General features: G+C 35.0%; 46 protein-coding genes (2 of these 46 only partly in view). 24 read left to right on the plus strand and 22 right to left on the minus strand.

Features of this window, described 5'->3' with window-relative positions; translation table 11 throughout:
* The 4 genes from AC5ZCW_RS02430 to AC5ZCW_RS02445 all read right to left on the minus strand — a co-directional run.
* A protein-coding gene (locus tag AC5ZCW_RS02430) for a CPBP family intramembrane glutamic endopeptidase (protein WP_496117698.1) crosses the window boundary here: on the minus strand, positions 1-464 show its 5' portion. 265 nt of this gene lie to the left of the window's left edge; the window shows 464 of its 729 coding nt (coding positions 1-464); its start codon is at positions 462-464; its stop codon lies beyond the left edge, outside the window.
* A gap of 205 nt (positions 465-669) precedes the next feature.
* A complete protein-coding gene (locus AC5ZCW_RS02435; RefSeq protein ID WP_343543188.1) occupies positions 670-2,874 on the minus strand; it encodes a TonB-dependent receptor in 2,205 nt (734 codons plus the stop codon).
* Between the two features lie 128 nt (positions 2,875-3,002).
* On the minus strand, positions 3,003-3,389 hold the full coding sequence (locus tag AC5ZCW_RS02440) for a DoxX family protein (RefSeq protein ID WP_343543189.1): 387 nt from the start codon (positions 3,387-3,389) through the stop codon (positions 3,003-3,005).
* A gap of 143 nt (positions 3,390-3,532) precedes the next feature.
* Positions 3,533-4,546 carry a zinc-binding alcohol dehydrogenase family protein gene (locus tag AC5ZCW_RS02445; protein WP_496117700.1) on the minus strand — a complete coding sequence of 338 codons (1,014 nt, stop codon included), beginning with the start codon at positions 4,544-4,546 and terminating at the stop codon, positions 3,533-3,535.
* 258 nt (positions 4,547-4,804) lie between these two features.
* Here AC5ZCW_RS02445 and AC5ZCW_RS02450 point away from each other — a divergent pair, with 258 nt between their 5' ends.
* Both AC5ZCW_RS02450 and AC5ZCW_RS02455 read left to right on the plus strand, forming a co-directional pair.
* Positions 4,805-5,362 carry a GNAT family N-acetyltransferase gene (locus tag AC5ZCW_RS02450; RefSeq protein ID WP_496117702.1) on the plus strand — a complete coding sequence of 186 codons (558 nt, stop codon included), beginning with the start codon at positions 4,805-4,807 and terminating at the stop codon, positions 5,360-5,362.
* A 7-nt stretch (positions 5,363-5,369) separates the two neighbouring features.
* Entirely contained in the window at positions 5,370-5,804 is a 435-nt protein-coding gene (locus AC5ZCW_RS02455) for a DoxX family membrane protein (protein WP_496117704.1), read from the plus strand.
* Between the two features lie 91 nt (positions 5,805-5,895).
* Here the strand turns inward: AC5ZCW_RS02455 and AC5ZCW_RS02460 are convergent, their stop codons facing one another.
* Both AC5ZCW_RS02460 and AC5ZCW_RS02465 read right to left on the minus strand, forming a co-directional pair.
* Positions 5,896-6,396, minus strand: a complete 501-nt coding sequence (locus AC5ZCW_RS02460; RefSeq protein ID WP_496117706.1) for a hypothetical protein — start codon at positions 6,394-6,396, stop codon at positions 5,896-5,898.
* A gap of 100 nt (positions 6,397-6,496) precedes the next feature.
* Complete coding sequence (locus tag AC5ZCW_RS02465) at positions 6,497-7,360, minus strand: helix-turn-helix domain-containing protein (RefSeq protein WP_496117708.1); 864 nt, start codon at positions 7,358-7,360, stop codon at positions 6,497-6,499.
* 291 nt (positions 7,361-7,651) lie between these two features.
* Between AC5ZCW_RS02465 and AC5ZCW_RS02470 the strand changes: the two genes are divergently transcribed.
* The 3 genes from AC5ZCW_RS02470 (at position 7,652) to AC5ZCW_RS02480 (ending at position 10,063) form a co-directional block, all read left to right on the plus strand.
* The gene (locus AC5ZCW_RS02470; RefSeq protein ID WP_111376937.1) at positions 7,652-8,488 is read left to right on the plus strand and encodes a sulfite exporter TauE/SafE family protein; all 837 of its coding nucleotides are present in this window, start codon (positions 7,652-7,654) and stop codon (positions 8,486-8,488) included.
* Positions 8,475-8,882: a DUF1634 domain-containing protein gene (locus tag AC5ZCW_RS02475; RefSeq protein ID WP_496117710.1), complete on the plus strand. Its 408-nt coding sequence runs from the start codon at positions 8,475-8,477 to the stop codon at positions 8,880-8,882. The genes AC5ZCW_RS02470 and AC5ZCW_RS02475 overlap by 14 nt, the downstream gene beginning before the upstream one ends.
* A 158-nt stretch (positions 8,883-9,040) precedes the next feature.
* Positions 9,041-10,063 (plus strand): LLM class flavin-dependent oxidoreductase, encoded by a 1,023-nt coding sequence (locus AC5ZCW_RS02480; RefSeq protein WP_496117712.1) that lies wholly within the window; start codon positions 9,041-9,043, stop codon positions 10,061-10,063.
* 346 nt (positions 10,064-10,409) lie between these two features.
* On the opposite strand, the gene AC5ZCW_RS02485 is transcribed toward AC5ZCW_RS02480, so the two are convergent.
* Positions 10,410-12,845, minus strand: coding sequence for a TonB-dependent siderophore receptor (locus AC5ZCW_RS02485; protein ID WP_496117714.1), 2,436 nt, complete (start codon positions 12,843-12,845; stop codon positions 10,410-10,412).
* Positions 12,846-13,082: 237 nt separating this feature from the next.
* Here AC5ZCW_RS02485 and AC5ZCW_RS02490 point away from each other — a divergent pair, with 237 nt between their 5' ends.
* The 3 genes from AC5ZCW_RS02490 (at position 13,083) to AC5ZCW_RS02500 (ending at position 17,378) form a co-directional block, all read left to right on the plus strand.
* Entirely contained in the window at positions 13,083-14,360 is a 1,278-nt protein-coding gene (locus tag AC5ZCW_RS02490; RefSeq protein ID WP_496117716.1) for an acetyl-CoA C-acetyltransferase, read from the plus strand.
* 290 nt (positions 14,361-14,650) lie between these two features.
* Complete coding sequence (locus AC5ZCW_RS02495; protein WP_496117718.1) at positions 14,651-16,561, plus strand: fumarate reductase/succinate dehydrogenase flavoprotein subunit; 1,911 nt, start codon at positions 14,651-14,653, stop codon at positions 16,559-16,561.
* A 70-nt stretch (positions 16,562-16,631) separates the two neighbouring features.
* On the plus strand, positions 16,632-17,378 hold the full coding sequence (locus AC5ZCW_RS02500) for a succinate dehydrogenase/fumarate reductase iron-sulfur subunit (RefSeq protein WP_111376931.1): 747 nt from the start codon (positions 16,632-16,634) through the stop codon (positions 17,376-17,378).
* 271 nt (positions 17,379-17,649) lie between these two features.
* On the opposite strand, the gene AC5ZCW_RS02505 is transcribed toward AC5ZCW_RS02500, so the two are convergent.
* Positions 17,650-18,399: a 4-hydroxy-tetrahydrodipicolinate reductase gene (locus tag AC5ZCW_RS02505; RefSeq protein ID WP_177209889.1), complete on the minus strand. Its 750-nt coding sequence runs from the start codon at positions 18,397-18,399 to the stop codon at positions 17,650-17,652.
* Between the two features lie 362 nt (positions 18,400-18,761).
* Here AC5ZCW_RS02505 and AC5ZCW_RS02510 point away from each other — a divergent pair, with 362 nt between their 5' ends.
* The 10 genes from AC5ZCW_RS02510 to AC5ZCW_RS02555 all read left to right on the plus strand — a co-directional run bounded on the left by AC5ZCW_RS02510 (position 18,762) and on the right by AC5ZCW_RS02555 (position 31,919).
* A complete protein-coding gene (locus AC5ZCW_RS02510) occupies positions 18,762-19,193 on the plus strand; it encodes a DUF1810 domain-containing protein (RefSeq protein WP_496117719.1) in 432 nt (143 codons plus the stop codon).
* A 334-nt stretch (positions 19,194-19,527) separates the two neighbouring features.
* Positions 19,528-20,127, plus strand: a complete 600-nt coding sequence (locus AC5ZCW_RS02515; protein ID WP_496117720.1) for an RNA polymerase sigma-70 factor — start codon at positions 19,528-19,530, stop codon at positions 20,125-20,127.
* 67 nt (positions 20,128-20,194) lie between these two features.
* Complete coding sequence (locus AC5ZCW_RS02520; RefSeq protein ID WP_496117721.1) at positions 20,195-21,298, plus strand: FecR family protein; 1,104 nt, start codon at positions 20,195-20,197, stop codon at positions 21,296-21,298.
* 10 nt (positions 21,299-21,308) lie between these two features.
* Positions 21,309-24,665 carry a SusC/RagA family TonB-linked outer membrane protein gene (locus AC5ZCW_RS02525; RefSeq protein WP_496117722.1) on the plus strand — a complete coding sequence of 1,119 codons (3,357 nt, stop codon included), beginning with the start codon at positions 21,309-21,311 and terminating at the stop codon, positions 24,663-24,665.
* Positions 24,666-24,669: 4 nt separating this feature from the next.
* Entirely contained in the window at positions 24,670-26,130 is a 1,461-nt protein-coding gene (locus AC5ZCW_RS02530; protein WP_496117723.1) for a RagB/SusD family nutrient uptake outer membrane protein, read from the plus strand.
* A complete protein-coding gene (locus AC5ZCW_RS02535; protein WP_496117724.1) occupies positions 26,117-27,580 on the plus strand; it encodes a hypothetical protein in 1,464 nt (487 codons plus the stop codon). Before AC5ZCW_RS02530 ends, AC5ZCW_RS02535 begins: the two co-directional genes overlap by 14 nt.
* A 96-nt stretch (positions 27,581-27,676) precedes the next feature.
* Complete coding sequence (locus AC5ZCW_RS02540) at positions 27,677-28,819, plus strand: cytochrome-c peroxidase (protein WP_496117725.1); 1,143 nt, start codon at positions 27,677-27,679, stop codon at positions 28,817-28,819.
* A 664-nt stretch (positions 28,820-29,483) separates the two neighbouring features.
* The gene (locus AC5ZCW_RS02545) at positions 29,484-30,134 is read left to right on the plus strand and encodes a VOC family protein (protein ID WP_496117726.1); all 651 of its coding nucleotides are present in this window, start codon (positions 29,484-29,486) and stop codon (positions 30,132-30,134) included.
* A 62-nt stretch (positions 30,135-30,196) separates the two neighbouring features.
* Positions 30,197-31,477 (plus strand): DUF6624 domain-containing protein, encoded by a 1,281-nt coding sequence (locus AC5ZCW_RS02550; RefSeq protein ID WP_496117727.1) that lies wholly within the window; start codon positions 30,197-30,199, stop codon positions 31,475-31,477.
* A 43-nt stretch (positions 31,478-31,520) separates the two neighbouring features.
* Positions 31,521-31,919: a tautomerase family protein gene (locus AC5ZCW_RS02555; protein ID WP_496117728.1), complete on the plus strand. Its 399-nt coding sequence runs from the start codon at positions 31,521-31,523 to the stop codon at positions 31,917-31,919.
* 42 nt (positions 31,920-31,961) lie between these two features.
* Here the strand turns inward: AC5ZCW_RS02555 and AC5ZCW_RS02560 are convergent, their stop codons facing one another.
* From AC5ZCW_RS02560 to AC5ZCW_RS02580, 5 genes are all read right to left on the minus strand, one after another.
* On the minus strand, positions 31,962-33,962 hold the full coding sequence (locus AC5ZCW_RS02560; RefSeq protein WP_496117729.1) for a heavy metal translocating P-type ATPase: 2,001 nt from the start codon (positions 33,960-33,962) through the stop codon (positions 31,962-31,964).
* Between the two features lie 542 nt (positions 33,963-34,504).
* Complete coding sequence (locus AC5ZCW_RS02565; protein ID WP_496117730.1) at positions 34,505-35,779, minus strand: efflux RND transporter periplasmic adaptor subunit; 1,275 nt, start codon at positions 35,777-35,779, stop codon at positions 34,505-34,507.
* Positions 35,780-35,781: 2 nt separating this feature from the next.
* Positions 35,782-37,023, minus strand: coding sequence for a TolC family protein (locus tag AC5ZCW_RS02570; RefSeq protein ID WP_496117731.1), 1,242 nt, complete (start codon positions 37,021-37,023; stop codon positions 35,782-35,784).
* 270 nt (positions 37,024-37,293) lie between these two features.
* On the minus strand, positions 37,294-40,413 hold the full coding sequence (locus AC5ZCW_RS02575) for an efflux RND transporter permease subunit (protein ID WP_496117732.1): 3,120 nt from the start codon (positions 40,411-40,413) through the stop codon (positions 37,294-37,296).
* 120 nt (positions 40,414-40,533) lie between these two features.
* Positions 40,534-40,857 carry a DUF6660 family protein gene (locus AC5ZCW_RS02580; RefSeq protein ID WP_343543233.1) on the minus strand — a complete coding sequence of 108 codons (324 nt, stop codon included), beginning with the start codon at positions 40,855-40,857 and terminating at the stop codon, positions 40,534-40,536.
* Positions 40,858-41,152: 295 nt separating this feature from the next.
* Between AC5ZCW_RS02580 and AC5ZCW_RS02585 the strand changes: the two genes are divergently transcribed.
* On the plus strand, positions 41,153-42,274 hold the full coding sequence (locus tag AC5ZCW_RS02585) for a hypothetical protein (protein ID WP_496117733.1): 1,122 nt from the start codon (positions 41,153-41,155) through the stop codon (positions 42,272-42,274).
* Between the two features lie 12 nt (positions 42,275-42,286).
* Entirely contained in the window at positions 42,287-43,051 is a 765-nt protein-coding gene (locus AC5ZCW_RS02590; protein ID WP_496117734.1) for a porin family protein, read from the plus strand.
* Between the two features lie 69 nt (positions 43,052-43,120).
* Here AC5ZCW_RS02590 and AC5ZCW_RS02595 read toward each other — a convergent pair whose 3' ends face one another.
* The 5 genes from AC5ZCW_RS02595 to AC5ZCW_RS02615 are packed head-to-tail and all read right to left on the minus strand — an operon-like array spanning position 43,121 to position 49,694.
* Positions 43,121-43,714: a chemotaxis protein CheB gene (locus AC5ZCW_RS02595; RefSeq protein WP_343543236.1), complete on the minus strand. Its 594-nt coding sequence runs from the start codon at positions 43,712-43,714 to the stop codon at positions 43,121-43,123.
* The gene (locus AC5ZCW_RS02600) at positions 43,693-44,505 is read right to left on the minus strand and encodes a CheR family methyltransferase (RefSeq protein WP_281632260.1); all 813 of its coding nucleotides are present in this window, start codon (positions 44,503-44,505) and stop codon (positions 43,693-43,695) included. Before AC5ZCW_RS02600 ends, AC5ZCW_RS02595 begins: the two co-directional genes overlap by 22 nt.
* A 7-nt stretch (positions 44,506-44,512) precedes the next feature.
* Positions 44,513-44,878: a response regulator gene (locus tag AC5ZCW_RS02605; protein ID WP_177209908.1), complete on the minus strand. Its 366-nt coding sequence runs from the start codon at positions 44,876-44,878 to the stop codon at positions 44,513-44,515.
* A gap of 17 nt (positions 44,879-44,895) precedes the next feature.
* Positions 44,896-48,462: a response regulator gene (locus tag AC5ZCW_RS02610; RefSeq protein WP_496117735.1), complete on the minus strand. Its 3,567-nt coding sequence runs from the start codon at positions 48,460-48,462 to the stop codon at positions 44,896-44,898.
* 17 nt (positions 48,463-48,479) lie between these two features.
* Entirely contained in the window at positions 48,480-49,694 is a 1,215-nt protein-coding gene (locus AC5ZCW_RS02615) for a hybrid sensor histidine kinase/response regulator (RefSeq protein WP_281632257.1), read from the minus strand.
* Between the two features lie 392 nt (positions 49,695-50,086).
* Between AC5ZCW_RS02615 and AC5ZCW_RS02620 the strand changes: the two genes are divergently transcribed.
* Together AC5ZCW_RS02620 and AC5ZCW_RS02625 are read left to right on the plus strand one after the other, a co-directional pair.
* Positions 50,087-50,932 (plus strand): SDR family oxidoreductase, encoded by an 846-nt coding sequence (locus tag AC5ZCW_RS02620; protein WP_496117736.1) that lies wholly within the window; start codon positions 50,087-50,089, stop codon positions 50,930-50,932.
* Between the two features lie 131 nt (positions 50,933-51,063).
* Positions 51,064-51,324, plus strand: coding sequence for a SemiSWEET family sugar transporter (locus AC5ZCW_RS02625; RefSeq protein ID WP_343543245.1), 261 nt, complete (start codon positions 51,064-51,066; stop codon positions 51,322-51,324).
* Positions 51,325-51,386: 62 nt separating this feature from the next.
* Here the strand turns inward: AC5ZCW_RS02625 and AC5ZCW_RS02630 are convergent, their stop codons facing one another.
* Both AC5ZCW_RS02630 and AC5ZCW_RS02635 read right to left on the minus strand, forming a co-directional pair.
* Positions 51,387-52,217, minus strand: coding sequence for a hypothetical protein (locus tag AC5ZCW_RS02630; protein ID WP_496117738.1), 831 nt, complete (start codon positions 52,215-52,217; stop codon positions 51,387-51,389).
* A 534-nt stretch (positions 52,218-52,751) separates the two neighbouring features.
* A complete protein-coding gene (locus tag AC5ZCW_RS02635) occupies positions 52,752-53,093 on the minus strand; it encodes a hypothetical protein (RefSeq protein ID WP_177209914.1) in 342 nt (113 codons plus the stop codon).
* A gap of 200 nt (positions 53,094-53,293) precedes the next feature.
* Here AC5ZCW_RS02635 and AC5ZCW_RS02640 point away from each other — a divergent pair, with 200 nt between their 5' ends.
* On the plus strand, positions 53,294-56,116 hold the full coding sequence (locus AC5ZCW_RS02640; protein ID WP_496117740.1) for a PAS domain-containing sensor histidine kinase: 2,823 nt from the start codon (positions 53,294-53,296) through the stop codon (positions 56,114-56,116).
* Here the strand turns inward: AC5ZCW_RS02640 and AC5ZCW_RS02645 are convergent.
* Positions 56,106-56,537 (minus strand): response regulator, encoded by a 432-nt coding sequence (locus AC5ZCW_RS02645; RefSeq protein WP_496117742.1) that lies wholly within the window; start codon positions 56,535-56,537, stop codon positions 56,106-56,108. The genes AC5ZCW_RS02640 and AC5ZCW_RS02645 overlap by 11 nt on opposite strands.
* Before the next feature lie 230 nt (positions 56,538-56,767).
* Here AC5ZCW_RS02645 and AC5ZCW_RS02650 point away from each other — a divergent pair, with 230 nt between their 5' ends.
* The gene (locus AC5ZCW_RS02650) at positions 56,768-57,268 is read left to right on the plus strand and encodes a pyridoxamine 5'-phosphate oxidase family protein (RefSeq protein WP_281632251.1); all 501 of its coding nucleotides are present in this window, start codon (positions 56,768-56,770) and stop codon (positions 57,266-57,268) included.
* Between the two features lie 296 nt (positions 57,269-57,564).
* On the opposite strand, the gene AC5ZCW_RS02655 is transcribed toward AC5ZCW_RS02650, so the two are convergent.
* Positions 57,565-57,671: the 3' portion of a DUF72 domain-containing protein gene (locus AC5ZCW_RS02655; RefSeq protein ID WP_496117744.1), read on the minus strand. It continues 607 nt past the right edge of the window; the window shows 107 of its 714 coding nt (coding positions 608-714); the start codon falls outside the window, past its right edge; its stop codon occupies positions 57,565-57,567.

Here is a 57,671-nt window from a genome sequence, read left to right on the forward strand (position 1 = left end):
TCTAAAAACCATAAAGAGATTCCTCTAAAAAGAATTTCTTCTGTTAATCCAGGCATTGTGGCTTGAAAAAGGAAAGTTTCCAGATCGAAGGCATTTCCTTTTGGAAATAAAATCAGTTTAAAAACAATATCAACCAAAGTAAATCCGAAGAAAACCAGTAATCCAAATTTCAAGTTTGCTGGCGAATTGGTTTTAGAAGTAAATCCGATTTTGATTCTTTCTTCTTTTGAAACCGAAAAGATTATAATCAATCCTAATATTAAACTCAGAACTTTTCCTGCCCAATTGAATTTCAAATCAAGATCTATTAATTGTTTCCCTGAAGCCTGTAAAAACACATCGGCAAGGAAATATAAAATGAAAAATAGTAAATACTTTAAGTTTGTTTTTTCCGATTTGAAATACGCAATAACAATAAGCGGAGCGATTAACAAAATCCAAAGAAGAGGTGTAAATAATGACATAATTTTGATTTTTAAGGTTTTAATTTTGATCAAAAGTATATCGGGAGTATATCAATTAAAATTGTGATCGGTAGAATGAAGAATCTACTCGGTGAAAATGTCATTTTAGACGATAATAGAATTAGATAATTAGAAAATGTGCCAATTAGATAATGAGAGTAATTATCTAATTGGCACATTTTCTAATTGGCACATTGATCAATTTCTACCAAGCATATTTCAAAATCAATCTCGCATTAAACGGCGTTCCTGCGGTAAAATGAATTTCTTCTACAGGATCCGTTTCATTTGCCAGTCTTGATTCGGTTAAGAATTGTGTTTCTTTCCATTTGGTGTTGAAAATATTGTCGATGTTTACGCCAATCGAAACTTTCTTAATCTGGTAATTCACAGAGAAATCGGTAATGCAATAGCCTTTTGCCACAACCGAATTGTCTTCGTTTGCTGGTCTGTCTCCTAAGAAACGAGTTCTTATACTTCCTGAAAATCCTTTTAAATCTTTAACCGAAATTCCGTTCATTAAAGTATTTTTTGGAGCCAATGGCAGATAATCATTTCCTTTAGGTTCATCTATTGCTCTTGCGTGCGTATACGTATAATCGGTATTCCAGAACAGCCAATTGGTCAATTGATATCTGAAACCAAAATCGAAACCTTTTCTTTCTGTTTTTCCGCTTGGTTCAACAACCGCTTCGTCTCCAACATAAACAAATTCCTGCGCTAAATACAAATACCAAATTGCTGAATTAATAATCATGCGTGGAAATGGTTTCCAGTTAATTCCTAAATCTGCGCCGTAGGTTTCTGGAAGAATTTTTTGACCGCTTTGCGCCACTACTACACGCGTATCATTGCTATGAAACCCTTTTCCTAATTTCAGGAAATAGTTTAATTTATCGTTTTGAGTATACAAAAAGTTCAATTTCGGACTCACAATTGCTTTTGTCTGTGTCTGATTCGTATAGGTTGCCGCCAATTGATCTTCGTACCCAAATTTGAAATAATCTAAACGCAAACCTCCGTTTACCAACCATTTTCCTGATGTAAAATCAAGGCTTGAATACGTAAATAAGTTAGTTTGGTTTACAGTTCCTAAACTCAAATAATCTAAAACCGTTTTTCTGTTTAAAGTATGCGATAATTCTACATCTTTATTGTTATCGTTGCGAAGTCCAGCGCCTAATTTAAAACGCCATTTTTCGTTTAATTTCTGATCATATTCGGACTGAAAACCTACAATGGCTCTATTCTCTTTCTGTTTGATCTGATCGCCGTTTATAGGGTCGTTTAAGAAAAAAGTAAAATTAGAATACAGTTCAAAATCATATTTGCTTAAATAAGCACTGCTTTTGATATGCGTATTTTCGTCAATTTTTGCATCATATTGCAAATTAAAATTGGTTCTATCGGTATTTCCTCCTTCATTTGGATCGATTGCTCCATAATGCGAAATAGTTCCATCGTTTACAGCACGATCCGGAATCTGTCCGCTAGCATCCCATTGGCTTTTAAAATGCGAAACCGAGATAGCCAAACGATCTCCATTTTCCATTTTAGCATTGTATTTTCCAAATAAATTTATTCGGTTAAAGTTCTGAGGAGCATCAAAATAACCATCGGTCATCATGTATTCTCCAGCAAAATAAGCCGATTGGTTTTCTTTATTCAATAAATTAAACATGGCAACAGTACGAAAAGTATCAAACTGTCCGCCCTCAAAAGAAATAGAGCTATTTTGCAACGCATTTTTGGTATTAAAACCAACATATCCTGCAGTGGTAAAATCGCCTTTATCTACAAAATAAGCCCCTTTATCAAAATCAATATTATCAACCGTTTCTGGAATCACAAAATGCAAATCAGAATAACCTTGCCCGTGTGCGTGCGAAACCATATTTACTGGCATACCGTCTACAGTAATATTGATATCGGTTCCATGATCACAGTCAAAACCTCTTAAGAAAATCTGTTCAGCTTTTCCTCCACCAGCATGCTGACCTATGAAAAGTCCTGGAACTTTACGCAATAAATCCTGAGAATTTGAAATAGGCTGAATTTCAAAATCGATTTTAGAAATCGTATTCAGATATTTTAAATTATTGCCAATCTTAACTTCTTCTAGCAAAAATGGCTTTTCTTCTAAAGAAATAGTCAGAAAATCTAAAGAAGCCAGTTTTATTTTCTGAGTAGAAAATCCCTTTTTGGTAACAACCAAACTATCATTTACCTGAACGCCTTCTAAGGTAAATTTTCCATTTACATCGGTATGTGCGTGTGTTTTTGAATTTAGGTTTCGAATTAAAACTTCTGACGCCGCTTTTCCGTCAGCGTCGTTTACAATACCATTTAGAGATTGAGCATTAATTGCAAAAGAAAAAATAAAAAGGGTAAAGGAGAATAAGAACTTCATTGCTATTTTGATAATTATTGGGGTAGTATGGACACAAAAATAGCATAATTAAAAGAATAACCATAAAAAAAGCTCTAAATCAAAAATTTAGAGCTTTTCTATATAGTAAACCTTTTACTTTGAGAAAATTAATCCCATTTATTGGTTTTAGAAACGGCATATTTACCAGCTCCTGTAAAGAATAAGGCTAAAGCACCAAACAGATAAAGCCCTAATAATTCTAAAGCGTAACCTCCATGATCGCTGATAGAGAAAATCTCCTGAGCATGTGCTGTTGCAACTGCTACCACACACGTTATTGTTAAAAGAACAGCCGCAATTCTAGTTCTAAATCCTAATAAAATAGCAATTGGAGCTAAAACTTCGCCAATGTAAACCGCATAGCCAAATGCGCCCATGTTTTCTACAAGGAACGAAATTCCGTGAATCAGTTTAGAAACACCGTGAAAAAGCATTAATCCGCCAGTACTTAAACGCAATAGCAATAATCCAAGGTCTGTGTTTTTTGAAATCATAAATAATTTTGTTTAGGTTAAAAATTTATATCAATTGGGTTTGTAAGCCGACTAAAATACAAAAATTTCCTATTTTAAAGCAATATTATTTAAAACAATTCCAAATAACCATTTTTAGGCTATCACAAAGCATATTCTAAGTTTTAAAACTTGATGGCAATCTTTCCAATTGTTCGTCCAGACTCCAAAAGTTCGTGCGCCTTCTTAAGACTTTCGGCTGAAAGTCCGTTTAAGGTTGTATTTAAAGTTGTTTTTAAAATGCCATCATCCAACAAATCTGCTACGATATTTAAAATATTATGCTGTTCTACCATATCTTCTGTTTGGTACATAGATCGGGTGTACATCAATTCCCAAGAAAAAGACACGCTTTTGCTCTTTAATTTGGTTAATGCAACAGGATCGCTGCTTCCGGTAATAGAGGCAATATGCCCTTGAGGTTTAATTAATTCGACCATTGTATCCCAATAAGCATTGGTATCTACGAAATCCAAAATAAAGTCAACATACTCAAAACCTGCTTCTCGAACAGATGAAACAAGGTCTTTATGATCTACCACAAAGTCAGCGCCCTGCTGTTTGCACCAAGCAATTGTTTCTGGACGCGACGCTGTTGCAATAACAGTTAAACCCGCTATTTTCTTAGCTAATTGAATGGCAATCGAACCTACTCCTCCTGCTCCGCCAATAATCAGAATCGATTTTCCTTTATCTTTATCTACCGTAATTCTGATTCTGTCAAATAAAATTTCCCAAGCAGTTAAAGCGGTTAGCGGAATTACCGCAGCTTCTTCGATGCTTAACGATTTAGGTTTTCGGCCCACAATTCTTTCGTCGATAATTTGATATTCGGCATTGCTTCCTTGTTTGGTAATATCTCCTGCATAATAAACGGGATCTCCCACTTCAAACAAAGTAACATCTTGTCCGACAGCCTGAACGATTCCGACAGCATCCCAGCCAATAATTTTGGGAGTTTCGAGAACAGTATCTATTGCGCTATTCTGGCGAATTTTAAAATCGACTGGATTTACAGAAATCGCATCAATTTTAACTAATAAATCGTGTGGCCCTGGAATTGGTTTTACAGCTTCAAATTCGATAAAACTTTCTGGGTTTTCTATGGGTAATGATGTTTTAAATCCTATTGCTTTCATTTCTTTTTAATATTTAAATTAAAACTATACCACAAATATAAGACGAGTTCAAATCTCTTAATTGGTATATATTGGGCGTATATTTGTATATTTTTTTCAAAGATGCTATCCCGATAGCTATCGGGACTAAGTTGCTAAGAGGCTAAGTTTTTTAAGCAGATTTTATTTAATGATTGCTGAGAAATTAAACATATAGTCCCAATAGCTTCGCGACTATGTATTTAAATAAAGCCTTAAATTTGCTAAAAATACTACACTATGAATATCAGAAAAGCCAAAAAATCAGACTCAAAATATATTGCTCCTATATTATTATTAGCAATGGAAGACATTATCTATAAATTTATTGCTAAGGAAGATTACGCTGTAGCGAAAGATTTTCTGCAGCATTTTGTCGAAAGTGAAAACAATCAATATTCTTATCAAAACTGTTTTGTGGCAGAAGAGAGTAACGAAATTATTGGTGCAGTAAATATTTATAATGGTGGCGACATTGAAGAATTGCGTGCGCCGATAATCGAATACGTTCGCAAACATCACAATCCTGACTTTGATCCAGAATTGGAAACACGCGCTGGAGAGTATTACATTGACTCTTTAGGAGTGAATCCGAAATATCAGGGAAAAGGAATTGGTTCTCAATTATTGCAATTTTTGATTGATAAATACGTTCATAAAAATAAAGAGGTTTTAGGTCTCCTGGTTGAAGAAGACAATCCGAATGCTAAAAAACTGTATTTAAAGCTTGGTTTTAAAGTAGTTGGAAACAAAACTTTGGTTAAGAAGAACCTGGAACATCTTCAAATCAAAAATTAATTATAGAATGAAAAACATCACAATATTAGAAGCAGGTTTAATTTTAAGAATAGTTTTAGGAATCACAATGCTTTCGGCCGTAGCAGACCGATTTGGAGTTTGGGGCGCACCGGGATCTAACGCAGTCGCCTGGGGAAGTTGGGAAAACTTTGTTATCTACACACAAACCCTAAATTCTTTTGCCAACAGAGCCACAGCAGAAATTCTGGCAGGAATTGCCACTTTCTTTGAAGTTTTACTTAGTCTTCTACTATTATTTGGTTTCAAAACCAGACTTGCCGCTTTAGGAACTACCTTTTTAATGTTCTTTTTTGCTTTTGCTATGTCGGTTTCCGTTTCTGTAAAAGCGCCTCTTGATTATTCTGTTTGGACAAGTTGTGCGGCGGCTTTACTATTGGCTAATATTGGAAAAACATCTTACGCTGTTGACAATAGGATATAGTTTTTTAGGTTGATGGTTTTTGGTTGATAGTTGATGGGTTAAAACTTTTCCTAACAACCAAAAACTATCAACTATCAACCAAAACATCATTTCACATCTTTTTTCGGAAATAAATTCGTTTTGGAAATTGATCTTCCCTACTTTCTACCAAATCAAATTCTTCGTAATTCAATAATCGTAATATGTTGATTAAAACAGTATCTGCGACAAAAGCTTTTACCCAGATTAAATCATGTTTTCGCTGGTAAGCAATTTCTTCAGCACGTTTAATAAGCGCTTTTAAATCTTCTTCATCAAAATAAATAACCTCACTTAGATTAATTGCTTTTGAAGCTCCTAGATTTTCGTTTAATATTCTCGACGAATCCAATTTTAAATAAGATTGTGGTGCTTCACCAAGATATGCCATCAAAATTTCAATCGAAAAATCATTCTGAATTCGGAACAATTCTTTTTGAGAGAGATGCTGCTCTGCATATTCTTCTCCCAAACCTTTTTCCCTAAATAAATTGGTATAAAACTGAACGGCTTTGTCTTCCATCCAAGAGACATTATCATTAATGATGACAACAAATTTTGCAATTTTACTCATTTCTTTTCCTTTTTAATAAAAGAGCAAAGTTGTATTGATTATAGGTCCGAAAAAAGAGCAATACGGCTTCAAAATTGTGCAGAATGTCGGAAAGCTAATTTTATTCGTTCTGTTTTTTCCGATATTCTAAAGGCGAAATTCCTTCGTAGTTTTTAAAGAATCGTCCAAAAACAGATTGATCAGTAAAATGGAGTAAATCGCTTATCTGATTGATGGACATTTTTTTGTGCTGCAATAAAACTTTGGCTTCCAGAATCACCATTTCGCTAATCCAGTCACTCGCAGTCTTTCCGCTGTGTTTTTTAATGACTTCAGACAAATATTTTCGGCTTACATTTAGTTTATCAGCATAATGCTGTACCGTTCTAAAATTCAAAAAGTCCTTAAATAGCAGTTCTTTAAACTGTTCAAATAAAGGATTGTGCGTTTCTGTAATGCTCTTTTCTTCCTGAATAGCATCAATTTCATAAATTAAAATATACAGATAACTTCTCAAGATAGAAGCTTGATTCTTGGATCTGTTTTCTGATGCTTCTTTAATTAGTTTAAAAATACGTTCAAATTTATTTTCATCTGCTTTTGCAAGTTGAGACAAATGACTATGATTGTTTTCAAAGAAATCATATTGGGCAAGAAAAAATACATTTGCCTGATTCTCGAGAAAAAAATGTGGTTTAAAGAATATAATATCAATTAAAATTTCATCATCGTTTTTAGAAAAACTCCTAATCACAGATGGTCCCAAAGTAATAAGAGCCGGAGCATGAACTACTTTCTTCTCGAGTCCAGTCTGCATGATTATGCTTCCTTTTCTTAGAAACTCAATTGCATAACTTTCTGCACGATAAGGTTCGCTGATATAAGGATGCTCGCTTGTCTGGATATAGAAATACTCTTTCTGATCTGCATTAGAAAACAAACTCTTATGATGCGTCAAGGAATAAGTGAGGATTTTATTCTTCAATACTGCTTTTTTTGGTAATCATTATCATTTCAAATATACCTTTTTTTTTAGTTTTCAGTCGCAGTGTTCAGTCTCAGTCTCAGTTTACAGTCTTTGCGGTAAGAACAGTTAGCTTTGTCAAAATTTGAAACTTTGACAAAGCTTCTAGACTCTCAAACTAACTTAAACTAAAAACTGAACACTGAGACTGAGACTGAACACTAAAAATATTTTTAAGGTATATTTAAGGTCATAAAGCTGTTTCGAACAAATATGTATTCGTAAATTAGCAAATACAAAAATATATCTTAAATGACAATACTTACCTTTACGCTTATAATGATTCTAGGAGCTTTTTTAGCTGGTTTTATCGGTTCATTATCAGGCTTGGGCGGAGGAATTATCATCATTCCGCTTCTCACCATTATTCTCGGTGTCGATATTCATTATGCTATTGGAGCTGCTTTAGTCTCTGTTATCGCCACTTCTTCGGGTTCTGCGGCAGCCTATGTAAAAGAAGGAATTACTAATATGCGAATGGGAATTTTTCTCGAAATAGCCACTACAATCGGAGCGGTTTGCGGAGCTTTGCTTTCGACTATTGCGCCTACTTCTTTTATAGCCGTTTTGTTTGGTTTAACGCTGATTTTCTCTGCTATTAATTCGCTTCGAAAAAAAGAAGAACATATCGTTTTAGAATCTAGTCCGCTGGCTAAGAAGCTAAAATTGGACGGAACTTATCCTACTCACGACGGCGAAGTTGTAAAATACGGAACCAAAAATGTTATTGGCGGTTTTAGTATGATGGGTGTTGCGGGTATGATGTCTGGATTGCTCGGAATTGGTTCTGGTGCTTTTAAAGTAATCGCAATGGACAATATTATGCGTGTTCCTTTTAAAGTTTCAACCACAACCAGTAATTTTATGATGGGTGTTACGGCAATGGCAAGTTCTGTAATTTATATTCAGAAAGGATATATCGAACCTGGAATCTGTATGCCAGTTGTAATTGGAGTTTTGTTTGGAGCTATGGCTGGAGCCAAAATATTGGTACGAACAAATCCGAAGAAATTGAGAATATTTTTTGCCTGCTTGATTTTTGTTTTGGCAATAAATATGATTTATAACGGACTAAATGGAAAAATCTAATATGGTACAGGAAGAAAAATTTGGAGAAAAAGATTTTCAGACAATTATAGGAAACCTTCTTCGTTACGGAGTTTGGATTTCGCTATCGGTAGCCTTCATTGGCGGAATTGTTTATTTGCTTCATAACGGAAATCAGATTGAGGATTATTCTGTTTTTAAAGAAAATGATCGCAATATATTTGAAGTAATCGCCGCAATTTACAAGGGAGCAATTCAAGGAAACGGAGAATCGTTAATATTTACAGGAATTATTTTCTTGTTCATGACACCTGTTTTACGTGTACTGCTTTCGTTATTTTCGTTTTTATTGGAAAAAGACTACTTGTACGTTGGCATTACGCTGATCGTAATCATGATTATAATTATCAGTATTTCGTTTGGTTTCTCACATTAATTGGCTATAAGCTATAGGCTGTAGGCAATAAGCTTCAAAATGCTTAAAGCTTATTGCCTAAAGCAAAAAAATAATATCGCTTTAAGCTATAAACCGTAAGCTTTAGGCTCTCTAAAATGCTTACAGCTTATAGCGTAAAGCTTAAAGCTAAAAAAAATATGGAAATAGGAATAGACAGTTTTGCTTCGGCAATGTACGGCGATAACAATACTCTGAGCAGTGTTGATGCTATGGAACAGCTACTGCAGCGAATTGAATTTGCAGATCAAGCTGGTCTTGATGTTTTCGGAATTGGAGAACATCATAAAAAAGAGTTTTTAGATTCTGCTACAGTTGTTATTTTGAGCGCTGCAGCGGCAAGAACAAAAAATATCCGACTGGCAAGTGCTGTTTCGGTTTTAAGCGCTGCAGATCCTGTTAGGGTTTATCAAAGTTTTGCGACTTTAGATTTAATTTCAAAAGGAAGAGCAGAAATTGTAGTGGGTCGCGGTTCTTCTATTGAAGCTTATCCCCTTTTTGGATTTAATCTGAATGACTATGATAAGCTTTTCAGCGAAAAACTAGACTTGCTTTTACAGATTCGTGACAACGAGTTTGTAAACTGGGAAGGGAAATTTCGTCCTGCCATAAATAATTTGCCTGTTTATCCGAGAGCAATACAAGAGAAATTGCCTATTTGGCTTGGAGTTGGCGGTACGCCAGAATCATTTATAAGAGCTGGATCACTTGGACTTCCGTTAATGGTTGCTGTTATTGGCGGACAAACACATCGTTTTAAACCTTTAGTTGATTTATATCGTGAAGCTGGAAAAGCTGCGGGCTATAAACCAAATGAATTAAAAGTCGGTTTGCATTCACCTGGATATGTTGGCACCACAACTGAAAAAGCAATTGAAGAATATTATCCTGGTTATGCCGAATTATGGACCAAATTAGGATATGAAAGAGGCTGGCCACCAGTAACAAAAGGCAAATTTGATGGTTTAATTGATGATTTGGGTGTTTTAATTGTTGGAGGTCCAGAAAGAGCTGCAGAGAAAATTCTTCGCCATAGTGAAGCGCTTGGAGGTGTAGATCGATTTACTTTCCAAATGGATAATGCTGGATTAACGCATAAACAATTAATGAATGCGATTGAATTGATTGGTACAAAATTGATTCCTTTGATACGCAAGGCATAATAATTAATCTCGAAATCCCGATAGCTATAGGGAGCTAAGACACAAAACCTTTTTTAAAGCCACAGATTAAAAGGATTTTTTTTAGAAATTGAATAGCGTCCAGCTTTAGCTGGATGAAAATATAAAATTAAAGGCTTTAGCCAAACATCACTAGTTTGGCTAAAGCCTTTTTTCAATCTTTATTTGTTACCTCCAGTTAAAACTGGAGGCAATTCAAAAGAAGTATGTATCTCAAAATCTTTGACTCTTTGAACTCTTTGACTCTTTGAACTCTTTGACTCTTTGAACTCTTTGACTCTTTGTTCCTTAAACCTTAGAATCTTAGTCCCTCAGAACCTTAGCACCTTTAAAATTTATAAGTCACACCAACTCTAAAGTTTCTTGGCGCTTCAGTTTGCCAGTAGTAAGCACTTAACCACTCGTAATACGAACCGCTGTAAAGATATCTGTCTAAAATATTGAATACGTTTGCCGTAACTTTAATTTTACCCGTTTCATAAGACAATCCACCGTCTAGTTTAAAGTAAGTTGGAAGTTTTACAACCCCTGGGCTCCAAGTATCAGTTTGGCGTCCATCAAGGAAAGTTCCACCGATCGAAGCACCAAAACCTTTCAGTTTACCATTTTGAAGCGTATAATTCAACCATGCATTAGCCGTATGTTTAGCATATCCAGGCACAACATCTCCTACATTAATTTTATTAGCTTCAGAAACAGCTGGATCAATTTTAGTTACAATTGATTCTGTAAACGCATAATTTGCAATAAGATTTAGTCCGTCAAATATTTTTCCTCTTAAATCGAATTCAACACCGCGAGCTCTTTTTTCACCCAAAACTATTTTATATTGTTCATTTGGCTGATTATTAGGATCTCCCGTTAGCTCATTTTTCTTTAAGATATTATAAACAGACAAACTGGTATTCCAAGAACCGTCAAACCAATCTTTTTTAAGTCCAAATTCAACATTATTTCCTGTAAGTGGTTTTACATCACCACTTCTTACTACACCTGATTGAGGCGTAAAAGCTTGATCATATAGTCCGTAAACTGCAAAATCATCAGTAATAGAATAACTTACACCAGCACGAGGCGTAATATGGCTATCTTCTTGTGGCTCATCATAACTACTCGTTTGGCTAATCCAAGTATATCTTGCAGCAAGAGTCAATCTCAATTTATTCTCTAAAAAACCAAGTTCATCCTGCACATATCCAGCCGCATATTTCGAACCATAACGTCCTACTGCTCTTTGGCTTAACGGAGTATCGTGATCAAATTGCGGTAAACCATTTGAAGGCGTACCATAATTTGGATTGTAAACATTAAACGGATTTGCATAAGTATCCAAATCATGAGATTGTCCCCAATCTGCCATATAATCTTTACTTCCTAAATCTACTCCACCCAATACTTTATGAGAAACATTTCCTGTACTGAATTTTCCATTCAAAAAGATCTGTCCTAAATACATGTTGCTCTCAGCATCCCAAATACCAACATTTCTAATGATATCTCCTTTATCAAGAAAAACATCTGGAATTTTGTCTCCATCCGTATCTATTTCAGCTGGTCCAACTAAACTTGGCCAAGAGCTGTATCCTTGCTGAATGTATTTAAAATAAGACGTTTGAGCTGTAAGCTTCCAATTTTCGTCAAACTTATGTTCGAACTGAAGATAACCGCTATGATCTTGAATGTTTGTATCAGGCAGTCCTGGCTGTGTCATTGTAAAATTACGAGGCAAAGTTGCATATCCATCAGATTTAGGTCCAAAAACATAGTACGAACCTACTTCAGTCATATTTGCGTATTGAAAATTATATTCGGCAGTAATTTTTGTTTTATCGTCAATCTGATACGAAATAACTGGAGCAATTACGTAACGGTCATTGTGCTCAAACGGACGATGAGATCCTTTCTTTTGTGCTGCTCCATTAAATCTATAAAGCAATTTTCCTTTTTTATCTAATTTTCCGTCAAAGTCGACACTAACTCTATAAAAATCATAGCTTCCGCCAAGCACACTCACCTCGCCTTTTGTAACTCCTGTTGGTTTTTTAGTCACCACATTATACAATCCGCTTGGATCTCCGCTTGAAAGCATGAATCCTGCTGGACCTTTTACAAACTCGATATGATCAACAAAACTCATATCTTCAGTTAATGGTCCCCAGAAAGAAGAAACCACATTAAAACCGTTTCTAAAAGCCTGAATTTGAGAACCTCTCATGGTAATATTGGTGTACAAATCTCCCCAATGCTCCAAACGTACAGCACCACTCACATTTCGGATTACACCATCGCTCATACTTGTAATTTGCTGGTCTTTTAAAGTCTGACCGCTTACAATTTGTATATTTTGTGGAATTTCTAAAACTGGAGTCTGAAGACGCAATGACAATGAAGGCTTGTCTTGCTTATATTTATTCTTTTTAATTACCACTTCATCAAGATCTTCCTGACTTTCTGAAAGAGAAAAATTCTTGGTTGTCGTTTGTTTTGAATTCACTACAATTTTATCCTCAACAGGCTGAATTCCTACTCCATTTAATACAATAGTGTATGTTCCTGGTTTTACATTTTTAATCTCATAATGTCCTGAAACAGTTGTAATATCTGAATATTTTGTTCCTTTTAAAGCTACAGCAATGTTTTCTGCAGGTTTATTGCCACTCAAAGAAACTTTTCCGTTTACAGTTCCAAGCTGTTGCGCCATCATATTTAATGAGCTCAAAAACAGCACAAAAAGATAAACTTTGGCATTCATAATTATTTTCATTTGGTTTTGATTTTAAATTGAGCGACAAAAGTATATGCTAATCTTAACATTTCCAAATTATTTTAATTCATTCTAAATAAATATAAATTATTATACTAAATACGTTAAAATAAAATTTGAAGCATTCATTTCTCTCCTATTTGCCGACAATCTTAATCTGCATTAAGCAGGAAACCAAAATCTATTTCTATCTTTATATTTCGAAATTTCAAAACCAAAAACAAATAACTTCCTGATATGAAATCAAATACAATAAGAAAAGTTGCCATTGTAGGCTACAACAGAATTCCTTTTGCAAGAGCTAATACAGCCTATTCTAATGTGGGAAATAAAGATATGATGATCGCAGCACTCAATGGTCTTATTGATAAATACGATCTAAAAGGAAAATTATTAGGCGAAGTTGCAGGAGGCGCAGTAATTAAACATACTTACGACAACAATTTGATTCGAGAATGTGTAATGCAAACCAGTCTAGATCCTGCAACACCTGCATGCGATTTACAGCAGGCTTGCGATACCGGAATTGAAAGCGCTATTTATATTGCCAACAAAATTGCACTTGGACAAATTGACTCAGGAATTGCCGGTGGTGTGGATTCAATCAGTGATATGCCGATTGCGGTAAGCGAAAAACTAAGAAAAATTCTTTTAGAAGCAAGACAAGCAAAATCATTAGGTTCAAAAATTAAAACGTTTTTAAAACTTCGTCCAAAAGATCTTAGTCCGTTAGTGCCTCGCAATGAAGAGTCGCAAACAGGACTTTCTATGGGCGGACATACTGAGATTACAGCAAAATATTATAAAATTTCGCGTGAAGACCAAGATGAGTTTGCTTTAAGAAGCCATTTGAATATGGCAAAAGCCTATGATGAAGGTTTCTTTGATGATATGATTACTCCTTTTAACGGATTAGAAAAAGATAATAATCTAAGAAGAGACAGTACAATTGAAAAACTAGCGAAATTAAGACCAGCGTTTGATAAAGTAAATGGCACTTTGACTGCAGGAAATTCAACTCCTCTAACAGATGGAGCTTCTTGTGTTCTTTTGGCTAGCGAAGAATGGGCAAAAGAACGAGGTTTACCAATTTTAGCTTACATCACTTTTGCAGAAATTGCAGCAATTGAATACGTTAAAAATCAACAGAATCTACTATTAGCACCTTTATTCGCTGCTTCAAGAATGTTAGAAAAAGCCGAATTAAATCTCCAGGACTTTGATTATTATGAAATTCACGAAGCTTTTGCTGCTCAGACTTTAGCCACTTTAAAAATTTGGGAAAGTCCAGAATTGAGTGCCGAAATTGGCTTAAAGAAACCACTAGGAGCAATAGATCGAAATAAACTAAATGTAAAAGGAAGCAGTTTGGCGGCAGCGCATCCTTTTGCAGCAACTGGTGGAAGAATTATTGGCGTAATGGCAAAACTGCTTAACGAAAAAGGTTCTGGAAAAGGATTAATTTCCATCTGTGCTGCAGGCGGACAAGGAGTTACCATGATAATCGAGAAATAATTTTTAAAAATACTTCAATTCAATTTTATAAATCTGCTGAATCTGCTAAATCTGCGAGCAAAATTACTCCCGCAGATTTAGCAGATTTGGCAGATTTTTTTGTCTCTATCAATCAAACCCGGCAGGTTTTAAAAACCTGTCGGGTTTGAATTTAAAATACAGCTATTTGTATACTTAAAGTTCATTTTTGTTTAAATATACTCATACAAAAACAGCTAAATATCAATATTTTATACTAAATTTAGTTTTCTATTAAAGCTTTTGTATCAATTCATTTTAAACCACTAAAAATGATGGAATCAAAAATACCCGAAGGTCCTCTTGCTGATAAATGGAGTCTTTACAAGTCTAAAGCCAAATTGGTCAATCCCGCAAACCGAAAAAAACTAAATATAATCGTTGTCGGAACAGGTCTTGCAGGTGCTTCATGCGCGGCCTCTCTCGCTGAACAAGGTTATAATATAAAATCTTTCTGCTTTCAGGATTCTCCACGACGCGCGCATTCGGTTGCCGCTCAAGGCGGAGTAAATGCCGCTAAAAACTACAAAAATGATGGAGACAGCACCTACAGAATGTTTTATGACACTATAAAAGGTGGCGATTTTAGATCTCGTGAAGCCAATGTTTATCGTTTAGCCGAATGTTCTGCACATCTTATAGACCACGCAGTTGCACAAGGTGTTCCTTTTGCAAGAGAATATGCAGGATATTTAAACAACCGATCTTTTGGAGGTGTTCAGGTTTCTCGAACTTTTTATGCTAGAGGCCAAACTGGACAACAGCTTTTATTGGGCGCTTATCAAGCTTTAGAACGTCAAGCTTCTTTAGGAAAAGTGGCTTTGTATACCCGTCACGAAATGCTTGAACTCGTTGTTATCGATGGCAAAGCCAAAGGAATAATTGCACGAAATCTTGAAACAGGAATTTTAGAACGTCATGCTGCAGATGCCGTAGTTTTGGCCTCTGGCGGTTACGGAAAAGTATATTATCTGTCTACTTTAGCCATGGGCTGCAATAGCTCGGCGATTTGGCGCGCGCATAAAAAAGGCGCTTATATGGCAGGCGTGAGCTGGATTCAGTTTCACCCTACTTCACTTCCACAACATGGTGAAAACCAGTCAAAACTGACTTTAATGTCGGAATCACTGCGAAATGACGGACGTATCTGGGTTCCTAAAAAAGCCGCAGATGAACGAACTGCAAACGCCATTCCCGAAGATGAACGCGATTATTACTTAGAACGCCGTTATCCTTCTTTTGGAAATCTAGCGCCAAGAGATATTTCGTCAAGAGCCGCAAAAGAAAGAATTGATGCCGGTCATGGTGTTGGACCTATGAAAAATGCAATTTATCTCGATTTCTCGGATGCCATTAAAGCACAGGGAAAAGATAAAATCGAAGCCAAATACAGCAATCTTTTTGCGATGTACGAAAAGATTACAGGCATAAACGCTTATAAAGAACCAATGCTGATTTCACCCTCGGCGCATTTCACTATGGGCGGACTTTGGGTTGATTATGAACTTATGACTACTATTCCAGGTTTGTTTGCTTTAGGCGAAGCTAATTTTGCCGATCATGGTGCCAATCGTCTAGGAGCCAATTCACTGCTTCAGGCTTGTGTCGACGGTTATTTTATTGCGCCATATACAATTCCGAATTATTTGGCAGGTGAATTGAATTTACCGAAATCTGATATTTCGCATCCTGCATTTGAAGAAGCTGAAAAAACTGTAAGAAGACAGTTAGATCGTTTTTTACACACCAACGGAACACTTTCTGCAGATTATTTCCATAAAAAAATCGGACGTCTTCTATACGAAAAATGTGGTCTTTCACGAAGCAGACAAAAATTGGAAGAAGCCTTAATCGAAATTCGTGAACTAAAAGCTTCATTTGAAAAAGATCTCAGAATTACGGGCGATAATACTTTAAACAGCGAACTTGAAAAAGCTGGACGAATTGCCGATTATATAGAATTAGCCGAATTAATGTGTTACGATGCCTTACAGCGTGAAGAATCGTGTGGCGCACATTTTAGAGAAGAATATCAAACCGCTGATGGTGAAGCTGTCCGCAATGACAATGAATTCTGCTATGTTTCTGCCTGGGAATGGAAAGGTTTAAATAACGAACCTGAACTTCACAAAGAACCATTAACCTTTGAATCGGTAGAACTTGCAGTGAGAAGCTATAAATAAATGGTGAATTGTTAATTGTAAATTATTAATTAACAACTCAAAATTCATAACTCATAACTCATAATTATCTATGAAACTTTATCTAAAAATATGGCGCCAGTTTAATTCTTCTACAAAAGGAGAGATGACAGATTATGAAATTGATGGAGTATCTGAACATATGTCATTTCTAGAAATGTTGGATCTTTTAAACGAATCTCTAATTCAAAATGGAGAACGCGTAATCGAGTTTGATCACGACTGCCGTGAAGGAATCTGCGGTCAATGCGGTGTAATGATAAACGGACGCGCTCATGGTCCTTTAAAAAATACTACAACCTGCCAGCTTCATATGAGAAGTTTTAAGGATGGGGATACTATTTATATTGAGCCTTTTCGTGCTAAAGCTTTTCCTGTTCTACGAGATTTAAAAATTGATCGAAAAGCATTTGATTCTATTATTGCTTCAGGAGGTTTTATTGGCGCTGCTACGGGTCAGGCTCCAGAAGCAAACAGTATTCCAATTTCGTATGAAACTGCAGAAGCTGCTTTTGATGCAGCTGCTTGTATCGGGTGCGGAGCTTGTGTGGCTTCGTGCAAAAATGCCAGCGCCGCTTTGTTTGTTGGTGCCAAAATAACGCACTTAGCGCTTTTGCCACAAGGAAAATTAGAAGCCCAAACACGTGCGGTTTCGATGGTAAAACAAATGGATGAAGAGGGTTTTGGAGCTTGTTCCGATACAAGAGCCTGCGAAATAGAATGTCCGCAAGGTATTTCGGTGCTTTCAATTGCTAAAATGAATTTAGAATATATGAAAGCTTTGACTTTTAGGAAATAAGGTTTTTTTTTGCCGCTAAGGCGCAAAGGCGCAAAGTTTTTCTTTTTTAAGGTTTTTAGGTTTAAAACTTTGCGACTTTGCTCCCGATAGCTATCGGGATTGCGAGATTAAAATATACATTGCGCTTATCCTTCGACCCCGCTCAGGAAGACAAACACAATCCAATCATTTTTTCAATAAAAAACTTTGCGTCTTAGCTCCCGATAGCTATCGGGATTTCGAGATTAAAAAAAAACTTAGTGCCTTTGTGTCTTAGCGGCAAAAAACAAACTTAAACCGTAAAATAAGGCGTCAGAATATCTTCAAAATTGTACAATCCTTTTTCTTTCTCTTTTAGATTTTCGGCCACAAAAATAACTCCGTTTCCAAAAGCTTCCCTAGAAATCGATTCGTGAATTAAACGCACGGTTTGAAACGGAAAACCAAAAATAACTTCGTGTTTTCCAACAATTCCTCCTGCCCTAACCGAATTGATATTCTCTTTATCCACATCTAATGCTTCGGCAATTTTTACTGCTGTTCCAGATGTTCCTTGTTTGGTTTTAAAGTGCTCTTCGTTTACTTCGATATCCACCCAAGGTGCAATTTTCTTTAAAAATTTAGCGGCAAATAATAAATAATTTACTCCTAAAGTAATATTCGGCGACCAAAATACTGTAGTTTTCTTAGCCAGTTTCTTTAAAAAATCTAGTTCTTTATCTTTATAATGTGAGATTGCCGAAATGATTTTTATATTCTTTTTGGCTGCCGCTTCTCCGTAAGTATAAATTCCCTGATGCGATGAAAAATCAATAATAACGTCGACAGGATGTTTATCTAATAATTCCTCGATAGAAGTTTTAGAACTAGAATAGATTAAGCCGGGTTCTTCTGACTGCACTCCAAAGAATTCTGGTACCGATCTGTGTTCCAAAACTGTACTTTGTCTTAAAACCCATTCTAAGCAGAATTTTTTATTTTCTAATAATATTGAAGCAACTGATTTTCCAGTTTTTCCGAATCCGATTAATCCTATTTTCATAAGCATCTTATTTTTTATGGGCGAGACTGCCCGGTTGAAAAATATTGATATTATAAAGAAGTAAATATCAATTCTAATTTTAAAGAATACAGCAGTTTTAGAAACCGCTTGTTCATAAAAATAGGAAAATCATAACAGAATTACCAACTAAAACTTCATTTTATAACAATAAAATCATTTATTAATACGATTTTATCTGTTAATGCAAAATAAATCTATCCAATTTTACGCCGAATCGCTTTTCTAAATTATTCTGCTTAAAATGTTAAAAAATGGCATTAAAAAAAGAATCTGCCTCTATACAAGTAAACATATTTTGACTAGATTTATGGCCTGATACCCCAAATAAATATCAGTAAGTAATGGCCTACAACAATAATGGACTGCTTCGTTTTTTAGATGCTCAGAATAAATTGTATCTGACAGCTCTAGACGAAATCAAGAATGGTAAGAAAGAATCTCCTTGGATGTGGTTTATATTTCCGCAGATAAAAGGAATGGGTTCTAGTGATACTTCCAAATTTTACGAAATCAAAAATGCCGATGAAGCAATTGCTTTTCTAGAGCATCCAATTCTAGGAAAACATCTTATCGAAATCACTTCTGAACTAATCAAAAAGGAAGAAAATGTTTCTGATATTTTTGAAAGCATTGACTTAGAAAATCTTCAATCCTGTATGACATTGTTTGCCAGCGTTCAAAATACAGAACCAATTTTTCAGGAAGTGCTTCACAAACATTTTGATGGTTCATCCGATTTTCATACACTGCAATTATTATATAGCAATCTTTGATATTTTTTGAAACCGCTTATTTAACCGCAAAGAGCGCAAAGATTGATTCTATACAAAGCTTTATTAAAACGCAAAGTTCGCAAAGCTTTGGTAAAAAACTTTGCGAACTTTGCGTATCCCGATAGCCATCGGGATTGCGCTCTTTGCGGTTGACTTAGCAGTCAAATTAGCGGTTAAATAAACTTATTCTGAATAAATTTTCTTCAAACACTCAATAATTTTATTTTATTTAGAATTAATATAAATAAACTTTTATATTTGCCGCTTTCTGAGCAAAATTGAGTTGTTTTTAAAATTTACTTAATATTGCTTTTTTCAAAGTAAATTTCGTTTAATGAATTATAATGCCCGTTTCGAATTAGATCTTTTCCATTCCTTTAAGGAAGGCGACGAAACTGCATTCAAGTTTTTTTACGATAAATACTTTAGAAGAATCCAGTCTTTCAGCGTTCAGTTCATTTATGATCAGGACGAAGCCGAAAATCTTGCTCAAGAAGCCTTACTACACTTATGGCAAAATCGAGAAAATGTGGAATCTGTTAACGGAATTCAGGCTTTCTTATTTACATACGCCAAATCAAAATGTTTGAATCTAATCCGTCATAATAAAGTGAAGGACAAATTCAAAAATGACCTCTTAAACCACAAAGAGCGAGAATTGGATATTGAGGTTTTAAACTCCATTCAGTTCGACACTTTAGAATTAACCGAGTTAGAACGTATTATTCAGGAATCTATTAGCGATCTGCCACCAAAAACGCGAGAAGTTTTTATAAAAAAACGTTTCGAGAATAAAAAAAATGCAGAAATCGCCGAAGAAATGGGAGTTTCTTTAAAAGCTGTCGAAGCCCATATGACAAAGGCTTTGAAGATTTTAAAAACCCGATTATCTGATTATTTGTTCTTGATTTTTATCCTTATTTATAATAATTAAGAATAAAAGGTAGGGTATTTTAATTCTGAGGTGTACTTATAATGGCGAGAAGTTTTAAAACGCAAATATGACATCGGAAATAATACATAAATACCTTTCTAATGAAGCTTCAGAGCAAGAAGTTCAGGCACTTTTTGATTGGATCGAAGCATCAGAAGAAAACAAAAAACAATTTATAAAAGCGAAAAAGATTTGGGCATTGACCACTCTTTCTTCCGATTTATCTATTGAAACGGTTCCGGTAATCCAGATGAAACCAAAAAATAGCATTAGACAGTATTTACAATATGCTGCGGTATTTTTAGTGTTCTTGGGGTTAGGAACTACTTTTTACTTATTTAACAGCAAATCTGAAACTCCAAAAGAAATTGTTCTGGAATTGGGCGACGGCCGTCTGGAATATATATCAGAAAAAAAAGAAACTGCATTGTTGAATGACAAAGGCGATTTGATTGCCAAAAAATTTCCGACTGAAATTATTTATTTTGGCAAAGTTCAGGATCAGAAAGTGATTTACAATACGCTTTCGGTTCCGTACGGAAAACGCTTTAAACTTAAACTTTCAGATGGTACTATTGTGAGTTTAAATGCCGGCAGTTCTTTGCGTTATCCCGAACAATTTGGCTTAAACGGAAACAGAAATGTATACTTGACCGGTGAAGCATTTTTTGAAGTAGCCAAAGATAAAGAGCATGCGTTTGTTGTAAACGCCAATCAGGTTGATATTAAAGTTCTTGGGACAAAGTTTAATGTGAGCGCTTATCCCGAAAATCCAACTGTTAACAGCACTTTAGTAGAAGGAAGCATCCAGATGTCTGAAACTGCAGATCCTTCGAATGTTATTTTGCTTGAGCCCAATCAAATGGCAACTTGGCAAAATAATGCTAAAAAAATTACCCTCAAAAATGTTGATGTTTCCCTTTACTCAGCCTGGACAAAAGGAGAACTGGCATTTAAAGACACCCCATTTTCTACAATCGCTAAAATTATTCAGCGTACCTACGACGTTGAAATTATCAATGAAAATTCTGATTTGGCCAGACAGAATTTTACTGGTACAATAAATATTAGCGAATCTAGTGTCGAGAACATTTTAGATCTCCTAAAACGCGACACGCCTTTTAATTATTCCATTAAACAAAAAACGATTACCATCACCAATCCGCGATAAATAAATAAACATGACATTTACGATACAGCCCGCTTTAAGAAAAATTCTGTTTTTCTTAGCCCTCCTCATATCTGGATTTAAAGGATTTTCTCAGAATAAACTCATAACATTACATGCAAAAAACAAACCTATAAACCTAATTATCAAATCTATTGAAGAGCAAACCGATTTTAGGATCATTTATAATGCTAGAAAAATCGATGCCGATCAGCTTGGTGATTTAGATGTAAATAATGTCAGTTTAGAAACGGCTTTAACGCAGTTATTAAAAGATAAAAACATTTCGTTTTACATTCAGAAAAAACAAGTTCTTTTAACGAGTTCAATTTCTGATAGTCCAAATAATACTGTTCAGGAAACGCAGCGAATGATTAGCGGAACGGTTTACAATGCAAAAGACAGACAACCTCTTCCAGGCGCTTCTATTCGCATAAAAGGAACTGGAATGGGCGCTATAACCGATTTCAACGGAAAGTTTGTTTATCAGCTAAAAGGAAGCAATATCGAAAATCTGGTTCTTGAAGCTGGATTTTTAGGAATGGAAAGTCAGTCGCAAAAAGCAGAAGACAAAAAAACGTTTGTTTTTTATCTTCAGGAAACTACCGATGAGCTGAATCCTGTTGTGATTACTTCTTCTTACGGCACAACGAAATTAAAAGAAGAAATTGTTGGAAGTATTTCGACTTTACAGGCAAAAGATATTGCGGTTGAACAGGCTTCTGAAAGTTTTGATAAAATGATTACGGGGCAGATTGCCGGAGTTATGGTTGAAAATACTTCGGGCGTTGGCGGTCCGGTTAAAATCAATATTCGCGGACAAGGTACTTTGTCTTCTTTAAGTGGCGCCATTACTGGAACTTCGTCTCAACCTCTTATTATTATTGATGGTGTTGTTATGAGCGAAGAATATGCGATTGACAGCGCCAACTTTAATGGAAATGGCGATTATGCCGAAAATCTGGCGAATCCGTTAATGAAAATTGCTCCAGAGAATATTGAAACTATTTCTGTTTTAAAAGATGCTGCAGCTGTTGGTATTTATGGTGCTGACGGAGCGAATGGCGTAATTTTGATTACAACCAAAAAGGGGAAAAAAGGAAAAACACAATTTGGTTTCTCCAATCAGCTTGGAGTTTCTTCTGCCATAAATCAGATTAAATATTTAAACGGAGAACAATATACAGAACTGCGAAATGAGTTCATGAAAAATACTACTCCAGGTTATGTTCCTGTTTCGTATAATGGTATCAATACCGATTGGTTTAATATATTAAATCGTGCAGGAATATACAATAAGTATAATTTTAATGTTTCGGGCTCTACTTCTAAATTTTCGTATAGAACTAATGTAAGTTACACTAAAATCGATGAACCGCAGATTGGCAATGAAACCAAACAGTTAAACGCGGGAATTAATTTAGGTTACAACTCTAGCAAATGGGATATCAATTTGATGCTGAATCCTAGTTATGTGCAAAAAGATGCTCCAAATATCTTTTATAGTTTTGCCTACCTTCCAACGCTTGCCTTGTATAATGCTGATGGTTCTTATACCGATTTAGGCGTAAGCGGCACAACAAGAGGAAATCCTTTGGCGGCAATCGAGCAAAATAAAAACGAAGCGCAGACTTTTGGTCTTTTAGGGAGTTTGAATTTGTCTTATAAACTCAATAAAAATATTAAATTTTCGACTCTTTTTGGTATGGATTATACCGATAAAGAACAGGATCGCTATTTTTCTGCAGCCAATGAAAGCGGACAGTCTAACGGTACTTTTATGTTGGATGGAATTTCGCGTCCAGCTTGGGGTCGTCGTGTTATCAATCAGAGAAATTCTACCAAATGGAACTGGCAAGGACAAGCTTTATTCAATAAACAATGGAACGAAACTCATGAAATTGATGGTGTAGTGGGTTTTGAACTTGCTGAGGATAAAACTGATTTTAATTATAAAGCTGGAATTGGATTTTTAAACCCAGAATACATTCATAAAGTTTCTGAAGCAATACGAGACGACAATCCAGATACGCCAAAAGATGAATCTACAGATGGACAGAGTTATAGAAACGAAATTAGCTATAACTCTAGGGTTTCTTTGTTCTCGCAAGTAAACTACAATTACAAAAAACGCTATTTCTTATTGGCCAATTATCGTCGTGACCAGAGTTCTGTTTTTGGAGATGATACCGATGTGGCTCATAACGGTGGTTTGGGCGCTGGATGGATTATTAGCAATGAAAATTTTCTGAATTCTAATTCTTGGATTGATTTCTTAAAATTAAAAGCCAGTTATGGTACAACAGGAAATTCTAAAATTGGTTCGTACCGATCTAAAGGTTTGTACAATATCAGCCAAAATGGATACAATGGCGATATAGAAGCAACGCCTGGAGCGGCGCCAAACGGCAGATTAAGTTGGGAAAAAAACACAAAATTCAATGCTGGATTTGATTTTAATGTTTTCAAAAGAATCGAATTGACTTTAGAATATTACTATGATAATAAAAGTAATTTAATCACCGCCAGAGACATTCCTACCGAAACGGGTTATAGTTCAATACAATTAAATGCAGCCAGCATGTACAACAAAGGTTTTGAGCTTACTACAAGAATTAAATGGATAAAAAGCAACGCCTTTAAATGGACAACAGCGTTCAATATTTCTACAGTAGACAGCAAAGTAACCGATTTAAAAGGTTTAGGAAGCGACTATTCTGTAGCAAATCTAGCATTGGCACAAAAAATTGGCTACAGCACTACAACATTGTGGGGAGTAAAATGGATTGGCGTAGATCCTGCTACTGGAAGAGATCTCGTTCAGAAAAATGGTCAAGTTTACGATGCTAAAACGTATGGCGAATTATACACAATTGCAGATTGGGAACCTATTGGAGACAAACAAGCAGATGCTTATGGAGGTTTCTATAATAATTTTACGTTTTACAATAATCTTACTTTATCGATTAGAGGCGATTACCAAATTGGCGGAGACTTTTTAGCATCAAGTGTTCTTATTGATCAATATAATGTAACAACAAACAGAAATCTTTCTGTAAATGCTTATGATTATTGGAGAAACCCAGGTGATAATGTTACACAATCTGCCGTGACACTTTCGCCAATTATAACCAACTTAAGTAAATACGTTTACGATGCCACTTACATCAGAATCAGCAATATTAATCTAAGCTATAACGTACCGTTAAAAAATACTTTTCTAGATGCACTTTCTGTTTTTGCCGATGCTACCAATGTGGCATATTGGTACAAAGAAAAAAGTCCAAAAGGAATGAACGGCGTACGTGAATACAGTTACATCTATCCACAGGCAAGAACAATTTCGTTAGGAATTAATGCTAAATTTTAAGAAAATGAAATATTCAAAATACCTATCCATATTCTTTCTACTATTTTCATTGCAAAGCTGCAGTGATTTTTTAGAGCAAGAACCAGGAACGCAAACCTCTATAGACGAACTTTTACAGAATAAAACTGGGGTTCTGCAAGCGCTTAGAGGGCTTTATTCTTCACTAGAAGCCAATGTTCGACCGGAACGCTACGCCGTGTATGCAGATTTACAAGGTGGAAATATAAAATTCGCACCAATTGCAACAGGAAGTCTTAAAGGACAAGTTTCAACGCCATCTAATGTTGAACAGGTTTATTCTTTTGATGATCAGGCACTAACAAGTAATTACAAATCATTTTACGATGATAGCTATGATATTATAAATCAGGCAAATCTAATTTTAGAATATACTCCTTCCCTAACAGATGCTACCGATGCAGAGAAAAATCAGATCAAAGCAGAAGCGTTGGCTATAAGAGCTTATACGCATTTTCTTTTATCGCTGGTTTACAGTCAAGATTATAAATATACTGCAGATGCTTCGCATTTAGGAATCGTTTACAGTACAGCATCTATAAAAGCCGGAATACAATATCCTGCACGTAAAACCGCTGCAGAAACGTATGCTTTACTTATTAATGATCTGCAAACAGCTATTGCTAATTTTTCAGATAACTCATTGCTTTCGGGCGCTGCTTATTCTTTTTTCAATCAAAAAAATACAAAAGCTTTATTAGCGAGAGTTTATCTTCAAAAAGGAGATTGGGCAAATGCTTACGAAACAGCAAATGATGTCATTACAAATTCTGGAACAACTTTAACCAGCAAAGAAAACCTAATTGCAGAATGGGCAAAACCAAACCTTCCTATTTCAGAAATTCTACTTGAATTTGCTATTCCTACAGACAGCGAAAACAATGTTTCAGGATCAATGTCTAAAGTATTTGGCTATAGTACAGATTTGAGTTTTGAAAAATATACCGCTTCAAATGATTTGATTAATTTATATGAAAACAATGATTTAAGAAAGCAGCTTTTCTTAGTAAAACCACTTTTCACGCTAGTTGATGGCGTTCAGACTTACGTAAATTACAGTTTTACCAAAAAGTTTCAAGACAATGCAGGTTATGTTGCTTTCAGACTTAGCGAAATGTACTTGATTCGTGCCGAAGCAGCTTTACAAACCAACAGGGCCGATATTGCAATGGCAGACATTAACACGATTCGCGCCCGCGCCAATGCTTCATTACTGACCAATACAGCAAATCTAAAAGAAGATATCTTTTTAGAAAGAAGAAAAGAATTGTGTTTTGAAGGCTTTTTGTTCTTCGATATTGCCAGAAACCATAAAGATGTTTCTAGAACCGATGGCTGTCTTGCAAATGTGTGCAGTTTGACTTATCCGTCTCTAAAATATGTCCTGCCAATTCCAACATTCAACACTAATCTTAACCCAAACTTGCAGCAAAATGACTCGTATTAAGATATTTAGCCTACTATTTACTGCCCTATTATATATTTCCTGTTCCAAAGACGATTATAAATTAGGTTCTGAAATTGATCCGTATTTACGATTTAACTTCTTGGTAAAAGCAGATAATTCTCCGCTGGAATATCCAGCTATAAACGGAAATTTAGTTCCACAGTCCACTTATGAAAACAAATCTGTAAAAACATTAAAAGTTCCTGTAACTCTTACCACTCGTTCCTTAAAAGAAACCGTTACAGCCAATTTTAGTGCAGAAACATCAGGCGTTGCAAATAGTTTTAGCGTAAATCCGGTAAATCAGCTTTCATTTCAAGGGAACAAACTAACCGATACTATTTATGTTTCTTTTGATAAAAGATGGACTGCAAATCAAAGTATTAATCTAAAGCTTGAAACGGTTTCTGATCCTGATATTCATATCGGGAATTTAAATTCAGCCTATCCAAACAATACTTTCAAAATAGATTTAGGAACGATTGCCACCAATTATACTTTTCCGGTAACGCAATATAATTTGAAAGGCGAAGTAGGCGAAACAATCGATTTTAAAGTAAATTTTCCAAATGGTTTCTTTCCTGAGGAAATTGAAAATGCTAACTTTTTCAAGTTTCAAAATGGTTTTGAATATTCTTTAACGCATGATGATTTTGGCGATAACAGAAGTTCTGTAACGTACCATTTAACTCTTTTAGAAGATCTGCAAAATGATGATGCCCGTTACGAATCGAAGATTACTTTAATAAATATTCCTAATTACACTGCTACAGGAAATACCAATCTAACCATTGTAAAACCAATAAAATCTCCGAGAGATATCCAGGCCAATCCAGCATCTAAATTTACAGATCCAACAAATGCCTTTTATCTGACTTATGGCGAACATTGGTTTAATAATAATGGAAACTGTACATGGCAGACTTTTAATGCTTTAACTTATCCAGTTGTCGTTACCAAAGACGATCCAAACGCCATTTTATATAGCGATAAAGGCACCACAAACCCTAACGATGACATTTACCACGATGCCTTCAAAATCGGATTTAACGTTTCTAGCGGGACAAATACAGTCAATTCTTTTGGTTTAAAAAGATGGTTTTCTAACGAAAGTAACTCTGCCGCAATTTCGCCTGGATTTAATATCACTTCGGCTTTGGAGTTTTTCCCAGCAAATGGAAACAGCAAAACGGAAGGAACCGTTCTCGTGATTCCGCAAGATATTACGATCGGATCAAGCGCTACAAATACGCATGTTATTGCCATTTCTGGAGAAGGAACCTATAAAGAAATCAGCGCAGGTTTATATGAAATTTCATTTGAATTAAAACTGACCAACGATAAACTGTTTGGAGGAACGGTTTCGACACAATACAGAATGTACAATAACAAAACGTATCCAAAACCAACAGCATTGAGTATTTCATGTCCTAAAGAAGTTTCTCTTTAATATGAAAATGGTTTCAGGTTTCAAGTTTCACGTTGCAACAGAACGTGAAACTTGAAACCTGAAACAAAAAAGAACAAAAAACAAAAACAAAAAGAATTGAAAAAACTAATCTTCCCTCTCCTATTCTTACTTGGATTGTCGGCTTACAAAACAGCCGAAGGCCCAGATTATACCGATATTCAGGAATTACGAAAAATTTACTCCAGCGGAGATTCATCAAAATGGCCTGCTGCAGAATTACACGAAAATGTCGATAAAGCCAAATTTCAGGATATTGGCGTTTTGCCTGCGGTTCCGTATCCGGATTATAATCCGTATTCTAAAGAAAAGGAAAGTTTAGGGAAAATATTGTTTTTTGATCCGAGGTTGTCTAAAAGCGGACAAATTGCGTGTGCTTCCTGCCATAATCCTGAATTGGGTTGGACGGATAATTTAACGCGTTCTTTTGGTCATGATCGCCAAACTGGAAAACGCAATTCGATGACGATTTTAAACGCAGCTTATGCCACTTCTTTGTTTTGGGACGGACGTGCGTCAAGTCTCGAAGATCAAGCACAATTTCCTGTTCAGGATCCTTTAGAAATGAATGAAAAACTGACTATTGCTGTAGATAAAATTGCAAAGATAAAAGGCTATAATTCTTTATTTACTGCCGCTTTTGGAGATAAAAAAGTGACTTTAGAACGAATTCAGTATGCCATTGCCACTTTCGAAAGATCGATAAACAGTCCGAAAAGTAAATTTGATCAGTTTGTAAGCGGAAAATCAGACGCATTTACCGATCAGCAAGTAAAAGGAATGCATTTGTTTAGAACCAAAGCACAATGCATCAATTGCCATAATACGCCTTACTTCAGCGACAATCAGTTTCATAATGACGGACAAACTTTATTCGGAACAAAAAATGAAGATTTCGGACGCTATAATGTGACGAAAGAGGTAAAAGATATTGGCAAATTTAGAACGCCAACGCTCCGTGAAGTCGCAAATACAAAGCCGTGGATGCATCACGGACATTTTCCAACTTTATTGGATGTTGTCGAATTATACAATTTAGGAAATCCGTCTCCTGTTCAAAAGAAATACTTAGGAACTGCAAGAGATTCACTTATTCCAAAAGCAGATCCAATGCTTAGAAAACTAGATTTGAGCAAAGAAGAAATCAGCGATTTACTCGCATTTATAGAAACTCTAAGCACTCCAACAAGACGAACTATAATTCCAGAAATGCCAAAATAAGTTAGTTGATGGATTTGCATTTGCCCCAAAATTTGCAAATTTTCTAAGCCCATTTCTTTACGAAATGGGCTTTTTTATTTTAGAAATATTTATTCTAAAAACTAAATAAATATTATCCATTTCAGCTATTAAATCTTGAGTACTTTTCTTCTTTCTCAACTTTTCTTAAATCGTGAAATATAATCGAGTAATAAAATTGAATTCATATGTAAAACCCCAGCGGGGTGAAATATTTATAGAATTACAATAAGACGAATAAAAAAAGCTCCGGAGGTGCGACATATTTTTTTTGCAACCTAAATATATGTCGCACCTCCGGAGCTTTATATTGTAAACGTTTATTCTTTGCTATAAATATTTCGCTTCTCCGAAGCTTACAAAAATAGAGCTATGCTTTTGAAAAAGCGATTTTTTTAAACTTAACGATTACAAATTCAAAAATTTTAAAATGAAAGTTTTTTAGATAATCTTGCAACAATGACTGTTTGTGTTTTTTGTAACTTTATTAAAACATTTAAAAAGATGCAATTTAACTTCAGCCAATACTTATTTACTATCCTTTCATTGACGTATAAAATAGCGTCGCATCCTTGATATCATAGGCATTTTCTAAATTTGTTTATCACTCAAAAGAAACTTTTTTCTTTTATAAAAAATTATTGTCATGAGAATAGATCAGATACAAATTAAAACAAACGATATTCAAAAAACGAAAGCATTTTATCAGAACATTTTTGGGCTTTTCATTCTGGAAAATGACCAAAAATCGATAACATTTCAAGCAGGAACTTCTATTTTAAAATTTGTCGAAGACAAAGAGTTTAATTCCATATATCATTTTGCTTTCAATATTCCCGAAAATCAGCTTGAAGAAGCCATTCAATGGTGCAAAAACAAAGTTGATTTAATTGTTCTTGAAGATAAAAGTGTAGTTACAAATTTTGAAAATTGGAATGCACATTCTATTTATTTCTTTGATCACAACGGAAATTTACTTGAATTCATTGCGCGACATGATCTTAACAACGAACAAATTGGGGAATTTAACGCTGCTTCTATTTTAAACATTAGCGAAATCGGAATTGTTACGGAAAGTCCATTACAATTAGGAAATCAATTAATTGAAGAACACGGATTGCATTTCTTTTCTCAAAATACTAATACCGATAAATTTGCTGCAATTGGCGATCATGAAGGTTTATTAATTTTGGTACAGCCTACTAGAAATTGGTATCCAACTCAAATTCCTTCTGAAAGTAATCCGTTGAAAATTACTTTGGAGAATAATGAAAATATAATTGAATTGGATTTTTAAAACGTTTTGTTTCAAATACATAAAAATATAATTTGTATTTTCATCTTACAAAAGGTGAAAAAATGAGTTTAAAATATCTGAAACAATTTGGATTTGTCTTATTGCTATTTAGTTTTTATACTTCTAAAGCGCAAAACAATATCGAATACGAAGCTTTAATTGCAGAAGCTTCGTTACTACATCTTCAAAAAGATTATAAAAACGCTATTCCAAAACTAGAAAAGGCATTTTCAATTGAAAAACCCGATGCTTTAAGTGCCTACAAAGCGGCTGGAATGTATTCGCTTGACGAAAATAATACAAAAGCATTTCAGTATTTAAATTTTTCACTGGATAAAGGTTGGACCGAAGCAGACCAATTATTGATCGATCCATATTTTGATTTCATTCGAAATAATTATCCTGAAGAATGGAAAGCCATAACGCAAAAAGCGCATTTAAAAGAAAAAGAATATGAAAAAACGCTGAAGCTGCCAGAACTTCGAACTCAAATTATTGCAATGGGAATTGAAGATCAGAAAATACGATATTCTAAAATTCAAACTTCTGACCCTGCGCAATTGAATGAATTACAGCAGAAGATTAACGAGTTAGATTTTAAAAATCTTTCGACCGCAAAAGAGATTTTGAAAAATCACGGCTGGCTCAAAATATCTCAAATTGGCAAAGACGGCGCTCATAATTTCTGGCTGATTGTACAACATTCAGATCAAGATATTCTATTTCAAAAAGCGGCTTTACATGAAATGGAAAAATTAAAAGAAACCAAAGAACTCGACATGGAAAATTATGCCTTTTTATATGATAGAGTTCAATGTAATCTCAATTACAAGCAACTTTACGGAACGCAAGTAAATTGGACCCAAAACGGTGAAGCATCAGGTTTTAGAGGAATTTTAAAAGAAAATGAAACCGATAAAAGACGAACCGCTTTAGGTCTGCTTCCTTTAAAGATTTACGCGCTAAATTATGGTTTTAATTATACGCTCCCGACAGCTTCTGATGCTTCAGAAAAGGATAAAAAAGATATAGAAGACACTTTAAGTCTTATCAACTTGGCTAAAAAATATTACGCCACAAAAGAATTTCAGAAAGTATATGAAAACTACAATAACGCCTCAATGATTCTGGGCGGAATGACAAGCAACCAAAACTTTGAAGCTGCGGAACTTTTCGGTAAAATTTACAATCAGACCAATGAAGAGCAATATCGAAGTATTGCTTTAGATTTTTTAAGTTTAAATCACCTTAGAGGCGATTTAAACTTAAAATCATTATTATCTAATGCCGCATTTCAAAAATTCTATTCTGAAAATCGATGGAAGGATATAATCAATAAATAATTTGATTTTTGTACTTTTATTGTTGATTTAAAAACTGAATAAAATGCCATTTGTTAGAATCAGTCTTCCCAAAAAGCTTTCGCTTGAAACAAAAAATACTATTTCTGAAGCTGTTCATCAATCTTTAGTCGAAGAATTTAATATTCCTGTCGATGATTATTTTCATGTGATTGAAGAACTAGAACCGCATCAATTAAAATATCCTAAAAGTTATTTAGGAATTTCGCATTCTGACGAAATTATTTTTGTGCAAATAACTGCAGGACAAGGAAGAACTTTAGAACAAAAGAAAAAGCTATATCATCAAATTGCTTCAAAAATTTCGGCTTCAACTGAAATCTTGATCAACAACATAATTATTGTTTTACTGGAAAATAATGGTCATGAAAACTGGTCTTTTGGCAATGGAGAAATTCAAGAACAAAAACATTTAAAGAAATAAGCAAAAAGCCCAATTCATACGAATCGGGCTTTTTTTTTTATCTTAAAATTTCATTCTCTGAATTCGAACCGCATTTAATATCGCTAACAGTGCTACACCAACATCGGCAAAAACGGCTTCCCACATTGTGGCAAGTCCGCCCGCGCCTAGAATTAGTACAAAAGCCTTTACTACAAAAGCGAGTGTAATATTCTGCCAGACAATCTTTTTGGTCTGTTTCCCAATATTGACTGCCATTGCAATTTTACTAGGTTTATCGTCCTGAATAACAATATCTGCTGTTTCGATCGCAGCATCGCTACCTAAACCTCCCATTGCAATTCCGACTGTGCTCAAAGCAATTACCGGCGCATCGTTTACACCATCGCCAACAAAGGCCACGGTTTCGTTTTTAGCTTTAATTTCGTTGACTTTATTGACTTTATCTTCTGGAAGCAAATCACCAAAAGCACTTTTAATTCCGATTTTATCTGCAACAAACTGAACGACGTTCGCTTTGTCTCCACTCAGCATAGTAAGTTTAACTCCTAATGCTTTTAGTTTTGAAACCGTTTCTTGCGCATCTTCTTTAATTTCATCGGCAATTGTAAGATGGCCTGCAAATTGACCTCCGTAAGCAATTGCAATTGTCGTGTAAACAATTGAAGATGGATCAATATCGTACGAAATCACATATTTATCCAAAAGTTTAAAATTCCCTACCAGCAATTCTTTTTCGTTATAAGAAGCTTTCAATCCATGGCCTGAAATTTCTTCAATATCTTTCAGTTCAACAGAAGGATCAATTGGTCCAACATGATTATGAATGGCCGTTGCGACAGGATGCGTGCTTCTACTTTCTAAAGCATTGACCAGTTTTAAGATTTCTGCCTGATCAAATTCGGGTTTTATAATGACTTCCTGAACTTTAAAAACACCTTCGGTCATAGTTCCCGTTTTGTCTACCACCACATTCTGAATCGTCGAAATGCTATCAAGGAAATTACTGCCTTTAAACAGAATTCCGTTTTTACTTGCAGCACCGATTCCGCCAAAATAACCCAACGGAATACTGATAACCAAAGCGCACGGACAAGAAATAACCAAGAAAACCAAAGCTCTGTAAAGCCAATCGCTAAAAACATAATTGTCTACAAAAAGCATTGGAAGCAAACAAATTGCAATTGCCAGATAGACTACAATTGGGGTATAAATTTTCGCAAACTTTCTGATGAATAATTCCGCTGGCGCTTTTTTTGTTGTTGCATTTTGGACTAATTCCAAGATTTTAGACAATTTACTGTCGTTGTAAGCAGTTGTTACTTTTACTTCTGCAATGGTATTTCCGTTTAACATTCCGGCCAAAACGGTGTCGCCTTTCTTTTTAGTATCTGGCTTGCTTTCTCCTGTCAATGCTGCTGTATTAAACGAAGCTGAATCTGATAGCAAAACACCATCTAATCCTAGTTTTTCTCCTGCTTTAAGCTGAATAACCGCTCCAATTTGAACGTCTTTGGCTTTTACTTTTACTGCAACATTATTTTCTAAAACATTAACCTCATCGGGACGCTGGTCTAAAAGACTTTTAATGCTCGATTTAGCTCTGTTAACCGCCATTCCCTGAAAGGTTTCTCCGATGGTATAAAACAGCATAACAGCAACGCCTTCTGGATATTCGCCAATGGCAAACGCACCAATTGTCGCAATACACATTAAAAAGAACTCAGAGAAAACATCACCTTTCATAATGCTTTCGTAAGCCTCTCTTAAAACCGGAAGTCCAACCGGAAGATAGGCAATTGCATACCAAACGATTCTAACATAATCTTTAAACCAATCTTGCGGAAAATAGTTGTCTAAACCGATTCCGATAATCAATAAAACAAAAGATATTATCGATGGCAGGAACAATTGAAAAAGACTGCCGTTTGCGCTATGTTCATGATCATGCCCTTCGTGATTGTGCCCGTCATTATCTGAATGTACAGGTTCGTCATGAGAACAGCAACAGGAAGGTTTGACCTTATTTTTTATCGTTTTTACTTCTTTATCTTGATGTATCATGGATAACTTTTTTAACTTTTAAAGTTTCATGTTTCAGGTTAGCAAAACTTTGTTTAAATAATGCCCTAAATTTAAGCATTTTGTGGTAAAGTTTATTGCCACGAAGGCACTAAGTCTCTAAGTTTTTTTTAGTATGCTGGAGTTAATCTCGCAAAGACCCAAAGTCGCAAAGTTTTTTTTGCCACAGATTAAAAGGATTGAAAGAATTAAAAAAAACTATTAATCCGTATAAAATAAAAATCATTTTAATCTGTGGCAAAATTTCAATTGCCTCCAGCTTTAGCTGGAGGTTGAATCAATTCTAATCTCTAGGCTTTAGCCAAACTTGCGCATTTTGGCTAAAGCCTTTTCTTATTGTCTCTTTTTACCTCCAGCTAAAGCTGGAGGCAACTAAAATCAATCTCTTAAATCTGCTTTAAAAAAACTTTGCGGCTTTGCGAGCAAATTCCGCTCCAGCAAAAAAAACTTAGTCCCTTAGTTTCTTCGCAACTTAGCATCTTTAAAAAAAACTTTGTGCCTTGGCGCCTTCGTGGCAAAATCCACTAGTGCGAATGCTCCCCGCCTCCTTTCATTGCAGAAAGCAGATAAAAAGCGCCTTTTGTAACAATCTTTACTTGAGGATCAATCTTATCAACGAATTTAACTTCTGTAAAACCCAAATCGGTTGTGCCTGGAATTACTTCTACAGCTTTAAAATGAACTTCTTCCTCGTGTGCTTCCTCTTTTTCGCCTGCTGCGTGTTCCTGCTTTTCTTCTGCATGACCTTCTTCTTGAACAAAAACAAAATATTTATCTGCATTACGAACCACAGCATCTTTTGGAAGTGCTGGAACAGTTGCATTGGTAATATTAATATTTGCCGAAACGTACATTCCTGGAATCAATCCTTTCGCGTCGGCGGGATCAATTTTGGCGTGTACTGCAACTGTTTTACTTTCGTTTGAAAAAGACTTATTGATTCCGAAAATCTTTCCTTTAATCGATTTATTCGACTGGTTTGTTAAGACAAAATCAATCACCTGACCAATAGAAATCGAACCTAAATCTTTTTCGTACACGTTCAAATCCAAATGCATCTGGCTGTTGTCGACCACTTCAAAAAGCGAGACTCCTGTATTGGCAAAAGCACCTTTGGCAATATTGATTTTTCCAACAAAACCATTTATTGGCGAAACAATTGGCACGACAGATGTTGTTCCTTTTGTATTAACATGCAAAGCATCTAACTTGTTTTTTGCTGCTTGCGCTCTGGCTCTTTCGGCTGCTAATTTGGCTTTTACTTCCTGAAAAGTCTTTCTCGGATTCACATTTTCGTCACTCAAAGTCTTCTGACGATTATATTCTAACTGCAAGTACTCTACATTTGCCACCGCCGACTGATAATCTTCCTGCATTCCTATAACTTCCAGATTCTGAATCGTTGCCAATACTTTTCCTTTGTTTACATAAGTTCCTTCCAAAACAAAAATATCCTTTACCGTTCCGCCAATTAAAGTCGAAACCTCAGCAGAATTTTGCGGAGGAACAGTTGTATAGCCATTCGCTTTGATTACTTTATTCAAATTTCGGTCTTCTACAATACCGGTTTCTATTCCAACCGTTTTGTATTGAGAAGCGCTTAACGCCACTTCTGTAGTAGATTTTTCTTCTTCCTGAGTTTCTTCTGCTTTCTTTTGGTTACAGCTTATTAAGGTAACCGCAAAGAGCGCAAAGGTTCCGCAAAGCACGCCAAGTTTAATTTCCTTGCGAGCTGTGCGATTTTTCTTTGCGAACTTTGCGGTTAAATCTGCAGTTAAGTTTCTAAGTATATTTTTCATTTTTAATTGTTTTTGATAGTTGGAAATTGAAGTTCGATAGCGCTTTGATTATAGCTATGTGTCGCTTCTGCAAATTGCTTTTTTATATCGATAGCCTGATTTAAAAAGCTGATATAAGACCAGTAACTCATATCGCCATTGGCATAACTTTTCTGAGCCGTTTCAATAATCTGATCGGCATAATGCAAGCCTTCATTTTGGAAATACGCCATGTTTTTCTGCTGCTTTTTGAAATTGTTCTGCAATTCTTCTTTCTGCAGATTCAGCATCATTTTATTTCGATCTAAAGCCAATTGTGACTGTGATATACTGATTTCGGCCGCTTTAGCCTTTGTAGTATTCACACCGCCAAATAACGGAATCTGCAATCCTGCTGTAAATCCTTGAAACAAAGATTCGGTATTGATAGTTTGAGCAAAATATCCTAATCCTACTTTGGGCGTACGCAAAGCTTTAAAGGTTCCTGCTTCTTTTTGATAAACCGAAATCTGCTGCTGATAAAAATCGGTCATTAGCGTTTCTGCTTTCGAGTTTTCCTGATTTTCTGCAAAGTTGTATTGCAAAGCAGTATTAGAATCTGGAATGACATTTTCATCTGTTTGGATAAAAAACTGCAATTGCTTCTGATAAATTGCCAAGTCATATTCTAACTGTGCTTTCTGTGTCTCAATTTCTTTTACTTTCGCTTTAGCGCTAATTACTTCAATATTCCCGCTTTCTCCTGTTTTAAAACGAAGTTCAGCGTTCTTCAAGAACTTCGTATAAATATCATTCAATTCTGAGTTGAGTTTCTGGATTGAAACACCATACAAATATTGATAATAGGCCAATGTCACCGCTTTTTCGATTTCATACGAAGACAAAGCTTTTCTTTTCTCTGCCAGTTTTGCCAGCTCTTCCTGCAATTGTCGGTTTGCTTTAGTAATATTTCCTAACGGAAAAAACTGCTGTACCGAAACATTATGATCGTAATCGGCGCTATTAAATTGCCCGCCTTGATACTGCACCTGAAATGGATCGGGCTGAAATGCAGCTTTTTTGAGAACGGTTTGTTTTTCGATTTCTTTATCGGCAATTTTTAAGTCGACATTGTTTGATTTCGCTAATTCTATTGCTTTTTCTAGGCTTATGGATTGCTGTGCTTGTGAAGGTAGGGCAACCAATAGAAACGCAATTAACCGCAATACCGATAACCATCGGGAACAAAGCTTTTTTGATTGATTTTTATATATTGTATTTTTCATTTTTATCATTTTTGTTTCACGCTCCCGATAGCTATCGGGATTAAAAGATTTAAGCAGATAAGCGCAGATTATTATTTAAATATTCCAAAATTAATCTGCTAAAATCTGCAGGATCTGCGTGAAGAATCTTTTTTTTTGTCTCTCGCAGATTCCGCAGATCTGGCAGATTTTTTTCTTTTAAAATTAATCTGCCAGATCTGCGGAATCTGCGAGAGAAATTATTTTCTACACGCAGTAATAAATTATCTAATTATCAAATTTTCTCATTTACTAATTATCTTTCCGTTTAAACTTCTCCAACAATAAATACAAAATCGGTAAAACGATTAAGGTTAATAAAGTTGCTGAGATTAGCCCACCGATTACTACGGTTGCCAAAGGTTTCTGCACTTCTGCCCCGCCACTTGTAGATAAAGCCATTGGTAAAAATCCTAATGAAGCTACTGCTGCAGTCATTAAAACAGGACGCAAACGTGTTTTGGTTCCGATAAGGATTCTCTGAAACGGATCTAAAATTCCTTCTGTCTTTAATTGATTGAAATACGAAATCAATACAATTCCGTTTAAAACGGCTATTCCGAACAAGGCGATAAACCCAATTCCGGCAGAAATACTAAACGGCATTCCTCTCAGCGAAAGCGCAAAAACACCTCCGATGGCCGATAACGGAATCGCACTAAAAATCAACAATGCTTGTTTGGCACTTTTGAAAGTAAAATACAGTAAAACCAAAATTAGTCCCAAAGCAATTGGCAAGGCTACAGAAAGTCTTTTTGAAGCTTCGATCAGATTTTCAAACTGTCCGCCATATGTTACATAATAACCTGCTGGAAGTTTAAAACTTTTATCCAATTTCGCCTGAATTTCTTCCACTACACTTTTAATGTCTCTTCCGCGAACATTCAATCCAACCGTAATTCTTCTTTTTCCGTCTTCGCGGATAACCTGTACAGGGCCTTGTTCGTAATCAACAGAAGCAACCTGAGAAAGCGGCACTTGCTGTCCACTTGGAAGCGGAATAAAAAGATTGCTGACATCGGTAATATCAGCACGATTATTTTCGTCCATTCTCACCACTACATCAAACCTTTTGCTTTCGTCATAAATCTTTCCGGCCACTTCTCCAGCAAAAGACGAACGAATAATTTGGTTGATATCTGAAATATTCAGTCCGTACAACGCGATTTTATCATAATCGTACTTGATGGTAATTTGAGGTAATCCTGTTACTTTATCAGCTTTTAAATCACCTATTCCGTCAATTCCTTTTATTTTCGAAATTAACTCAGTCGCTTTAGCATCTAAGATTTCCAAATCGTCGCCAAAAATCTTGATGGCAATATCAGAACGGCTTCCTGTCATTAGCTCATTAAAACGCATCTGAATAGGCTGAGAAATCTCAATATTTGCTCCAGGAATAATCTCCATTTCCTCTTTCATGGCATTGGCCAAATCTTCCCAATTATGATATTTTCTTTTCCATTCCTTTTTGTCTTTTAAAACAATGATTAAATCCCCGCTTTCTATTGGCATCGGATCGGTCGGAATTTCACCGCTTCCGATTTTGGTGACAATCGTTTTAATTTCTGGGAATTTAGCTTTCAGAATCTGTTCGTATTTGGTTGTAGTTTCTACCATCTGTGTAAGCGAACTTCCCGTCATAATCGTAGCATTGATTGCCAAATCGCCTTCTTCGATTGTCGGAATAAATTCGCCTCCCATATTTTGGAAAACAATAAAAGCAAAAGCAAATAACCCAATCGCAACAGAAAGCACTACTTTTTTAAACTCTAAAGCTTTTTTCAACAAAGGCGTATAACGGCTTTCCAACCAAGCAATCATGCGGTCGCTGAAATTTTCTTTGTGTTCTGTTTTTTTAGAAAGAAACAAGGCGCTCATCATCGGAATATAAGTCAGAGAAAGAATAAATGCTCCAATAATGGCAAAACCAACCGTCATTGCCATTGGTTTAAACATTTTTCCTTCGGTTCCAATCAAAGCTAGAATTGGCAGATACACAATCAATATAATTATCTCACCAAAAGCGGCGCTGTTCCTGATTTTTGAAGCCGAATTGTAAACTTCATCATCCATTTCTTCCTGCGTTAATTCTTTTTTGTTTTTGAATTGCTGCAGATGATGCATCGTGGCTTCCACAATAATTACGGCTCCGTCGACTATGATTCCGAAATCTATGGCTCCAAGACTCATCAGGTTTCCACTTACTCCAAAGGCATTCATTAAAATAACAGCAAAAAGCATTGCCAGCGGAATTACAGAAGCAACAATCAATCCTGCACGAAGATTTCCTAAGAATAAAATCAGAACAAAAATCACGATTAACGCTCCTTCTAATAAATTCTTCGCAACGGTTCTAATAGAATTATCTACCAATTTCCCTCTGTCTATAAAGGCCTCGGCAACAACACCTTCTGGAAGGCTTTTGTTAATCTGAGCCATTTTTTCGTGAACACGGTTTACAACAGCGCTAGAATTCTCTCCTTTGAGCATTAAAACCATTCCAGAAACAATTTCTCCTTTTCCGTCTTTGGTTGAAGCGCCATAACGCAAAGCTACTCCTTCGCGTACTTGTGCCACATTGCGCACCAAAACAGGCGATCCGTTTCGGTTTTTAACTACAACATTTTCAAGGTCTTTTATGCCTTTTGCCATTCCGACGCCTCGAATAAAATAAGTGTACTGATCTTTTTCGATGTATGCACCACCTGTATTTTGATTGTTTTTTTCTAAAGCATCAAAAATTTCGGTAATCGTTACACCCAAACTATTCAGCATATTCGGATTTACGGCAATTTCGAATTGTTTCAATTTTCCACCCCAAGTACTTACATCAGCAACACCGCGGATTCCCTGCAATTGCGGAATAATAATCCAATCCTGAATTGTTCTTAGCTCAACAGCACTATACTTGTTTTCATACCCTTTTTTGGCATAAACATCATATTGGTAAATTTCTCCCAATCCTGTTGAAATTGGCGCTAATTCGGGAGAATTTACATAATCTGGAATGTTTTCTTCGGCTTGTTTTAAACGCTGAAATATTTGTTCGCGAGCCCAATAAATATCTACATCGTCTTCAAAAACAACGGTTACAACCGATAGTCCAAAACGCGAAATACTGCGGAGTTCTATGATATCTGGAACGGTCTTTACAGCTCTTTCTAAAGGATACGTAATTAATTGCTCTACTTCTTGACTTGCCAATGTTGGTGCCGTTGTAATAATCTGAACCTGATTGTTGGTTACATCCGGCAGGGCATCGAGTGGTAAATTTTTAAGCGAATAGCTTCCCCAAGCAATGAGTGCAAGGGTAAATAATAGTATTACGAATTTGTTTCGTATACTAAATTGAATGATTTTATCTAACATTTTAATATATAATGACGTGAGAAATTAGACAAATGAATTGTCTGTAAATGTGTGGAAAGTCCACAACTCTCTCGCCCGTTTTCGATTCCGATAACTATCGGAACTGAACAGGCATAATCATTATGCTATTTGAGGGGGCTGCCAAATACTTCCGAAGAAATTGGAAATAAAAACAGAACTATAACTTGGTAAGACAATTGAAATTTGATTGTAAGTTTTAGGAAATTCAAAACTTACAGCAGAATGGTAACTTAGAACTTGTGCTCCACAGCAGTTGCAGACACAAAAAGGAGAACATAAATCATTGTTTTTGTCGTGCGAATGATTGTCTTCTGAAGCAAACTGAGCGGTTTTATGCATAGCGCTGTTTACTTCCATATCCGCACATGGCATATTAGATAATGCCAACAGGTAAATTGATAATATGATTGTTATCCATTTCACAGCTGTAAAAATACAATTATTTTTTAAACTGGTAATTGATAGCGATAATTAGTAAAAGAAAAATACTTAAAAATATCTTAAAATTATTTTTAAATCTTTTATCATTTTCTCATTTAATTTTTGTCGGAGGTAAGAAAATTTCGTTAACTTTAACACTAATTAACACATTCTTAAGCCTTAATCTTTAATTATAATACAAACCTATATCGCATACCAATAAAAAGATTCCCATAATAGCATTAGTACATATTTATTTTTCGCAGTTTAATTAATTAACATTAAAACACTCTAATCAATGAAATGTAATACACTAATATCAGCCTTTTTATTATTATTCAGCATGCAAATTTTTGCGCAGGTTTATACCGATAAAATTGTAGGTAAAAAAAATGAAGATTTAAAAGATAGTCTTAAAGTCGAAAGATACCCTTACGCACTACCAATCTGGGGAGAAAAAGTAGCACAGAAAGGCTATAAACTTCCTTATTCTGCAGGAGTTTCTGTTAATTATTTTTGGCAGGAATCTGAAATTGTTATTAATGATTTGAATATTGGCTTTAATCATGGCCCACAATATAACTTAGATGAAATTGTACGATTTAATAAATCAACGGTTGAAGCTGGTGCGCTTACGATTAGACCTGATGTGTGGTTGCTTCCCTTTTTAAATATTTACGGAATTTTCGGAAAGGCCAAAACGGCAACAAAAATTAATGCTGGTATTTGGGTGCCAGACGCAGATAACAATTGGTCTGAAATTGCAAGTTTCAGTACTAAAGCCAATTTTGATGCTACTACTTTTGGTATCGGTATGACCCCAACAATTGGTATTGGCGGTGGTTGGTTTGCACTAGATATGAACATGGCTTGGACAGATATTAGTTCTCTTGACAAACCTGCATTCTCTTATATTTTTGGTCCTAGATTAGGAAAAACATTTAAATTTAATAAACCAGACACTAACATAGCAATTTGGGTTGGAGCTTTTAGAGTTCATATTTCTGGAGATACCAATGGAGATTTGCCTTTATCTGATTTTATTGATCTAAGCAGTGCCCAAGCTAAAGTAGACACTGGACTTCAAAAAGTCTCTGAGAATCAAACAAAAGTAGATAACTGGTGGGATGGTTTGACTCCAGCTGAACAAAAAAATCCGGTTAATATTGCTAAACATAACACTGCCGATAGAGCTTTAGATAGAGCAGGTACATTCTTAGCAACTCTAGACGGAGCATTGAGTACAGCTTCAGATTCATCTGTTCAATATTCACTTCAAAAAAGACCAAAAGATATGTGGAACTTTATTATAGGATCTCAATATCAATTCAGCCGACACGTTATGTTTCGCGCAGAAGCCGGTTTCTTAGGTTCACGTACACAAGTATTGGGCAGTCTTCAGTATCGTTTTGGACTTTAATTCATAAATCATATGAAAAAAAGTTTTCTGATCTTTATCGCTTTCTTTTGTATTACCACAGCACAATCCCAAGTCTTGATTTCCTTAATCTTTGGAGATAAACTCAACTCAGAGTTTTTAGAATTTGGTCTTGAAGGCGGTGCTAATTTTTCTACTATTTCCAATATGGGATCGTCTGCTTTAAACCCAGGTTTTAATCTTGGTTTTTACTTTGACTTCAGGTCTAAGAAAAATCCAGCATGGATGATCAATACTGGAGTAATTGTAAAATCTCCTATGGGGGCCAAAGATATTCCGGTGTATTCATTAAATGATGAAAATCTAGACAATACTTTTGCTGGCGGACATGTAAATCGTGAAATTCGATATTTTAATGTTCCGATACTAATCAAATACCAATTTAAAAACAATATCTACCTTAAAGCAGGTCCGCAATTTGGTTTGTTAGCCAAAGCATTTGATGAGTTTAAAAACGAAATCAACAATGACGATGTGGTATATAAGAAAAACATCAGAGACCAAATTCATGTTATAGATGCCGGACTTGCCTTTGGTGCTGGTTATCATATGAATGTTGGTCATGGCTTAAATATCACCGTTCAATATTACTTGGGACTTGTGACAGTAATGAAAGGAGATGGTCCAAATAATCAATACAACAGATCTTTGTATGTTACCGCGGGATTGCCAATTGGAAAAGGAAAAGCAGCGCAAAGAAGAGCTGAAAAAGAAGCTGAATTAAATAAAGTGGTGCTTCCAGAAGATGAAAAAAAATAAGAAATTGAAGATTTTAGATTGAGGATTAACGATTTTTGATTTCTTCCATCTGAAATTTAAAATCGTTAATCAAAAATCAGCAATATTAATTTCTTTTATAAACTCCAAAATCTCTTCGGTACTTAAAATAAAATCAGGCATAGTATGCAAAATGGCATTATTGGGCATAAAAGGCATATCTGCAGAAAGCGGATTCTGTACAACGCTTATTCCGCCAGCTGTCTGAATTGCTCGCAATCCAACCGTTCCATCAGAATTGGAACCCGACAGCAAAATACCAACCAGATTTTCACCATAAACCTCTGCAGCAGACTCAAAAGAAACATCTATACTTGGTCTGCTATAGTTTATTTTTTCTGAAGTGTCTAAAGACAAGGTTTCGCTTTTTTCAAATAATAAATGATAATTAGAAGGCGCTATATAAATAAATCCTGGTTTGAGTTTGACTTTATCTTCTACTTCTTTTACTCCAATTTTTGATTTTAAAGCGATTAAGTCTTCTAGAGTCTGCTCATCTGAGTTTTTTCTGTGAACAACAATAACAATTGCAAAAGAAACCGCTTTATCTAAAAATGGTAAAATCTGCAATAATGCCTGCAAACTTCCAGCCGAACCGCCAATTATAACTACTTTACAATTTGTTATTCTTTTATTTTCCTCCATATTTTCTCCTTATCAAATTGTTTGTATTTGGTTTGAGATATAGAATACTTTATAGTTTCTTTTGTTCCGAGAGCTAAAAAGCCCAAAACGGCCAGACTGTCATCAAAAAGATTGACTACTCTTTTCTGCAGATTATTATCAAAATAAATTAAAACATTGCGGCATAAAATGAGGTCGAATTCATTGAACGAAGTGTCTGAAACCAGATTATGCTGTGAGAAAACCATTTTCTCCGATAGATTTTCATTAAACTTTGCAAACCCGTAATTGGCAATATAATAATCTGAAAAATCTTCCTGACCGCCCGCCTCTCGGTAATTATCGGCATAATCTTTTATCATTCTCAACGGAAAAATACCGCTTTTGGCTGTTTCCAAAACCGTTGCGTTTATGTCGGTTGCATACAATAATGATTTGTGCAGTAAACCTTCTTCTTTGAGCATAATGGCCATCGAATATACTTCTTCTCCCGTAGAACAGCCAGCATGCCAAATTCTAATAAAAGGTTTGGTACCCAATAAAGGAAGAATTTCTTTTCGAAGGGTTTGATAAAAAGACGGATCACGAAACATCTCTGTAACGTTAACCGTTATTTCGTCAATCATTTTTTTACAATATTCCGGATCGGTGCGGACTTTAGACAGAAATTCATGAAAATGCTTGAATCCATCCAAAGTAAATACCCTGCTTACACGTCTTTTAAGTGAGGCTCTTGAATAACTACCAAAATCAAAACCATAATATTCGTAAACTTCATTAATGAGAGTTTCTAATTCAATATCTTCAATCATAATTCATTTAAATTTCTCCCAAGATGTGAAGTAATTTATCTACATCTACAGGTTTTGAGATGTATGCATCTGCTCCGGCTTGTAAACATTTTTCTTTATCTCCTGCCATAGCTTGCGCTGTTACGGCAACTACAAAAGTATTCTCTTGCGAGGGAATGGCTTTAATAAGCGGAATCGCCTCATAACCGTCCATTTCTGGCATCATCATATCCAATAAAACGGCATCAATTGAGTTATCTTTTGCTAATATTTTCAAGGCTTCTTCGGCACTTAAACAAGACAAACAGTCAAAAGATTTTGCTTTTAAAGTATTTACTAAAGCAAAAATATTTCTAGAATCGTCATCTACAATCAATACTTTTTTCTTTTCCATGTACAGTATTTTTAAGATTAGATTTTATCGTATAACCAAACTCGAAGCAGCGATAACAACTGATCGACATCGACCGGTTTTGTAATATAATCTGAAGCTCCCGCCTTAATACATTTTTCTCTATCGCCTGTCATAGCTTTGGCTGTTACCGCGATTACTGCTAAGTTAAGAAATTTAGGATTGCTTCTAATCTTTTCTGCTGTTTCGTAACCGTCCATATTTGGCATCATCATATCTAAAAGCACTACATCTGTATCTGGATTTTCGTTGAGAATCTTAATTGCCTCTTTTCCGTCAAAAGCTGTAATAACATTCATTTTAAATGCTTCTAAAGCTTTAGAAAGCGAATAGATGTTTCGTACATCATCATCAACAATTAATACTTTTTTCTCAAATAAAATATTGTTTAACGAATTCAGTTTTTTACTGCTTTCTTTTCCTGCATTTCCTTCTTTTTTATTTTCTACTAAGTGAAGGAAAAGCGAAACCTCATCGAGCATTCTTTGGTACGAATGTGCCGTTTTTACAATGATCGAATCGGCATATTTCTTAATTTTTAATTCTTCTTTTATAGAAAGGCTCTTTCCTGTAAACACAATTACTGGTAGATTCTCTAAACCTGGACTTTTCTTAACGCCGTCTAGAATTTCGTACGCCTGCTTGTCTGGAATTCCCATATCTAGAATTACACAGTCTACCTCTTCTTTTCCTAAAGAAGATAAACCTTCTGAAACTTCGCTTTTAATTTCTGAATTAATATTATAAGTCTCTAGAAAATATGCTAGTGCTTTTGCATGTTTCGGGTTATCTTCAATAATTAAAACTTTCTGCGATTCTTTGTTTATAATGTGTTCAATACGTTTGAAGACATCTGGAATTCGATCAAAAGCAACCGGTTTATCTAAGAAATCTACAGCTCCTTTTAGCAAACTTTCCTGTTTCAGTTTATGCGAAGACATAATATGCACCGAAATATGTTTGGTATGAGAATGATTCTTTAGCTCTTCTAAAACCTGCCATCCACTTTTTATTGGAAGTTCGATATCCAATAAGATTCCGATTGGTCTGTAAATTAAAGCAAAATTTAAGGCATAATCACCTCTTACTGCCACTACTCCTTTGTATCCTTTTTTCTGTGTGAAAGCCAATAACGATTTTGCAAAATTGATATCGTCTTCTACAATCAAAATGACTTTATCGCCTTCGACAATTGAATCTCTGTCGTCTTCAATTTCTTGCGGAATAACTTCACTGATATATTTTGGTTTTTCTTCATCGCCCTCCATCGTTACTTCGATTTCTTCAGCATGCGGAATTTTATTTACCGAAACTTTGTTGATAGCAAATCCTAACACTGGAAGACATAGCGTAAACGTACTTCCTTCGTTTACTTTACTATGAAGAATAATTTCTCCTCGCAATAATTTAGCCAATTCACGACTGATTGACAATCCTAAACCAGTTCCGCCATATTTACGTTTTGTTGAACCATCGGCTTGCTGGAACGCTTCAAAAATCAATGGCTGTTTTTCGATCGGAATTCCGATTCCGGTATCTTTTACTATAAAACAGATTATTTTATCATCGTCTGTATCGACTTTAATTTCAAGAGAAACGGTTCCTTTTTCGGTGAATTTAATGGCGTTCGAAATCAGGTTTTTCAAAATCTGCTCCAAACGCATTTTGTCTGTTTTAATAACAATTGGCGCTTCTTTGGCAATAATTTCAAAATTAATTCCCCTTTCTTTTGCAACCAGATAAAACAGATTATGAAGATTATCTGTAATTTCTTTAGTTGAAACATCTAAGAATTCCAGATCCATTTTTCCAGCTTCAATTTTAGATAAATCTAGAATTTCATCAATTAATCCCAACAAACTATTTCCAGAACTCTGAATCACTTTTGCAAATTCGATTTCTTCATTGTTCATCGTTTTATTGTTATTTTCAGACAACAAACGGCTTAACAATAAAATAGAATTCAGCGGTGTTCTCAATTCGTGCGACATGTTAGCCAAAAATTCCGATTTATAACGAGTTGTCAGCTCCAAAGCTTCTGATTTTTTCTGAATTTCTGTATTTTTTTCTTCCAATAAAACACTTCTTTCAGAAAGTTCTTCATTGGTTTGTTCCAACTCTTCCTGCTGCACGCGAAGTTCTTCTTCAGAAGCCTGTAATTTTTCCGTCTGCGCTTCTAACTCAGCATTTATCGCTTCCAATTCGCTGTGCTGAATTTGAAGTTCTTCAGACTGAGATTTGGTTTCTTCCAGAAGTTCCATTACTCTTTTGCGATTTTGAGTTGCTTTTATGGCAATTCCGATATTATTGGCTACAATATTCAAGAACTCAAGCTGCAGCATCGAAAATCCGTAGATGCTAGCCAGCTCAACCGCTCCTTCAATCTTGAAATCCATTAAAGGCATTGCCACGATATGAGTTGGTTTTATTTCTCCCAATGCATAATTGATCTGAATATCGTCTGGAGAAAGTGTTTTTAACTCCAACATTTTTCCAGAAACAATAGATTGCCCAATCAACCCCTCGCCTTTCTTGATTCGTTCTCTGTTTTTACTCGGTATATAACTGTAACCTCCTGTAACAGTCAATTCTTCTCCATCTACAACATACAAAACTCCTGCACTGCTGTTGGTATATTGGCACAAAAATTCGATTACATCTTTAGATAATTTCTGAATTGTTTTTTCGCCCAGCATTTTATCATTCAAAGTCGCAACGCCTGATTGAAGCCATTCTTTCTGAGACAATAATTCGAAAGAATCTTTTAATGAATCTTTCATGTTATGAATAGACGATCCCAAAGCACCTAAAGTATCAGCTTTTCTATCATCAATTTGGACATCGTAATTTCCTTTAGCAATTTGTGTCGCAATGCCGCTTATTACTTCAAGTCTTTCTGCTGTTTCTTTATCTTTTTTTATTAATTCTTGTTGCAGCAAAGTTCTCTCGTTATAATCTTTCAGAATTCTGATTAGGAAAACAATAGAAATAAGAAAGGCTATAAAGAAAGCAATGGCAATTAAAGCCAAACTATAATTTCCGTAACGTTCTGAATTTGAGTTACGTTCTTCTAAAAGTTTTTGTTCTGTATTTTCAACTTTTTTGACGATTGCCTTAATGTCATTCATCATTTTTCGACCTTCATTCAAGTCGAAAATCAGTGTTTCTTTGCTTAATCGTTTTTTTACAATCTGATTATTCAAATATTTAAAGAAACCCGAACGTTTGGTACGTAATTCTTCTAGTAATTTTGTCTGTGAAGGATTGTCAGACGTAAGTTCATCTAACTTTTCAAAATAAGTATTTGATTTGGCTTCCGAATCATTAAAACGGTCCACAAACTGTTCGTCTCCTGTAAGCAGATAGCCTCTCATGCTGGTTTGGGCTTCTGTAATAATCGATGAACCTTCATTTAGGTTATAGATTACATCCTGCGTATGGTTTACCCAAAAGTTACTGTTTAGTAAACTTTTAATACTAATAAAAGAGGCAACAGAACTAATAGTTAGTACAAGCAGTGAAACTAGTGAACTGATTAATAAATTTCTTTTAAAATTACCATTCATATATTTCTAAATTATTTTTATTCGTATTTTAAAGGAAGAACAATGATAAAGCTTGCACCTTCTCCCACTTTACTTTTAGCCGTAATTAATCCGTTATGTTTTTCTATGATTTTCTTAGCAATTGCCAGTCCAATTCCCGTTCCCTCGTAAGATTGGCGATCGTTTAAGCTTTGAAAGATAATAAAAATGCGATCAAGATAAATCTCATCAAAACCAATTCCGTTATCTTTTACTGTAATTCTGCAAAATTTTCCTTCTGGCGAAGTCGGACTTTCGATTGCTTTTTCTAAAATAGTTTCCGAAGTAATTTCGATTACCGCTTTTTCGTCATTTCCAGAAAACTTCAAAGCATTTCCAATGAGATTTTGAAAAACCTGACGCATCTGGCTCGGAATACTGTCAATTGTTGGCAGTTCGTTGGTTTTTATTGTGGCATTTTTGCGTTCTATGAGATAATCAAAATCACCCAACACTTCCTGTAAAACCACGTTTAAATCTGTTTTCTCAGGTTTAACTTGTGCCGAAAGTCTAGAATAGGCCAAAAGATCGGTAATCAAAGTCTGCATTCTTTCTGCCGATTTTATCGTTCGATCTACATAATCAATCGCTTTGTCGTCTGCCTTTAAATACAGATCTTTTATAATTTTAATGAATATCTGAATCTTGCGAATAGGTTCATTCAAATCATGCGATACTACCCACGAAAACTGCTGCAACTCATGATTTCGGAGTTCCAGTTCTTCGTTTTTCTGAACCAATTCCCGCGTTCTCTCCGCAATTTTTATTTCAAGATTGTCCTGAGCTTCTTTTCTAATTTTGATTTCTTTAGAAAGCAGATCTTTCATCGCTCGGAGTTCGTTTTGCTGTTCGTAAATCTTAATGAAAGTCTTTACTTTAAGAATCAGCAAATCGCTGTCTACTGGCTTGGTAATATACTCAACAGCACCTGTTTCATATCCTTTAAAAATGTATTTTTTCTCGGTATTAAGTGCCGAAAGAAAAATTACGGGAATATCTTTTGTGCGTTGGTTTCCTGAAAGGATTTTTACCACTTCAAAGCCATCAAGTCCTGGCATTTGAACATCCATAATAATTAGGCAGTAATCTGTTTTTAGGATTTTCTTTAAAGCTTCTTCTCCAGATTCGGCACTATCGACATCGATATTATGCAGCTCTAATGTTTTCTTTAAGGCAATAATATTCGCCCTTATATCGTCTACAATTAATACCATGCCGTGTGGGAGCTAAATCTGTTGTAAATCAAAACTCTTGAATTTAAAGTGAAATTTAAAAATTTTCTTATTTTTTTAAAGAATTGCCGAAGCAACTCTTAAAAATTATGTGGAAATTCTCAAATGTATAAAAAAAATAGCGAGCGGGTTTTTTATCTAAATCGGAAATAGTTACAAAATTCCCATCTTTTGCCTTCATTTTAATCATACTGCGTGATTGCTAACTTATTAGAAATTTCTTATTATTTAAAAATTTCCTACTAATTGATGTATTTTCATACAACACACCGCGTTTTGATTTTATTGAGGCAAACAAAATGTCTTTTAAGGCAAGTAAAATTATAGCTATCATCTAATTTTAATTGCATTAAAAAAGCTTAAAAAGAGAAATCATGAAAAAGAAACAAACATTTCCTGAGCAAAAACAAAATCTTCCCGGCAATGAACACATGATGAATCCCGAGCCTGAAATTATTAGAGAAAACTATGTTGGAAGCGGTAAGTTATTTGGAAAAACAGCTTTTATTACTGGAGGAGACAGCGGAATAGGACGAAGCGTTGCGGTACATTTTGCCCGTGAAGGTGCCAATATAGCGATTGTCTACTTAAAAGAAGATAAAGATGCCAAAGAAACCAAAGCAATGATCGAAAAAGAAGGTCAGCAATGTCTATTGATTAGCGGTGACTTGAAAGATGAAAAATTTTGCCAAAATGCCATTAAAAAGTGTCATACGACTTTTAAGAGTCTTAATATTATTGTGAATAATGCTGCGACTCAGTTTCCGCAAACTGAAATTGAAAATATAACTACGACACAACTCCATAAAACTTTTGAAACCAACATTTATCCTTTCTTTTATATCACAAAAGCGGCACTTGCTTTCTTAAAAGAAGGCGATTCAATTATCAATACAACGTCTGTAACTGCTTTCCGCGGAAGCGAGCATTTAGCAGATTATGCCAGCACAAAGGGTGCGATTGTTAGTTTTACGCGATCACTTTCGACTATGTTGGCAAAAAAGAAAATACGTGTAAATGGCGTTGCTCCAGGACCAATCTGGACTCCTTTGATCGTAGCCAGTTTTGATAAATTATCTGATTTCGGAAAAGATAATCCGATGGAAAGAGCCGGACAGCCATCTGAAGTAGCTCCTGCGTATGTATTTCTGGCCTGCGAAGACAGCAGTTATATTACTGGACAGTTTATTCATATCAATGGCGGTGAATTGGTGGGGTAAAAATAAGGTTCTGAGGTTCTGAGATGCTAAGGTTCTAAGTTTTTCTTTTTGTAATCTACATAATGAGCCTAATAACAAAACCAGCGAATACCTTAGAACCTTAGGAGCTTAGAAACTTAAAAAAAAGAAAAATGAATTTTGTAGAAATCATCGGACTTTTTGCTGGAACTTGTGTGACCATCGCAACGATACCGCAGATTCTGAAAGTTTGGAGAACCAAAAAAGTAAAAGAAATTTCGCTTAAAATGTTTGGCACACTCACTTTCGGAATTGCGGTCTGGGTGGTTTATGGGATTTTAAAAAACGATTTGCCCATTATTATCACCAATAGCATTTCGCTTATTTTAAATCTCATCATGGTTTATTTTATCATTTATTATGAAAAAGAATAAGCATAAAAAAACAGCTCGGATGAAGCTGTTTTTTCAGAAATTGAAGAATATAATAATGCTTACTAGCTAGCTAATTTTTGATTATAAGGTTTTAATTCTAAATGCAACTTTTCTTTTAAAGTTCGCGATTGCAAACTTCTTTTAAAGAATAGTACTGGCGACATAACTGCTCCCAAATTTATTTCTGAAAGTTTTCTGATTTCGCCTAGCTGTTTAATAGCGAAATTCAAAATCGGAACAAACGGAGTTAAATAATTGTAACTATGCTGCGCTACCTCCAACTCTAAAATATCTCGCAAAATGCTTTTCATCAGCAGATAGCGAACAGTTCCTTGCTTTGGAATTGCTTTAAGTTCCTGAAACTTCTCTCCTATTTTTAAATTCTCAGCTCCGATATAAATATAATTTCCAGATTCGCACGTAAATCTCTTTCTAACTTGAGCAATAAAATCAACATCGGCTTCTTTTGATTCTCTATTAGTTGGCATTCCAATCAATGAAAACTGAATTTGTTTGTGGCTTTCAAAATACAATACGCTATTAATTGAAGAAGAATTACTCATAATGCCAGACTGTTGCTTTTTTAAGCGTTTAACAGCTCCATTTGCACCAAAACTGTACAAGACATTTCCATTTTCGCAATAAGCAAAAAATACAGGCGCAAACGGATTAGATTCGATACTTAAATTAACGTCTTGATTAAAAGACAAATCAAAGTTGAGATACGTCATTTCTTTCTCAAAACGTACTCCAGAAATGCTTCCTTTTGCCCATTTTGATTTAATTGTCAATTTGTATTCATTGACAGTAACACTTAAGTCTCCGCCAAAACTCTCTTTTAGATTATTAAAAACAGCATCAAAGCTTCCAGTATTTATGTAAAGTTTTTTCATTATATGGTTTGGTTTTAATAAAGTGGTTAGTAATTATTTACGTACAAAAACTAACTTTGGTTTTACTTCATTTCTATAATCCAAATTTCGTTTATATTAACCTTCAACCATTTATACAATTTTTAGAAGATATTTCATAATTATTATTTTAAGGTTCTGAGGTTCTAAGATGCTAAGGTGCTAAGTTTCTTTGCGGCACAAAAGAAACACTAAAAAAGCCTTAGCATCTTAGAACCTCAGAGCCTTAAAAAAGTAAATTCAAACTAAAAAACCAAACTTCTACCTTTCTCACTTTTCAAAAACAATAAAAAAACTTAGCATCTTAGAACCTCAGTCCCTTAGAAGCTTAAAAAAAGTAAAATCAAACTAAAAAACTAAGCTTATACCTTTCTCACTTTTCAAAAACAGTAAGAAAAAAAGCTTAGCACCTTAGAACCTCAGTAGCTTAGAAGCTTAAAAAAAAGCAGCTGCCTCAAATAAATTTGAAACAACTGCTCATCAGCAAAATAAAAATACCAATCTATTTTTATTCTTTTAAGTCAATTCGTTTATGTCTGCATTTTTAGCATAATTAGCTTTCGGAATGTCTTTAAAAAATTCTGCTTCTTCCAAATCGGCCATTGGACCGTATCCTAATAAATGAGTTCCTTTTCTTTTATCTTTTGTTTCGATAACATATAAAATTGACATGTCATCTGGATCGCTCATTCCTTCATATCGATGATGCGCCACAATAAATACATCTTCAGGATTATAAACCTCTTTAGTTTCTGAATCTACTAAACGATCATTTTCGAATATGTAATTAGCAGTATAACCTTCTTCTTGATATCTTTTTATATTGTCGGTTTCATGTTTTGAATCTTCTCGTTTCATATCTTTTCAATTTATCTGTTTATCAAATTTCCGCATACAAACGAGATAAAATTAACTCAATAGATTTTAATCTTACCTCATTCAAAAAAGGACTTTAAAAGAGATTTTATTTTTACTAATTTTAACAGAGCTTAATTCGAAATACACAATAAAGTCTGAGAATAAGCTTATTAGAAAATTATATAAAAAGCAAAATATTAATGAGTAAAAACTATGATTTCCTGGCCAACGGAGGCGAAATGGGACAACTTACCCGTGCTAAAGATTGGAGCAAAACGGCTGTTGGACCAGTAGAATTATGGCCTCAGAGCCTCCGCACTACTTTAGGAATTCTTTTAAACTCCAAATTTCCCATGTTTTTGTTTTGGGGACCAGACCATATTTGCTTTTATAACGATGCTTATCGTCCGAGTTTAGGAAACGATGGCAAACACCCTTCTATTCTAGGTGAAAAAGGCGCTGAATATTGGCCTGAAATCTGGACTTTTATAAAACCTCTAATCGATCAAGTGCTAACCAAAGGAGAAGCGACTTGGTATGAAGACGAATTGCTGCCCATTTACAGAAATGGAAAAATGGAAGATGTATATTGGACTTTCAGCTACAGCCCAGTAAATGATGAAAATGGAAAAACGGCTGGAGTTCTGGTGATCTGCAATGAAACAACAGAGCAAGTCCTTACTAGAAAAAAGCTTGAAGAAAGCGAAAAACGTTTTAGAAATACGGTAAAACAGCTTCCTCTGGGAATTTGTGTTTTAAAAGGGCCAGATCTCATTGCAGAAATGGTCAACTCGACTTATCTTCATATTATTGATAAGGAAGAAAAAGATATTCTGCACAAACCAATTTTTGATTCAGTTCCAGAGGCAAAAGAAAAGGTTTTCCCGTTGCTGAAAAATGTTTTCGAAACTGGAACCGCCTATTTTACTGATGAACTTCCGGTGACTTTAAATCGTTATAACAAAGAGGAATTGGGCTACTTTAATCTCGTTTTTTATCCGTTAAAAGATGAAAATGGTGTCATCGAAGGTGTCACCGTTGTGTCTTACGAAGTAACTGAAGAAGTAAAAGCAAGACATCTTTTGACTGAAAGCGAGAAAGCGTTTAGAGAAATTGTAATGGACTCTCCTATTGCAATGGCAATATTTAGAGGAAAAGATTTTATAATCGAAATGGCCAATAAAGCCATGATGCATAATATCTGGCAAAAAGAAGAAAAGAATTGTATTGGCATACCGCTACTAGAAGTATTTCCTGAACTCAAAAATCAAAAATATCCTGAATTATTGCTTGAAGTTCTGATTAATGGAAAAACAATCCAAGAAAATGAAGGCGTTGCTTATGTTGATATCAATGGAAAATTAAAAAAATTCTACCTTGATTATGAATATACAACCCTTTATGAAAAGAATGGAAAGGCCTCTGGCATTATGTGTACCGTTTATGATGTAACTGCTAAAGTCAAAGCCCGTAAAAAAATTGAAACTGCCGAAGAAAGAGCCAGACAAGCTGCCGAAATTGGCGAAATTGCTATGTGGGATTTGAATTTAAAGAACAAAAAATTAATTTACAGTGATAATATCCTTGACATTTTCGGATTTGACAAAAATACAAAAATAGTACATCAAGACATTCGAAGCCGTATTATTCCTGAAGATGAACATATTGTTGCCAATGCATTTGATAAGGCTTTACAAACGAGTATTTACAAATATGAAGCCCGAGTTTTTAAGGTAGACAATTCTATTGCTTGGATTAAAGTGCATGGCAAAATATTTTTTGATGAAAATAATGAGCCTTCAAAAATGGTGGGAACTGTTATGGATGTTACAACCGAAAAAGAAGGTCAGCAAGTTTTAGCAAAAAGTGAGAAAAAATTCCGACTCCTTGCCGACTCTATCCCTCAATTAATCTGGACAAGTGATACTTTAGGAAATCTGAATTATTTTAATGAAACTTTCTATACCTATTCTGGATTTACAAAGGAAGAAATCGACAAAAATGGCTGGCTTCAGGTCGTGCATCCAGATGATAGAGAAGAAAATGTAAAGCTTTGGATGGAATCAGTCAAAACTGGACACGAGTTTCTTTTTGTACATCGTTTTAAACGATATGATGGCGAATACAGGTGGCAACTCAGCCGTGCTATTCCACAATTGGACGAATTTGGAAAAGTCCAAATGTGGGTTGGAACCAGTACCGATATAGAAGAACAGAAGAACATTACCAATCAGCTGGAAGAACAAATTATTGAGCGTACAACACAGCTAGAACTCAAAAACAGAGATCTGGTTAATATGAATATAGAACTGCAATCGTTTGCTTATATTTCTAGCCATGACCTTCAGGAACCTTTGCGAAAAATACAGACTTTTGCAAGCCGATTATCCGATTTGGATGAACAGAATATTTCGGCGAATGCCAAAACTTATTTAGCAAGAATTGAGTTTTCGGCAAAGAAAATGCAAAATCTTATACAGGATTTACTAACGTATTCTCGTGCCAATTCTGCCGATCGTGTTTTTACAACGGTTAAAATAGACGAAATCGCCGACGAAGTAATCAGTGATTTTTCTGATCGAATTGAAGAAAAAAATGCTGTCGTTGAATATCACGATTTAGGAGAAGCCACACTTATACAGTTTCAGTTTAGACAGCTGCTTCATAATTTGGTAGAAAATGCCTTAAAATTCTCGCGTCCTGGTATTCCTCCAAAAGTAAAAATAGCAGTTAAAAAAGTTGATGGAAAATCGGTTCCAAATGCTGAATTTAAAGACAAAATCTACCATCATCTCCAAGTTTCGGATAACGGAATTGGTTTTGAATTGATTTATAAAGAAAAAATCTTTGAAGTTTTCCAGCGCTTAAACACCGAAAGCGAATACAAAGGAACAGGAATCGGTCTTGCAATAGTGAAAAAAATCGTAGAAAACCACAAAGGCGTAATTACAGTTTCGAGTGAAAAAGGTAAAGGCTCGGTTTTTAATATTTATATTCCCGATTTATCAGAAATTAATATTTAAATACAAAATTAGATTTGTTCGGAATAAATTTATCCCAGTCAATCTTCATAGCGTGTTCTATTGCTTTTATAATATCGCTCATTAAAACTGGTTTGGTAATAAAGCAGTTGGCTCCAAGATTAAGACATCTCTCAATGTTGCCCGGTTCACTCGATGTTGAATAAATCACAACAGGAATGTCTTTTTTATCATCAGATTTTCTAAGTTCTTCCAAAACATCAAAACCATTTTTTCCTGGCATATTTAAATCCAAGAAAATAACAGACGGAACAATAGATGAATCTGAAAGAGCATTCAGAAAATTTTGACTTCCTGAATAGGTTTGCAAATTGATATTCTGAGGTATAGATTCTACGGCATCAGCAAAAATACACAAATCATCTTCGTCATCATCGGTATAGAATATGGTAAAATCTGTCATGGTATTTTAGGCTTAGAAATTTATTTTTCCAAATATAGTGCAATTTTATGTAACAAAAGGCAGAACCGCCCGAGTTTGTTACAAAACAAATAGAAATCTCATAATTTATAAGTTTAATTATATAAATTAAAAAAGTACAAAAAGCACCAACTTTACTTTTTACATTTTTCAGACAATATCTTACTGTCAGTCAAATAATTAAATATAAAAAAACTTAAAAAAATAACGTTATGGGCGATCATAAAGACCTTACAGATGAATTTGCTGTTGATAAGATAAAAGATCTTGCTGAGCATATTAAAACGTGTATGTTTTGTACATACAATGAATATAGATTACAGTCGCGACCAATGTCTGTTCAGAAAATTGACGATTTGGGAAACTTATGGTTTTTATCTGACCGAAACAGCAGTCAGAATGCAGAAATTACATTAAACCCAATGGTTGAAATCTTCTTTTCTGAACCGCATGATAAATTTCTAACACTTCACGGAACCGCAAGTATTTCATACGACAGGGAAACTATCGAAAAATTATGGAATCCTATTGTGAAAATCTGGATGCCTGGCGGTGTCGATGATCCAAATTTGAGTGTGATTAAAGTAGTTCCCGAAGATGGATATTATTGGAACAACAAAAATGGAAAAATGGTTGCAATTGCAAAAATGACCGCTGCTTTTGTAACAGGAAAAACCATGGATGACGGAATTGAAGGAAGCTTGAAATTGTAGCTTTTTTTTTAAAACCGTAGAAGTTTTTTAACCGCAAAGAGAGTAAAGTATACGCAAAGTATTTTAAGATAATTCCTTTCTGAACTTTGCGTATACTTTGCGGTTAATTTTTTTGCCACAGATTAAGAGGATTAAAAAGATTTAAAAAAATCTGCTTAAATCTGTAAAATCTGCGTGAAACAAATTACTCAACAAGAGAAACTTCGCTCAAAGCTTTGCGAACTCTTTCGCGCAAGTATTAAGTCCTAAAAACAAAAAAACTTAGCGAACTCTGCGTTAAAAAAAACAGGAAGATTCTAACCATTCATTCTTTTTAACTCCAAAGCATTCAAAATTCCTGCTTCGCTTGCTGTGTTATTAAAATAAATAAAACCTTTTTTGGAATGAATTTCACGGTTTATTT

Source organism: Flavobacterium sp. PLA-DH12 (genome assembly GCF_059511845.1).

Bases quoted from the DNA above. Each gene is read 5' to 3' on its own strand.
- AC5ZCW_RS02625 (WP_343543245.1), top strand. From the start codon at position 51,064: ATGAATTTTGTAGAAATCATCGGACTTTTTGCTGGAACTTGTGTGACC.
- AC5ZCW_RS02480 (WP_496117712.1), top strand. From the start codon at position 9,041: ATGGAAATAGGAATAGACAGTTTTGCTTCGGCAATGTACGGCGATAAC.
- AC5ZCW_RS02530 (WP_496117723.1), top strand. From the start codon at position 24,670: ATGAAATATTCAAAATACCTATCCATATTCTTTCTACTATTTTCATTG.
- AC5ZCW_RS02440 (WP_343543189.1), bottom strand. From the start codon at position 3,389: ATGATTTCAAAAAACACAGACCTTGGATTATTGCTATTGCGTTTAAGT.
- AC5ZCW_RS02585 (WP_496117733.1), top strand. From the start codon at position 41,153: ATGAAATGTAATACACTAATATCAGCCTTTTTATTATTATTCAGCATG.
- AC5ZCW_RS02500 (WP_111376931.1), top strand. From the start codon at position 16,632: ATGAAACTTTATCTAAAAATATGGCGCCAGTTTAATTCTTCTACAAAA.
- AC5ZCW_RS02555 (WP_496117728.1), top strand. From the start codon at position 31,521: ATGCCATTTGTTAGAATCAGTCTTCCCAAAAAGCTTTCGCTTGAAACA.
- AC5ZCW_RS02635 (WP_177209914.1), bottom strand. From the start codon at position 53,093: ATGAAACGAGAAGATTCAAAACATGAAACCGACAATATAAAAAGATAT.
- AC5ZCW_RS02510 (WP_496117719.1), top strand. From the start codon at position 18,762: ATGGCCTACAACAATAATGGACTGCTTCGTTTTTTAGATGCTCAGAAT.
- AC5ZCW_RS02450 (WP_496117702.1), top strand. From the start codon at position 4,805: ATGAATATCAGAAAAGCCAAAAAATCAGACTCAAAATATATTGCTCCT.
- AC5ZCW_RS02605 (WP_177209908.1), bottom strand. From the start codon at position 44,878: ATGGAAAAGAAAAAAGTATTGATTGTAGATGACGATTCTAGAAATATT.
- AC5ZCW_RS02485 (WP_496117714.1), bottom strand. From the start codon at position 12,845: ATGAAAATAATTATGAATGCCAAAGTTTATCTTTTTGTGCTGTTTTTG.
- AC5ZCW_RS02460 (WP_496117706.1), bottom strand. From the start codon at position 6,396: ATGAGTAAAATTGCAAAATTTGTTGTCATCATTAATGATAATGTCTCT.
- AC5ZCW_RS02435 (WP_343543188.1), bottom strand. From the start codon at position 2,874: ATGAAGTTCTTATTCTCCTTTACCCTTTTTATTTTTTCTTTTGCAATT.
- AC5ZCW_RS02640 (WP_496117740.1), top strand. From the start codon at position 53,294: ATGAGTAAAAACTATGATTTCCTGGCCAACGGAGGCGAAATGGGACAA.
- AC5ZCW_RS02630 (WP_496117738.1), bottom strand. From the start codon at position 52,217: ATGAAAAAACTTTACATAAATACTGGAAGCTTTGATGCTGTTTTTAAT.
- AC5ZCW_RS02615 (WP_281632257.1), bottom strand. From the start codon at position 49,694: ATGGTATTAATTGTAGACGATATAAGGGCGAATATTATTGCCTTAAAG.
- AC5ZCW_RS02595 (WP_343543236.1), bottom strand. From the start codon at position 43,714: ATGGAGGAAAATAAAAGAATAACAAATTGTAAAGTAGTTATAATTGGC.
- AC5ZCW_RS02495 (WP_496117718.1), top strand. From the start codon at position 14,651: ATGATGGAATCAAAAATACCCGAAGGTCCTCTTGCTGATAAATGGAGT.
- AC5ZCW_RS02560 (WP_496117729.1), bottom strand. From the start codon at position 33,962: ATGATACATCAAGATAAAGAAGTAAAAACGATAAAAAATAAGGTCAAA.
- AC5ZCW_RS02565 (WP_496117730.1), bottom strand. From the start codon at position 35,779: ATGAAAAATATACTTAGAAACTTAACTGCAGATTTAACCGCAAAGTTC.
- AC5ZCW_RS02445 (WP_496117700.1), bottom strand. From the start codon at position 4,546: ATGAAAGCAATAGGATTTAAAACATCATTACCCATAGAAAACCCAGAA.
- AC5ZCW_RS02550 (WP_496117727.1), top strand. From the start codon at position 30,197: ATGAGTTTAAAATATCTGAAACAATTTGGATTTGTCTTATTGCTATTT.
- AC5ZCW_RS02545 (WP_496117726.1), top strand. From the start codon at position 29,484: ATGAGAATAGATCAGATACAAATTAAAACAAACGATATTCAAAAAACG.
- AC5ZCW_RS02570 (WP_496117731.1), bottom strand. From the start codon at position 37,023: ATGAAAAATACAATATATAAAAATCAATCAAAAAAGCTTTGTTCCCGA.
- AC5ZCW_RS02470 (WP_111376937.1), top strand. From the start codon at position 7,652: ATGACAATACTTACCTTTACGCTTATAATGATTCTAGGAGCTTTTTTA.
- AC5ZCW_RS02645 (WP_496117742.1), bottom strand. From the start codon at position 56,537: ATGACAGATTTTACCATATTCTATACCGATGATGACGAAGATGATTTG.
- AC5ZCW_RS02455 (WP_496117704.1), top strand. From the start codon at position 5,370: ATGAAAAACATCACAATATTAGAAGCAGGTTTAATTTTAAGAATAGTT.
- AC5ZCW_RS02515 (WP_496117720.1), top strand. From the start codon at position 19,528: ATGAATTATAATGCCCGTTTCGAATTAGATCTTTTCCATTCCTTTAAG.
- AC5ZCW_RS02600 (WP_281632260.1), bottom strand. From the start codon at position 44,505: ATGATTGAAGATATTGAATTAGAAACTCTCATTAATGAAGTTTACGAA.
- AC5ZCW_RS02505 (WP_177209889.1), bottom strand. From the start codon at position 18,399: ATGAAAATAGGATTAATCGGATTCGGAAAAACTGGAAAATCAGTTGCT.
- AC5ZCW_RS02475 (WP_496117710.1), top strand. From the start codon at position 8,475: ATGGAAAAATCTAATATGGTACAGGAAGAAAAATTTGGAGAAAAAGAT.
- AC5ZCW_RS02610 (WP_496117735.1), bottom strand. From the start codon at position 48,462: ATGAATGGTAATTTTAAAAGAAATTTATTAATCAGTTCACTAGTTTCA.
- AC5ZCW_RS02590 (WP_496117734.1), top strand. From the start codon at position 42,287: ATGAAAAAAAGTTTTCTGATCTTTATCGCTTTCTTTTGTATTACCACA.
- AC5ZCW_RS02490 (WP_496117716.1), top strand. From the start codon at position 13,083: ATGAAATCAAATACAATAAGAAAAGTTGCCATTGTAGGCTACAACAGA.
- AC5ZCW_RS02520 (WP_496117721.1), top strand. From the start codon at position 20,195: ATGACATCGGAAATAATACATAAATACCTTTCTAATGAAGCTTCAGAG.
- AC5ZCW_RS02575 (WP_496117732.1), bottom strand. From the start codon at position 40,413: ATGTTAGATAAAATCATTCAATTTAGTATACGAAACAAATTCGTAATA.
- AC5ZCW_RS02650 (WP_281632251.1), top strand. From the start codon at position 56,768: ATGGGCGATCATAAAGACCTTACAGATGAATTTGCTGTTGATAAGATA.
- AC5ZCW_RS02525 (WP_496117722.1), top strand. From the start codon at position 21,309: ATGACATTTACGATACAGCCCGCTTTAAGAAAAATTCTGTTTTTCTTA.
- AC5ZCW_RS02620 (WP_496117736.1), top strand. From the start codon at position 50,087: ATGAAAAAGAAACAAACATTTCCTGAGCAAAAACAAAATCTTCCCGGC.
- AC5ZCW_RS02535 (WP_496117724.1), top strand. From the start codon at position 26,117: ATGACTCGTATTAAGATATTTAGCCTACTATTTACTGCCCTATTATAT.